This is a genomic window from Pseudarthrobacter sp. fls2-241-R2A-168 (genome assembly GCF_030209335.1).
Lineage (GTDB): Bacteria > Actinomycetota > Actinomycetes > Actinomycetales > Micrococcaceae > Arthrobacter.
In genome coordinates, this window is the sequence record NZ_JARVSG010000021.1 from 1 (window position 1) to 57,671 (window position 57,671).

A 57,671-nucleotide genomic window follows, 5' to 3' on the forward strand; every position below is an offset into this window, starting at 1 on the left:
AGGTGCCGGCAGGCTGCTGCGGCGTAGCCGGTGGGGGCGTTCAGGCCGGTGCCGATGGCGGTGGCGCCGACGTTGATTTCGTGGATGAGCAGTTCGGCTTCGGCGAGGCGGAGCCGGTCTTCGCCGATGGTGATGGCGTAGGTGCCGAATTCCTGGCCCAGGGTCATGGGCACGGCGTCCTGGAGCTGGGTGCGGCCCATTTTGACGATGGTGCGGAATTCGAGGGCTTTGGCGGCGCAGGCTTCTTCGAGTCCGGCCAGGGCGTCGAGCAGTTCGCGGGCGGCGAAGATGGTGCCCAGCTTCACCGCGGTGGGGTAGACGTCGTTGGTGGACTGGGAGAGGTTGACGTGGTCGTTGGGGTGCAGCCGGGCGTAGTCGCCCTTGGGGTGGCCCAGGATTTCCAGGGCGCGGTTGGCGATGACTTCGTTGGCGTTCATGTTCGAGGACGTTCCGGCGCCGCCCTGGATGACGTCCACCACGAACTGGTCGGCCAGCCGGCCGTTCAGGACGTCCTGGCAGGCTTGTTCGATGGCGTCGGCGCGTTCGGAGTCCAGGAGGCCGAGTTCGCGGTTGGTGCGGGCCGCGGCGAGTTTGACCGCTGCCAGGCCGCGGACCAGGTGCATGTTCGAGGACAGTTTCTGCCCCGTGATGGGAAAGTTCTCCACGGCCCGGAGCGTGTGCACACCCCAGTACGCCCCGGCCGGAACATCCCGGTCCCCCAGCAAATCATGCTCAGACCGGACAGGTGCGGGTGCGAGGTCCGGGATGGTGCTGGCGGGGGAGTGCGGAGTGGTCAAGGTGTCCTCTAAGTCTTGGGGTGCCGCCGGGGTTGGCCGGAGGCATGGATGTAGTACGGAGTGAAGGCGCGCGGAAGCCACACCGGATGGCGGCACGCGAAGTAGCTGGTGGTTTTGGTCGGGATGGGAGAGTTGGCGGGGGCGCAGTTAGCCGGTAAGGCCCGCCCCGGATTTCCCGCCGCCCGGGATGACGGTGCCCAGGGCACACTCCACCCCGTGCAGATGCATGGTCATGGCCTGCGATGCGTCCTCGGCCGAACCGCGTTCGATGGCCTCGAAGATGCGTGCATGCTCTTCACCCGATTCCTTGCGCCGGTCGGCTACAAGGTTGAGGGTGTTGGACTGGTTGGCCATGGCCTCACAAATGTCCGAGAGGAAGGATTCGAAGACGCCGTTTCCGCTGGAGCGGGCGATGGTCACATGGAATTCGGTATTCAGCTGGACCCACTGCTGCAGGTCTTTCGCTTCAGACATTTCGCGCAGTATTTCCCGTAGCGCTTCCAGGTCCTCACTGGTGCGCCGTTGGGCGGCAAGCCCGGCGGCGGGAACCTCCACATGGGGACGGGCCTCCACGAGCGCACTTGCGGAGTACTTCCCGAGCTTGAGGTCCTGCGCCACTTTGTCAGCGATGACGAAGGTGCCTTTTCCGGTGTGGGTGGCAGTCAGTCCGAGGGCGGTGCAGGAACGTAGTGCTTCGCGGACCATGGTGCGGCTGACACCGTACTGTTTGGCCAGCGAGGCTTCGGAGTCCAGGCGGGTGCCTACCGGAATCTTGCCTGCTTCGATGGCACCGCGGAGGGAAGCAAAAACCGCTTCGGCCGCACCAACGCGTACCACCGGTTCTTGTCTAGCTGTCCAGCTGTCCAACAGGTCCATGTAACGAGCATGGCATCAGTCGCGGGGTGTGTCAATGAAGCCGCGGCAATGTTGCGTGCGGTGGTGGCGTCCTCCGTGCGACGGCGGGTGGCTGTTGCTGCAGGAACGCTGCAGCAACACGCGGCCAGGCGCACCTCCCGGCCCGCCTTCCGGTCCCGGTTTCCGGCCTGTACTACGCTGGGCTTTTTGAGGCTTGCCGGCTCCTGTGTTGGCGGCTGTGTGAGACAGGCTCCGCGAGTGGGCCGGGAAGCGGGAACACGTGCCGGTATGGGTTCAGGCGCTGCTGTGGGGAACTGCTGCCGGTGCGGCCCTGGTCCTGGGAGCCGCGTTGTCCTGGCGGTGGAACCTGCCGCCCAAGCTGGTGTCCTCCATCATGTCCTTCGGCGCCGGCGTACTGATTTCTGCCCTGGCCTTCGAGCTGGTGGACGAGGCTGTGCAGGGCGGCGGACTGTGGCCCACCGTGGTGGGGTTCCTGGCAGGGGCCGTGGTGTACGTGGGCGCCAACATGCTGCTGGCCAAGGCTGGGGCGAAACACCGCAAGCGCTCCGGGGACCAGCAGCCCTCCGAATCCGAGGACCCCGGCAGCGGCACGGCCATTGCTGTGGGCGCATTGCTGGACGGTGTCCCGGAATCCGTGGTGCTCGGCGTGGGCATGCTGGCCGGGGGAGTGGTGAGCCCGGCCATGATGGCAGCGGTGTTCATCTCCAACGTTCCCGAGGGGCTTTCCGGGACGGCCGGCATGAAGAAGGCCGGCAGGAGTGCTGGATATGTCTTCGGTATGTGGGGCGGGATCGCGCTGCTGTGCGGCGTGTCCTCGCTGATTGGCTATGCAGCACTGGAGAACGCACCGGGCGAAGTTGTTGCGCTCATTACCGCAGTGGCCGCAGGAGGAATCCTGGCGATGCTCGCGGACACCATGATCCCGGAGGCCTTCGAGCAGCACCACAACCTCACCGGACTCACGGCCTCGGTGGGGTTCCTGACCGCCTTCACCGTGCACCACCTCGGAGGATAAAGCGCGACGGTGGAACGCGGCACTGTGCTGCGTCCCGCCGTCGGCAATTGCCATGTACCGAACGTCGGAGGCTAGTGGCGCACACAATTTCTTGTCTCGTGCCGGAGCCTTTCTGCCTCAGGACTGTTAGCGTGGAGGCCCGGCCATTGAAGGAGGAACAATGACGATCAACTCACCCGACGCCCTTCCTGAGGACGAGCCGCAGGGCGGCGCAGAGGGTGCCCAAGGGAAGAACGACGGCGGCATCCCCGGCGGTGCGGACGGCGTGGGAATCGGTGCCGATGGGGAGCCGAACACCTTCGAACCCGAAGAGGACCCGGACGCAACCGATAGGCCCGAGTCCGACTGACCCATCTGTCTGCTGGCGCTGCCCGTCTGATCGCGCTCCCGCAGACGTGGGCCACGGCGGCAGTCTGGCTCAAGGTTCCATCAAGAATCGCGCAGCCAGGCCAAAATCACCGGCTGGCATGGTTACCAGCCGGTAGATTTCTCTCTGTTTCCACGTTATTTCCCCCAACACGGAAGCAAAGAAAGCCCCCGCGCTGGAGTTCAACTCGCGCGGGGGCTTTCGTCATTTTCCGCCCGGCAGCGTGGGCGCGCGTCTACACGAACCCTTCGCCCTGCGTCTTTTCGTCGGCGACCCTGACGTCGTAGTGGTAGGCGAGCTTCCCGCCAAGGTAGCCCGAGGCGCCGACGACCAGATAGCCCACCACGCTGAGGATGAACGGAACGAGCGCGAAGTCCTCCTTGGCGGACCCCAGCCGAAGGAAGAAGCTCACCGCAAACAGTGCCACGGCGGTGAGGTTGAGGGACATGTGGATGAGGGCTGTCCGGTGCGCGGGTGTTCCGCCGGCAAGGGTCGCAAAATCCATGAGGCCAAAGACGGCGGCGGCCAGTGCGCCGACGATACCGATCCCCACCAGCCACTGGGCCCCGATAAGGAAGGGCTTGTCGTCGCTGCCGAACAGCGCCACGACGTCGAACACGAGGCTCGCTGTCCAGGCGCCGATGGGGATGGTCACCAGTGTGGGGTGGAGCGGGTGTCCATAGGGTCCGGCCAAGGGGCTTTTAGGGTGCTTGGACCGCTGGTGGGCTGTGAGGTTTTCCATCATTGCTCCTTTTCTCTCTGTGTGTCATCGGTTGGCGGCTGGGGATGGGGCACAGTATCGCGGAGGGCCAGCGCGGCCTGGACCAGGGCAGAGTGGGTGAGCGCCTGCGGAAAATTGCCCAGGAAGCTGCCCGACGCCGGATCCATCTCCTCGCTGAAAAGCCCCAGCGGCGAGGCCTTCTCCAGCACGGCCTCGAACAGGGCAACGGCGTCTTTGTGCTGACCGGTGTTCGCCAGCGCTTGGACCAGCCAGAACGAGCAGGGCAGGAATGCCCCCTCCGTTCCGGGAAGGCCGTCCTGTCCGGGCGGATAACGGTAGAGCAGCGGGAATCCGGCGGACAGTTCCGTGCGAATGGCCTCGACTGTTCCCGCCAGGCGGGGTGAACCGGGTTCTTCCAGGCCCGTGAGCGGCAGCACCAGCAGGGCAGCGTCCAGGTCCTCAGAACCATACGTGCGCATGTAAGAGTTCCTGGCGGGGTCGTAGCCCCGCTCCCGCACCTGTGCGGCAATGCGGCTGCGTGTGGTTTCCCAGCGGAGCCGCCGCCGCTTGCCCACATGGTGCGTCGCCGCGATGCGGAGGGCACGATCCAGCGCAAGCCAGGCCATGACTTTGGAGTGGACGTGCTGGGCGGCGTCGCCGCGGACTTCCCAGATCCCGGCGTCGGGCGCTTCCCAGGTGGCGGCAACCAGATCCGCGAAGCCGCGCATCGCGCGCCAGGTCTCCGAGTTCAGCCTGCGTCCCCGCTCCACAAAGGCCCAGGCGGCGTCCAGCACCCAGCCGTAACCGTCGAGCTGGTGCTGGGTGGCCGCTAGGTTTCCAGTCCTCACCGGACTGCTTTGGGCGTAGCCCGGCCAGCGGGACAGGTTCCGCTCTTTCGGGACACGACCTCCGGTCAGCGTCAGGAGCGCAGGCAGATGGGGCCGCTGCAACCGGCTCGCGTGCAGGAGCCAGCCGAGGAAGTCCTCGGCCTCGCGCGTTTTGCCGGCCCGCAGGAAGGCGCCGACGCCGATGCTTGCGTCACGGGGCCAGGCGTACCTGTAGTCCCAGTTGCGGATACCGCCGGGGTCCTCGGGCAGCGAGGTGGTGGGAGCCGCCACCGGAGCCCCGGAGGGGGAGTAGGTCAGCAGGCGGAGCGTGAGCAGGCTGCGCACCACCGCGGTATGGAACGGGATGGCTGTGTCGATCTCCTCCGCCCAGGTCCGCCAGCATGCTTCATCCCGGCCCACGAGGTCCCAGGCAGTGGCCGGGTCTACGTGGATCAGTGGTTCACCGTAAGCCAATGAAAGGACAAGGGTCAGCGGTTCTTCCGGGGTGATCTCAAAGGTCAGTAGCCGCCCCGGCACAACATCGAGGCGGGGGCTTGTGGCCAGTGAAACAGCCAGCGGACCCCACTCGCAGACGATGTCCCGGCCTTGGCGGACGCGCGGTTGTCGGTGCTGCTCGCCAAGCCGCGGGTCAAACAGCACAGAGGCCCGGACGGGAGATCCTTCCGCGGCCAGCCGCCGGACCAGAATGGTGGTGGGCAACAACTGGCCCGCCACTTCCGCGATCATGGCTTCAGTGAGGGTCAGCCGCCCGTTGCCCGTGGCCCATACCGTTTGCAGGGTTGCCGTGTTGTGGCGGTAGCTTCGCGAAATCACTGCCGCAGGCCCGGCCGGACCCGCCAGGAAGCGACCCGCCTCCGGTCCTCCCAGCAAGGCACCAAAGAGGGGCTCGCCGTCGAACGCGGGAGCACAAAGCCAGTCCACCGATCCGTCAACGGAGACAAGCGCGGCTGTCCGCGTGTCGCCCAGGAGCCCGTAGTCCGCGATGGGTGTGGGCCTTGACTTGACCGCGGCTTCGGCGGGCCGCTCGCATGGCAACGGGGCGGGGTCCAGGTGGTCCAGGCTCATCGTGCCCCCAGGAGGAGCCCCAGCACGGCGCCGTAGATGACGTGGGCCACCACGGCAACGGCCGGCGTCTGGATGCCGTAATTCAGGGCCAGCAGGCCCGGTGGTTCCAGCGCCGCTGTGGTGGTGAGTCCTGCCCTGGTGGAGGCCATCCTTGGATGGATCCCGGGCAGCAGGGGCAGGATGACCGTCAGCGCAACGCCGACGTGGAGGAGTCCCAGCAGGGCCCCGAGCCACCAGGTTGCCTGGTGCAGGAGAGCGAAGACGGCGGCGTAGCCCAGGGCAAATGCCTGCCCCGCGGCGAGGTGGATGAAGAAGCCTGCCACCCGTGCCTTATCCGGGTCTGGGGTGACCAGCGTCCCGAGGACCAGCGGCAGGTCGAGGCGGGTGAGCCCGGCCATCTGGGCGGCAATCATGACGGCGGTCAGCACGGAGGTTGCCACCAGCCCGAACAGCGCCCAGCCCTGCCAGTCCATGTCAGCTCACCCGGCCTGGGCGCGTCAGCGCCGGATGCCGGATCCACATAAACGGACCCCGCCACAGCATCGTGAACTCCTTCTAAAAGTAGGTTCTCTAATTTTAGAAGCGCGGGCGGGTATTAGACAAGGAGTGCTTTTTTAGGACCCGGTTCCGATCCAGTAGCGGCGCTTGCCGTTGCGGCTGTCCTCGTAGGTTCCGCCGTTCTTTTCGATGGTGGCCCGGGAGCCGGCGTTGTCCTCGCTGCAGGTCACGAGCACCCGGGGGATTCCCAGCCCGCCGGCCAGGGGGATGGCGTCAGCCAAAGCCTGTGCGGCGTGGCCTCGCCGCCTGGCCGATGGCCTGACGCTGTAGCCGATGTGCCCGCCCTCGTTCAGGAGGTACTCGGTCAGTTCATGCCTGATGGCCAGGGAGCCAAGGAACGTGCCGCCGTCCACGATCCACAGATAGGTGCAGGGCACCATGCCGGGCTTCCTGGGGCTTTCGGGCAATGCATCGCTGACAAGGGTGTCCACGAAGCGGCGGAATCCACCGGCATCCTTGAGTTCATCCGGGTCCCAGCCGTCCGTGCCCGACCCGTCCTGCCGGGTGCCAGCGAACTCGGCAGCTGCTTCGAGCCAGGACGAGTGGAGTTTTACGTCGGGAGCGACAAGTTGGGCCATCACAAGATCCTACGTTTCGGGCTGCTCCCTAGGAGGCAAGCATTCCGTGCCGGGAGCATTCGGCCGTCCAGCCCAGCGGTGTCACCTGGACTTTCATGCGCCGCCGGCACAAGCCGCAGTAGCGGGGCGGCTCCATCGCCAGACGCTCGCGGCAGCGTTGGTGAACGTCCGACGGCGGGTGATCGCCGCCGTCGTAAGCCTCGCCGCAGTGCCGGCAAAAGTCTCCGGGCCAAGGGACCACGGCGGCGAGGGACCCCGCCTGAGCTTGCGAAGGCTGGGAGCCGGCGGGGACCTGGGAGGTTAGGGAGCGGTGGGGATTCATAGGGTCTTCTGGAGTTCCTTGATGGGCATGTTGAGGTCCACGAGCAGGGTCAAGTCTGCGGTGGCGGGACGGCCCAGGGTGGTGAGGTAGTTGCCCACGATGACGGCGTTGATTCCGCCGAGCAGGCCGTCGCGCGTGCCGAGGTCACCCAGAGTGAGTTCACGGCCCCCGGCGTACCGGAGCACGGTGCGGGGCATGGCCAGGCGGAAGGCGGCGATGGCGCGGAGGGCATCCTTGCCGTCCATGATGCCCTGGTTTTCCAGCGGGGTTCCGGGGCGGGGGTTGAGGAAGTTGAGCGGGACTTCGTGGGGTTCCAGGGCGGCGAGCTGGGCGGCGAGTTCGGCCCGCTGCTCCAGACTTTCACCCATGCCGATCAGGGCGCCGCAGCACAGTTCCATGCCGGCGTCCTTGACCATGGCGCAGGTTTCCAGGCGTTCCTCGTAGGTGTGGGTAGTCACGACTTTGGGGAAGTAGCTGCGCGCTGTTTCGAGGTTGTGGTTGTAGCGGTGGACGCCCCAGTCCTTGAGCTGGTCCACCTGGCGTTGGGTGAGCATGCCCAGTGAGCAGGCGATGTTGATGTCCACTTCTTCATTGATGCGGTCGATGGCGAACTTGATCTGGTTCATCAGCTTGATGTCCGGGCCGCGGACCGCGGCGACGATGCAGAACTCGGTAGCTCCGGTGGCGGCGGTTTCCTTGGCGGCTTTGACCAGTTCCGGGATATCCAGCCAGACGCCGCGGACGGGCGAGTCGAACAGGCCGGACTGGCTGCAGAAGTGGCAGTCCTCTGGGCAGCCGCCGGTCTTGATGGAGATGATTCCTTCCACCTCCACGTCCTCGCCGCAGTGCCGGAGCCGGACCTGGTGCGCCAGCTCGAGCGCGGCCGGAAGTGCTTCATCCGGGAGGCGGAGGATCTCTTCGAGCTGGGCCTGGGTCAGGCCAATGCCGTCCTCCAGAACCTGCCGGCGGGCGGTCTCCAGGATCTGGTTGCCCTTGCCTTGGTAGCCCTTGCTTTGGTGCCCGTTGCCGGCGTTCGCGGAGGTCGGGCTGGTGGGCACGTTCGCCTGAATCGTCATGGATGGGTCCTTTGCGTTTGCCGTGGAAATGCCTCACAGCAGACGCTAGTTCTCCCCACGGGCCGCCATTTTGGAGGGATTCAACAAGAATCTTCTTGCTCAGGCGTGCGGCCAGCTTCTGTCGGTGCTGGTCAGGACGGGATCAGCCCGCGCTTCTGCAGGTCCTGCCACAACTCCTCGGGAACCTCTGCGGCCACCCGCTCGGCGCTTTGGCTGATCTGTTCCGGCTTGCTGGCTCCCACGGTGACGTTGACGACGGCGGGGTGGCGGAAGGGGAACTGGATGGCCGCGGTGGGAAGTTCCACGCCGTGGTCGTTGCAGACTCGAGCCAGTTGCCTGGCGCGTTCCAGGATCTCTTCGCTGGCCTGGGAGTAGTTGTAGTGCGCATCGGAAGGCAGGTCGGACTTGGCGAGGATGCCGGAGTTGTAGACGCCGACACTCACCACGCCGGTGCCCAGCTCCAGGCAACGGTCCAGCAGGCCCCCGCCAGGACGGCCGTCCGAGCCGGGCTGCTCCAGCATCGTGAACCTGCCGGCCAGCATCAGGAAGTCCAGGTCTGCCGCTTCCACGCATTCAAGGGCTGCGCCGGCAGTGTTGGTGCCGACGCCGATGGCGCGGACGAGACCCTCGGCCCGGACTTTCTCCAGGGCAGGCAGCGCCGACTTCACGGCGTCTTCCATGCTGTACACGTCGGGATCATGCAGGTAGGCGATGTCGATGTAGTCCAGGCCCAGCCGTTCCAGCGAGTCTTCGATGCTGCGCCTCACCCCGGCCTCTGAAGGATCCCACTCGCGCCTCAGAACAGCGGGCACATCGAAGCCCTCCGGATCCCGTGCATCTTCGGTTGCAGGCGACGGCACCAGGACCCTGCCCACCTTGGTGGAGAGGACGAATTCCCCCCGTGGTTTCTCCGCCAGGGCCTCGCCCATTCGCCGCTCGGACAGGCCCAGCCCGTAATGCGGTGCTGTATCGAAGTAGCGGATCCCGGAATCCCACGCCGCCTCCAAAGTTTCAGTCGCCTGCTCATCGGAGATGGCGCGGTACAGGTTGCCCACCCCGGTGCCCCCGAAGCCAAGGCGGCCAAGCCGGTCCCGCAATCGCCCGTTGTCCTGGTTCACAGCTCGGCTCCTTCTCCTTTGGGCCACGATGGCAGGAGCCTAAATTCGCAGGGTTGGCGGTGTCAACGACAGCAGGAACTTCAGGTCAGGCGGCAGAACCCGCTGGGACTGGTTTGGGCGCCCTGTCCTGCCGCATCCGTGCGGCCTGGATGACGGTGCCCATGGCTGCGAAAGCCATGATGACTGCGGCGTAGGACTGCAGGGTGGGAACCAGTCCGAGGAGGGGCACGAGCTGGCCGGCGATGATCAACGGGACGCTGAAGGCAAGGTACGCGGTGGCGTAGATACCGGAGAAGACGCCGGCGCGCTGGTGCGGCTGGATGTGCGGGGCGATCAGCCGAAGCTGGCCGCCGAACGAACCACCAAAGCCGATACCGCCCAGCACCGCACCAACCCAGACGGCGGGCAGCCAGGTTTCGTTGATTCCGAGAAGGACCAGGACTATGCCGGCGAGGATGAGGATCACGCCCAGGAGGGTGCTGCGCCGTGCAGGGTGCCGGGCAAACATGAAACTTGAAACCGCCGCCGCGAACGGGCCGAGGAATGAGGTGAACCCAGCTGCCAGACCGCCCTCCACGGCGAAGTGGAGCCGGAGCACCGCGGGGGAAAGCCCCAGGAAGAGCGCCGGGAACATCCAGCCGGCGATGTGCACCGGAATACCGGCATAGAACTCGCCCCGGATACCGGCGGGGAGTTCAAGGCGCGGGGTGAGTGACCGGAGAGCGCCCGGCCGTTTTGCAGTTGTTTCACGGGTGCGGCCAACAAAAGCAATGGCTAGCACCATGACTCCGCTGAGGGCCGCGAAAAGGAGTGTGTTGGCGTCCGGGTTGAACTGGACCGCAACTCCAGCCAGCAGCGCACCGATGCCCAGGCCTCCAGCCACCGAGGCTCCCGCCAGGGCGCCGGCGAATTTCTTCAGGTGGGCGGGTGCTTGCTCAACGATGGCCGCGTTGAAGGCGCTGGTGGCCAGCCCGGTGGCCAGGCCCTGAAGGGCGCGGGCCAGGATCAGCCAGGTGATGCTTGGGGCAAACAGGAACACCAGCATGGAAGCCAGTTCTCCGTACAGGGCGGCGAGCATCACCGGCCGGCGGCCGATGTGGTCCGAGAGTGAACCGCCCACCAGGAGGGAGGCCAGCAGCCCTAACGCATAAATCGAGAAGGCGATGGTCAGGGTTCCCGCAGAGAATCCCCATTCCTGCTGACGGAGTGAGAGGAGCGGTGTTGGGGCACCAGCGGCGAAAAAGAACGCAGCAAAAACTGCGGCCAGTCCCGCGAAGGATAAACGGGGTGAGAGCAGACGGGGCAAGATGAGTCTCCTTAGACAGAACGGTCTAACAAGAACCAGTTAGACAGATCGGTACAAGCAAGTCAAGCTGTTTTAGACAGATCTGTCTGATAAACTCCTTCTATGACTTCCACCCGAGTCCCGGCCCGTCAGCGCCTCCTCGAAGCAGCGGACAAATTGTTCTATGCCGAGGGCGTCCACACTGTGGGGATCGACCGGGTTATCGAAGAGGCCGGGGTCGCGAAGGGCTCACTCTTCTACAACTTCTCCGGCAAGGACGAGCTCGTGGCCGCCTATCTCGCCAGCCGTGACCAGCGCCGGCGTGACCGGATCGCACGGTACCAGCAAGGCCTGGAAGATCCGGTCGAGAAACTGCTCGCCATGTTTGACGCTCTGCAGGAGGCCGTCAGCGAGCCCGGCTACAAAGGCTGCGCGTTTGCCAATGCGAATGCTGAAGCGCTGCCGGGCAGTGTTGAGGCCAAAGCCCTGCGTGCTTTCCGTGACTGGCTCAGCAACATGCTCCTGGCGCTGTCCGAGGAAGCCGGTTTTGCTGATGCTCCCGGCGTTTCGGCCCGCCTCGGCCTGCTCTACGACGGTGCGGTGGCAAATTCGCAGCTCGACGCGCACACGGACGCGGTCCGGTTGGCCAAGGAACTCGCTTCGTTGGTCCTGGAAACCTCACCAAAACTGTCCTGAGCAAGCCCGGCGGGGAGAAGAAAGACTCGAACCGCGGCTGCCTGCTGTCACCCCCGCCACGGCGTTAACCGCGGCCACCATCCCGGGACGTTGCGCTTGTAGTCAAGGTACTGCTCGCCGTAGGTCTCAGCGAGGGTGGGCTCCTCGTAGCCCAGCACAAACGTGACCACCGCGGTGAGGGCAATCGCGGCATAGAGCACCAGCCACCAGCTGCCGAACAGCAGCGCCTGGCCCAGGATGATGGCGAGCACCGCGAGGTACATCGGATTTCGCACATGCCGGTAGGCGCCGGTGACCACGAGTGTCTCAGTTGGAGCGACCGGCGCGGGCGTCCCTCGGTGCAGGGCAAACAGCGCGAAGGCATGCAGAAGGAAAGCCACTCCAAGGAATATTGCGATCCAGGCAACCGGCACCACCCAGGCGGCGCCTCTCCAGTCATGCCGGCGCCAGCCGGAAATGAGCCACGGGATGAAACCCGCAACGATGCCCGGCGCAAGGAACAGGAACAGGATGGTGCCGATCCACGCGCGTGCGGAAGGTGCTGATTGCGCCATAAGCGTCAGGCTAATCCGCTTCCTCGCACCGCGCGAGGGTGCGTTGACTGTGATGGAGCAGAACTGAGTCCGGGCGGGCTGCAAAAGTGCAGCCCGCCCGGACGCGTCCGTACTACAAAGGACTTACTTCAGGTCGAAGCGGTCCAGCTCCATGACCTTGACCCACGCCGCCACGAAGTCGTTGACGAACTTCTCCCCGGCGTCGTCGCTGGCGTAGACCTCGGACAGTGCCCGGAGCTGGGAGTTGGAACCGAACACCAAGTCCACGGGGGTTGCCGTCCACTTCAGTTCGCCGGTGGCAACATCGGTGATCTCGTAGACGTTCTCCTCCGACTCGGATGCCTTCCACTTGGTGCCGGGGGACAGGAGGTTGACGAAGAAGTCGTTCGTCAACACCTGTGGCCTGTCGGTGAGGACGCCGTGATTGGAGCCGCCCACATTGGTGCCGAGGGCGCGCATGCCGCCGATGAGCGCCGTCATTTCCGGAGCCGAGAGGTCCAGCAGGTACGCCTTGTCCAGCAGGAGCGTCTCCGGCTGGAGCTTCTCGCCGGGGCGCACGTAGTTCCGGAACCCGTCCGCCCGCGGCTTCAGGTACTGGAAGGACTCGACGTCGGTCTGGTCCTGGGCTGCATCGGTGCGGCCTGGACGGAACGGCACAGTGACGGGGAACCCGGCGTCGCTCGCCGCCTTCTCCACCGCGGCACAGCCGCCGAGGACGATCAAGTCCGCGAGCGACACCTGTCCGTTGGTTTGGGACGAGTTGAACTCCTCCTGCACTCTCTCGATGGCCTGCAACGCCGTCGAAAGCTGCTCGGGCTCGTTCACCTCCCACCCGCTCTGGGGCTCCAGACGGATGCGGGCACCATTCGCCCCGCCTCGCTTGTCGGTCTTGCGGTAAGTTGAGGCGGCGGCCCAGGCTGTGGTGGCCAGTTGGGAGACGGACAGACCGGAGTCCAGGAGCTTTGCCTTGAGCGAGGCGATGTCCTGCTCGCCGATCAACTCGTGGTTCACGGTGGGGATGGGGTCCTGCCACAGCTGGGCTTCAGGAACCCAGGGTCCGAGCATGTGCGGGCCAACAGGTCCCATATCGCGGTGCAGCAGCTTGTACCAGGCCTTGGCAAAGGCGAGCTGGAACTCGTCCGGGTTCTTTAGGAAGCGCCGCCCGATCTCCTCGTAGGCCGGGTCGAAGCGCAGCGACAGGTCCGTGGTCAGCATGGTGGGCCGGTGCTTTTTCTCCGGGTCGTGAGCGTCCGGGATGATCTCCGGGGCATCCTTGGCGACCCACTGGTGGGCGCCGGCGGGGCTCTTGACGAGCTCCCACTCGTACTCGAACAGGATCTCCAGGAAGCGGCTGCTCCACTGGGTGGGCCGGTCCGTCCAGGTGACTTCGAGGCCGGAGGTGATGGTGTCGCCGCCCTTGCCGCTGCCGTAGGTGCTGAGCCAGCCAAGCCCCTGGGCTTCGAGGTCGGCACCTTCCGGTTCGGGGCCAACGTGGGCATCGGCATCACCGGCGCCGTGGGTCTTGCCAAAGGTGTGGCCGCCGGCGATCAGCGCGAAAGTCTCTTCGTCGTTCATCGCCATCCGTTTGAAGGTCTCGCGGATAAACGCTGCCGCCAGCTTGGGATCCGGGTTGCCCATGGGGCCCTCGGGGTTGACGTAGATCAGGCCCATCTCGGTGGAGCCCACGTCCTCGGACATCTGGCCTTCGCCGATGTAGCGCTCGTCGCCGAGCCAGGTGTCCTCAGGCCCCCAGAAAATCTCTTCGGGCTCCCAGACGTCCTCACGGCCGAAGGCGAAACCAAAGGTCTTAAAGCCCATGGACTCCAGGGCCACGTTGCCCGCGAGGACCAGCAGATCCGCCCAGGAAAGCTTCTGGCCGTACTTCTGCTTGACCGGCCACAGCAGCCGCCGTGCCTTGTCCAGGTTGGCGTTGTCCGGCCAGCTGTTCAATGGGGCAAAGCGCTGGCTGCCGTCGCCTGCGCCGCCGCGGCCGTCGTGGACGCGGTAGGTTCCGGCCGCATGCCAGCTCAGCCGGATCATCAGGCCGCCGTAGTGGCCGAAGTCTGCGGGCCACCAGTCCTGGGACGTGGTGAGGACCTCGGTGATGTCCTGCTTGAGGGCCTCGACGTCGAGCTTTTGGAACTCCTCGCGGTAATTGAACGACGGGCCCAGCGGGTTGCCCGCCGGGTGGTTGGAGTGCAGCACGGAGAGGTCCAGCTGGTTGGGCCACCAGTCCGCGACCGTCCGCGGGCGGTGCCCCTTGGGCTCGGGGGAGTCAATGGCCGGGTTTTCACTCTCGCTGCCGTGCGAGGTGACGCTGCCGTGGTCCACCGGGCACCCGCCCTCGGCCTTGCTGTCCAGGCCTTGCGCGCTTCCCGGGGTGGGGACCGGAGGATGGTCCTGTGGATCGGTCATGTGCTTCCTTCCCTATGGCCGAGGCCGTGGAGCGGACTCGGGCAGCCGGTTCAACCTTCCCATTTGACCATGAGAGGGTGCCCGGAGGAGAGCCCCTTAAGCCATTCGAGAACCGGCGGATTTTCTTCTTGCGGAACCGCGGAAATGCCCTTCAGGTGGCTGCCGCACGGGCGGCCACAGGGGGCTTTGACGTGTCGCCCATCACTCGATAGAATTTATGAAACGATTCAAGAAACCCCGGCAGATAAGAAACTGCCTGTCCCGTGCCACCCCGCCAGCAGTCACGAGAAAAGCCCCAGCCGGAAAGACTTCCGGTTCTTTGCCAAAGACGCCGAAGGAAACCAGCGCATGACCACCATTCCCGCCGCGGACACCCCCCGAAAGCTCGACGCCGGCCATCAAGGCAGGGATCCAAAGAAGGCCGCGATGAGCGGCTGGATCGGCGGCGCCCTCGAGTACTACGACTTTGCCCTGTACTCGCTCGCTGCGACGCTGGTCTTCCCGGCCATCTTCTTCCCCTCGGGAAACCCCACCGTGGCGATCATCGCCTCGCTGGCGACGTACGCCGTCGGATATGTTTCCCGTCCAGTGGGCGCGATCGTCCTGGGCGCCATCGGTGACAAGCACGGCCGCAAAAACGTCCTCGTTTTCGCGATGCTGCTCATGGGGTTCGCCACCTTCGCCGTGGGACTCTTGCCTACCTATGGCCAGGTGGGCCTCCTCGCGCCCGCCCTGCTGGTGATCCTCCGCCTCATCCAGGGCTTCGCCGTCGCCGGCGAATTGGGCGGAGCCAGCGCAATGATCGTTGAGCATTCCCCGGACGCCCGGCGCGGCTTCTTCGCGAGCTTCAGCCTGCAGGGAACCCAGGTGGGCTCCATCCTGGCCACCGCTGTGCTGCTTCCCCTGTCCGCGTTGCTTCCCAAGGACCAGTTCGAGACGTGGGGCTGGCGCATCCCGTTCCTGCTCAGCGCCTTCGTGATCCTGGCCGGATACATCATCCGCCGCCGGGTCCAGGAACCGCCGGCCTACCTCGCGCAGTCCGAAGCGGGCCAGGTAAAGCGCCGCTTCCCGCTGCTTGACCTGATGCGGACCCATCCGCGCGTCCTGATCCGCTGCATCATCATGACCTTCACCAACGTGGTGGGCATGGCCACCCTGATCTTCGGCGTCTCGTACGCCACACAGAAGGGCTACGGCATTGGATTCTCCAGCAGCGAGTTCCTCTGGGTAACGCTCGTGGCCAACATCGCCGCCGTCATCACCATCCCCGTCTTCGGCGCCCTGTCCGACAAAATCGGCCGTAAAACGCTGATGATTGCCGGCGGCCTGGGCGGCGGTCTCCTGACCTGGGGCTACCTGTGGGCCATCGACCAGCGGAGCCTGTTCCTCGTCTTTGCCTGCGTCCTGATCGTGCAGGGCATCTTCTTCCAGATGTGGAACGCCACGTTCGCCACCTTCTTCCAGGAGCAGTTCCCCATGCGGATCCGGGTGACCGGATTTGCCGTATCCCAGAACGTCGGCCTGATGATCGCCTCGTTCTTCCCGAGCATCTTCACGGCAGTGGCACCTCCGGGTTCCACCAACGTCCCGATGGTGATCGGCATGATCACCTTCGGTATCTCCCTGGCCGCCGCGCTGGCCACCTTCCTGTCCTCGGACACCAGGGGCAAGTCCCTTGAGGACCTTGAGGCGCAAAAAGCCTGACAGCAAACGTACGACGCCGTTGCCCGCCTGTGCGGGCGGCGGCGTCGTTGCGTTGGTGCCCACCGCCGTCGTCAGGACTAATCATGGCCCTAGTGTGTCGCGCCGAGCTCGATGAGCAGGACGCCGCCGATGATCAGGCCCAGCCCGAGCATCATCACAGGGGTGATCGTCTCTTTGAAGAAGATACGGCTGGCCAGGGCAGTCAGTGCGACGCCGGCTGCTGCCCAGATGCCGTAGGCCACTCCGAGGCTCATGCCCTGGTCCAGGGTCAGGGTGAGGAGCGTGAACGCCAGGACGTACCCGACGGCGACCGGCAGGTACCAGCGCCGCTTGCCGGTGGAAGCGACGCGCAGGAAGAGGGTGGCGGTCACCTCGGTGAGGATGGCCCCTGCCAGCAGCAGCCACATCATGAGCTCACCATTTCTTGTTCCGGTTCTTGTGCCGGCTCCTTGTGCGACCCGAGTTCAACGCACAGCACTCCGCCAATGACCATCGCGACGCCGATCATCATCACCGGGGTCAGCGCCTCGCCAAAGAAAAGGGCGGCCAGCAGCACCGTGAGTGTCACTCCCAGCGCGGCCCAGATGCCGTAGGCAACCCCCAGGCCAAGGCCTTTGCGGAGGACCGCTGCGAGGAAGCCAAAGGATGCGGCGTAGCCCGCAACCACAACGACGAAGAACACGGGGTTGTCCAGGGCTGCTTTCAGGGAAAGGGATGCCGTCACCTCACTCAGGATCGCGCCGGCGAGAAGAATCCACTTCATGTAAGCAGTCCTTGATATCCGGTGGGGCTTGGTCCCCGTGTTTGCAACGGCGCGGTTGCTGGGGATGTTCCCGGGCCTCGCGCCGCAAGCAGGCTGGGAGGCCCGGGCCGTCGTTTAGGCCTGGGGGACGAGTTCCGAGCCGGCGATGGCGGAGCTGCCAAGATCACTGCCTGCGAGGGCATGCCCGGTGTTCAGGGCGTTGGTCCAGGTAGCGGTATCGGCCACGGCTGCCCAGTTCGAGTTCAGCAGCGTAAGGAGCGTGGTGTGCACGGTCTTGGCGTCGGCGAAGCCTGCCTCATTCGCCAGGTTGATGGCGCCGGTGGCGTCGGAGAGGACCTCGGTGCTGAAGCCGAGGAACTCTGCCTCCACGGCGGAGGCGAGCACGCAGTTGTTGGTCATGTAGCCGGCCAAGGTGACCGTGTCGACGTCGTGCTGCCGCAGCCATTCAGCGAGGTCCGTGCCGGCGTAGACGGAGCCGTACTGCTTGACCAGTGACTTCCATTCGGTGGTTTTGCGGCGTTCAATCTCTGGGTGCAGCTCGAAGCCCGGCGTGCCGGGCGCAAAAACCGGCGCACCAACGCCAGCGGTGTGCTGGATGACGGCAACGGGAATGCCCGCGGCGGTGGCAGCGTCGATGGCCCGTGCGATGGTGGGCAGGGACTCCTGGTGCGGCGGGTACTGGATCTCGAGGGGGCCGCTGAAGTACTGCTGCTGCACGTCGATGAGGATGAGGGCGCGGCGGGGGCTGGTCATGTTCTTGTTTCTCCCTGGGTTTCTCTTTACTGCCTTTTGGCGACGTTTCCAGTCTTCCCGCTGCCCATGCCCGGCACCAGTGGCACGAAGGCAAATGTACGATGGATTTGGGCCAAGGGTAGGGAGAGGGGCATTTTTTGAGGATCGCCGTATACGCCTTTGATGGGGCGACAATGTTCCACCTGGCTGTTCCACAGATGGTTTTTGACGAGGTGGCCCGCCAGGGCCTTGCCAACTGGAAGACTGTCCTCTTTTCCGAGCAGGCAGGCGGAATCACCACCGCTGAGGGCTACCGGCTGGGCGAGGTAAGAGGGCCGGAGGCCGCGGAAGAAGCGGACGTGGTGGTGGTGCCTTCATGGTTCGACGACGGGCGCGTCCCCAGTGATTCGCTGCGGCAGGTGCTCCAAAGGGCACACGGGCGCGGGGCCCCGATTTTGGGGTTGTGCCTGGGTGCGATCCCCGTAGCCGACGCCGGCCTGCTCGCGGGCCGCCGGGCCGTTACGCACTGGCAGGCATTCGACTCGCTGGCCGTTCGGCACCCCGATGTCCCGCTCGACCAATCTGTCCTTTACATCGACCACGGCGACGTCCTGACTTCCGCCGGCACTGCCTCCGCGTTGGACGCCTGCCTGCACCTCGTGCGCGCCAAGCTGGGAGCGGAAGCCGCGAACCACGTGGCACGCAGCCTGGTCATCGCCCCGCACCGGGAGGGCGGACAGGCGCAATACATCGAGCACCCCGTGCCGGAGCGCTCCACAGATGACCCGATCTCGCGCCTGCTCGAATGGGCGCTGGGCCGCCTGGGCGAACCGCTGACCATTGACCGGTTGGCGGCCCAGGCGCACCTGAGCCGCCGCACCTTTGTCCGCGCCTTCCGGGCAGCTACCGGGACCACGCCGGCGGCCTGGATCCGGGCCCGCCGCCTCGGCGCCGCCCGGCGGCTGCTCGAGACAACAGACCTGTCGATCGACCAGGTCTCCGCCGACTGCGGCTTTGGCAACGCGGTCACCCTGCGTCAAAACTTCGCCGCCGCCTTTTCCACAACGCCCACGGAGTACCGGCGGCGCTTTGACGCGCGGCTTGGGTAATCACACGGCAAATGCCAGTGCTGCCTTCAAGCGGTGGCTTGAAGACAGCACTGGCGTTTATGTCGACGACCTCGGGCTCAGAAGGGCCTATGAGTCACCCATCCTTACTGCTTGAAGGCGGCGTCGAAGGAGGTGTTCGACGGCGGGAAGTCGAACTTTTTGAGGGCGGCGAGGGCTTCGGGGGCGCCGTGGAGGCGGTCCATGCCGGCGTCTTCCCATTCGACGGAGATGGGGCCGTTGTAGCCGATCGCGGACAGGGCGCGGAAGGATGCTTCCCAGGGGACATCGCCCCGGCCTGCCGAGACGAAATCCCAGCCGCGGCGGGGGTCGCCCCAGGCCAGGTGGGAGCCGAGGACTGTGTTGCGGCCGGTCTGGCGGACCTTGGTGTCCTTGCAGTCCACGTGGTAGATCCGGTCCTTGAAGTCCCAGATGAAGGAGACGGGGTCGATGCCCTGCCACATCATGTGGGACGGGTCCCAGTTCAGCCCGAAGGCGGGGCGGTGGCCTATGGCTTCGAGGGTGCGGACGGTGGTCCAGTAGTCGTAGGCGATCTCACTCGGGTGGACTTCGTGGGCGAAGCGGACCCCGCATTCGTCGAAGACGTCCAGGATGGGGTTCCAGCGGTCGGCGAAGTCCTGGTAGCCGGCGTCGATGACATTGTCGGGGACGGGCGGGAACATGGCGACGTACTGCCAGATGGAGGAGCCGGTGAACCCGACGACGGTGTCCACGCCGAGTGCTTTGGCGAGCCGGGCGGTGTGTTTCATTTCCTCGGCGGCGCGCTGGCGGACGCCTTCGGGGTCGCCGTCGCCCCAGACCTTGGCGCCGACGATGGCTTCGTGGCGGAAGTCGATGGGGTCATCGCAGACGGCCTGGCCCTTGAGGTGGTTGGAGATGGCCCAGACCTTGAGGTTGTACTTGTCCAGGATCTCGAGTTTGGACTCGACGTAGCCGGGTTCGTCCCAGCGCCAGGCGTCCAGGTGGTCGCCGGAGACGGCGATTTCCAGGCCGTCGTAGCCCCAGCCGGACGCCAGCCGCGCGACTTCCTCGAAGGGCAGGTCGGCCCACTGGCCGGTGAACAAGGTAAACGACCGGGGCTCTTGATAGGTCATGATTGTTCCGTTCTGGTGGGATCGCCTACGCAGCGGCGTAAGCGATGACGTTTTCTTTGGTTGCTTGGGCTTTGTCCAGTTCGGCCACCACTCGGCCGGCCCGCATGACCATCACTCTGTCCGAGAGCTCGAGCAGCTCGGGGAGCTCGCTGGAGATCACGAGCACAGCCACGCCTCGCCGGGCCAGCTGTTCGATCAAACGGTGGATTTCGGCTTTAGCACCGATGTCGATGCCCTTTGTCGGCTCGTCCAGGATGAGGACCTTGGGATTGCTTGCCAGGCAGCGGGCGATGATGACCTTTTGCTGGTTGCCGCCGGAAAGTGACTGTATCGGGGTTTCGGCGGACGGGGTCCTGACATCGAGTTCCTTGATATAGCCGTTAACCATCTTCTTTTCATGGCCCCGCTGCAAGATGCCCCATTTGCTGACCTGCTTCAGGAGCGTCAGGGTGGTGTTTTCGCGGATGGACAGCATTGGAATGATGGCCTGCAGCTTCCGCTCTTCCGGGACGAGGGCAATACCGGCGGCGATGCCGGCTGAGGCGCCATGAAGATTAAGTTTCCGGCCGTTTACCTGAACGGTTCCGGCGTCGGCTTTGTCGGCCCCGTAGATACAACGGGCGACCTCGGTCCGGCCCGCACCGACGAGCCCTGCGAGTCCAACGATCTCTCCTGCGTGCAGCTGGAGGTCAACGTCCTCAAAGGCACCGGCAAGGCTTAGGCCCCGCGCCTCGAGAACAAGGTCACCGCGTTCGCGGGGAATGTGCTCATAGAGGTCAACGTCCTTGCCTACCATCAGCTGCACCACGGAACGGGCGTCAAGTTCATCCGCCGGGACGGAGGAGGCCACCGTTTTGCCTTCGCGGATGACGGTGATCCGGTCGGCCAGTGTGAAGACTTCCTCCAGTTTGTGCGAGACGTACATGATCGCCAGGCCCTTGCTCCGCAGCTCGTCGACGAGTTTGTACAGTTTTTCAACGTCCTGCTCGGTCAGGGCCGTGGTGGGCTCATCCATAATAATGACCCTCGCGTCCTGGGCTATGGCGCGCGCGATTTCGACCATCTGGCCATCCACGGTTGAGAGCGCCATGGCAGGGGTGTCGAGGTTGAGGTGGGGTGCAACCTGATCCAGGGCCTTGCGTGCGCGCTTGCGGATCTCGCGGCGGGAGAGGATGCCGTTGTGTCCACCCCAGTTTCCCAGAAGAACGTTCTCGGCCACGGACAGGTCCGGGACCAGGTTGTGCTCCTGGTAGATGGTGGCAATGCCGGCGGCCTTGGATGCCACCGTGCTGGAGGGCATGAGTTCGCCGTCCACGTATACCCCGCCTTCGTCCGGAGTGTAGAACCCGCTGAGTGTCTTGATCAGCGTTGATTTTCCTGCTCCGTTTTCGCCGCAGACGCAGTGCACCTCTCCGGCATGAAGCTCAAAGTTCATGCCGGAGAGGGCGACTACGCCCGGAAACAGTTTTACGAGATTGCGTGCTTCAACGATTGCTGGAGCGCGTCCGGGCTTCTCGGTCATGCCAGTTCCCTCCTCAGGAAGGTGAGTCCGTCACGGGCCAGAGCGTCCATGGATGGCGCCACCGGCCGCCAGAGCGAAACGGCCTTGGCGATTTCCTCGACCGTGGGAAGGAATGATTCGACCACAATGGAACCTTGGTAGTTGATCGTTTTCAGTGCGTCGAAGGTCTCGGACCATGGCACGTGACCGCTGCCGGGCGTTCCGCGGTCGTTTTCTGACACCTGGAAGTGGAAGACCTTGTCACCGGCGGCAGTGATGGCCGCGCCGATGTTCTTCTCTTCGATGTTCATGTGGAACGTGTCGAGCATCAGGCCCACGTTGTCCCGGCCGATCAGCCCGCACAGTTCCAGACCCTGTTCGACGGTGTTGACCAGGTCGGTTTCAAACCGGTTGAGCGGTTCTATGGCTAGAGTGACGCCGCGTTCGGAGGCGTAATCGGCCACTTCACGCAGGCTGTCTGCCGCCCACTGGCGCTGCTGCTGGCGTTCCGCGGGGGGAAGCAACCGGGCTTTGCCAGTGGCGGAGTACATCGGGCCGGCCACGTGGGGTGACCCGACGGCCTGGGCGATGTCGACACACAGTTTCAGGTAGTCGATGCCCTGCCGCCGCTTCTGCGGGTCCTCGTGCGAGACGTCCCGGTCCGGTCCAAACGCACCGCAGATTGACACAGGCAGTCCGGTCCGCTCTGAGGCTTTCTTCAGTGCTTCCGCGCTGACCACTGTGGGGTCTTCAATGCAAACCTCGATCAGGTCGTAGCCCATCTCCTTGGCGACATCGAACTGATCGACGTCGTTGTCGGTGAACGGGGAGACGAGGATGAAAGTGCTGACGCCGAACTCGTATTTACTCATTGGGCCACAGCTCCTGTTCCAGCTTCTTCATTTCGTTAATAGCCTTTTCGGTATAGGAATCCAGGAATTCCAGGTGGCCGTTGCGTGCCATCATGGCGAAGGGGTTCGACGCGGCGGGCAGGAGCTCGAAGGTCAGGTAGCCGTCGAAGTTGATGTCCTTCAACGTCTGCAGGGTGGGACGGAAGTCGGTGTGTCCTACGCCAGGGGCTGCACGGGTTGAATCGGCCAGGTGGACGTGGTTGACCTTGCTGCCGGCACGGGCGAAGGCGCCATGAATGCTGTCTTCTTCGATGTTCATGTGGAAGAGGTCACCATGCACGCCCCCGTTTTTCAGGCCGGTAGCGTCCAGAAGTTCAACGGCGCGGTCGAGCCGGTTCAGGAAATGCGTCTCGTAGCGGTTCCACGCTTCGAGAGTGATGTTGACGCCAACACTGGCTGCATATTCGCCGAGGGTGCGGACGTTCTCCACAGCCCATTCCCATTCCTGCTCGTCGCTGGCCAGCGCCTCGGTCTTACCCACCGGGGACGGGCCGACGATGATGGTCGGAGCTCCGACGGCGGCGGCGAAGTCGGCTACCGACTTGCCATAGTCCAGGGCCTTCTGCCGGTTGGCGGCGCTGGGGTTGATCAGGTCGCGTTCCTCGCCGAACCAAATGCTGCAGATGGAGCTGACGTCAATGCCTGCGTCCTTGGTGAGCCGGTTGATTTCTTCGACGTTGTGCGTTGCCGGTTCTCCTACGAGTTCGATGGCGTCGTAGCCGTAGCGGGCGACGCGGTCGATGCCTTTGGCGATGTCTTCCTGGTAGTAGACGATGGCGTTGTAGGAATACTTGAAGCGGGACATGTTTCTCCTTGAGTTGGAATTGGTTTGTTGCTGCCGGGCCAAGGGACTAACCTCGGCCCGGCCGTCACTGCTCTGGGGCGCTAGTCCTTGAAGATGTTGCCCCAGAGCTTTGGATCATCGACGTTCTCTTTGGTGATGAGCTTGGTGTCGGTCAGCTGCATCCTGGGCACCTGCTTGCCGTCCAGCAGATCAACCTCGGCCTGAAGGGCCAGTGCTCCCATTTCGAACGGGTTCTGGTCCATCGTGGCGTCCTGGACGCCCTTGCGGATGCGGTCCAGGGCCAGTGGTGTGCCGTCGACTCCGACGAGCGGGATGTGGTTTGCGGCTCCGACCGGAGCGTCTTTGTTGATTTGCGAGAGGCCGGAGACGATGCCACGCACCATTTCATCGTTGTGGCTGAACAGGCCGTTGATGCTTGAGTCGGCGGTGAAGTTGTCGACGGTGAGGGACAGGGCGTTATCTGCGGTCCACTGGGCGTCACGGCCGATGACCTTGATATCTGGGGACTGCTTGATGCCCTCGGTGAAGCCCTTGCCGCGCAAAATGGCGTGGTAGGCGCCCTTGGCTCCTTGGTATTCAAGGACGGTTCCCTTGTTGCCCATCAGTTTGGCCAATGCTTCAGCGCCGAGTTTGCCGGCCTTTTCGTTGTCGAATGCGACGGCGGCGTCGGCGATGTCGCCCGGGATCACCGAGTCGACCGTTGTGACGGTCTTTCCGGCGTCGTGGATCATCTGGACTCCGGGAACCAGTTCTGCAGAGTTGTTCGGGCTGAGGACGATGCCGTCTACGCCTTGGGCGAGCTGGTCCTGGATCTGGCTGATCTGGGTGTTGGAGTCACCCTTGGCGTCGAGGACGGTGACCTCCACTCCGAGTTCCTCCGCTTTATCCTTGACGCCCTGCCCGAGGGCAACCATGAATTCAAAACTCTGGCTGTAGAGCAGGACGGCAATTTTCTTTGTCTTGTTTCCGTCATCTCCTTCCTGGGCGGCACTCGGTGCGCCGCAGCCGGTCAGGGCGATGGCAGCGGCGGAAATTGCCGCAAGGACCGCAAGTTTGGGTGAGGTCTTCATTGACTTACTCTTTCTGTTGGATGCTTAGCTGTGCAGGCTGAGCCGGGGTGTGAAGGTGGCGTGTCAGGCCGGCGTACCGGTGCGCGCTGCGATGGAGCCGCCGGCTGTGGTGCCGGCCGTCTTCGGGTCTGTCGCCGGCGGCGGCCCGATCTTGCGTTTCCGTGACAGGTTCTTTTGGACGTACTTGTAGCGGTACACGTCCAGGGCAGCGGCCGCGAAGATGACGACGCCTTGGACAATCCGGTCGTAGGACGAGGGGATGCCGAGCAGGTTCACGGCGTTGGAGACCATGGCGATCAACAGCACACCGAGCAAGGTGCCCTTGATGTTTCCCTGGCCGCCGAAGAGGCTGGTTCCGCCGATGACCACGGCGGCGATCACGGTTAGTTCAATACCGTCGCCGGCGCGGGGGCTTCCGGAGGCCAGCCGGCCGGTGAGCAGGAGCCCGGCCATCCCCGCGGAGAGACCGGCGATGATGTAGGCATTCATCGTCACGCGGTCGACGCGGATCCCTGCAAGCAGGGCTGCTTCCTTGTTGCCGCCGACGGCGTAGATCGACCGTCCGTAGGTGGTGCGGGTCAGGGCCAGGTGGGCCAGCAAAGCCAGTACCAGAACGGCCGGGATGAGCAGGGGGATCCCTGCGATTTTCGCGCTGACCAGGCCGGTGAGCATCTTCGGTACGGGGGTGATGTTGCCGCCATCGGAGTAGGCGAAGGCGATGCCCGACCCGGCGGAAAGTGTTGCCAGCGTTGCGATGAGCGGGGATATGCCCAGCTTGGTGACCATCAGCCCGTTGAGGCATCCGACTCCGGCGCCAACCACGAGGCCGGTCAGTAGTCCGATTGCCGGTGGCATGTTCATGTTCACGATCACGCCCATGGACAGCACGGACGACAGGGCAGCGGTTGAGCCCACCGAGACGTCGATGCCGCCGGTAAGGATCACGAAGGTCATGCCGATGGCGAACACACCGAGGATCGTGCACTGGTAGAGCAGGTTCACCAGGTTGACAGTGGTCAGGAATACCGGGCTGAGGAACGTCAGCAGTACACCGAAGAGCACGACGACGACGAGCAGGCCCTGCGCACCGATGAAGTCACCAACAACGGATAGCCGTGAACGCGGGTTGTCTTGGGATTTTCCGGGGCCAGCCTTCCCGGAAACCGGACCGGCGAGGCCGGTGGCTGTTTGTGGCTGCATGGTTGTATCTCCAGTCAATTCGACACTTCCTCGGGTCGGAAAGTGCTAGTGGTTGCCGAAGAGTTCGGCGTTGGTCTTCAAGGAAATGGCCGCACCATCCTGGCGGGCGGAGTCGGCCGTGGCCATGACGAGCTGCAGGCTCTGGATGTTGTCGGTGACGTCCGTCTCAGCCTTTTGCCCCGTTTCGATGGCGTCGCGGAACGCGGCGAGGGTCCCCAGGCGTTCCTCGACCGGCAACGGGTCCAGGTCGACGTGCATGACGCCGGAGCGTTCCACCGCCCCGGCGAGGAAAACGGTGTCGAACAGTGAGGCGAAGTTGATGGTGACTTCGTTGTTCTTCCAGGTGATGGCGCCCTTGCTGCCTTGGATTTCCCAGTCGCCGTCCCAGCTGGTTTGCGGGCCGTAGGAGCTCCATGAACCGGTGTATACGACGCGGGCACCGTTGCGGCAGTCGAATTGCACCACCGCGGAGGCGTTGCCCTTGAACCTGGAAGTGCCAGTGTTCCAGGAGCGCGCCCGGACAGTGGTGGGTTCAATACCGACGATGCCACGGAGCTGGTCAAGGTGGTGGATCATGGCGTCCACGATGAGGGGTTCGTCCATTTCGAGCCGGAACCCTTCGAACGGCGGGTTCTTCTTGTAGTCGACGAAGACGTGCTCGAGGTCTCCGATGACCCCTTCGCGGATGAGGCGCTGAACAGTGCGCGCGGCGCGCTTGAAACGGTAGTTCTGCGACACCATAGCCTGTTTGCCGGATTTTTCTGCCGCTTCGATGATGCGGATGCCGTCTTCAAGGTTGTGGGCGAGGGGCTTCTCTATCAGTGTGTGCACGCCGGCCTCAAGGGCCGGGATGGCCACGGCTGCATGGTATTCGGGCGGAACGATGACCAGGACAGCGTCGAACGTTTCCTTGTGCTTCAGCGCTTCCTGGATAGTGCCGTAAGCGGGGATTCCGTACTGTTCACCTGCGGCCCGTACAGCCTCGGGGTTGACGTCGACAACGCCGGCCAGCTCCCAGGTTTTGCTTTGGTGAATAACGTTCAGCCATGAAGCGCCCCACGCGCCGAGGCCTACCTGGATGATTTTCATTACTGCACTCCTTCTAGTTCTTTCACGTATGGGACGTCGACCCACTCGCCGCCCTTGCTGGATTCGATGATGCTTTCGGTGAGGACGGCTGACCTGAGGCCGTCCCGGAAGGTGGGCAAGCCGTCGCGGATGTCCCCATGGATGGTGGCGTAGGTGTCGGCAACAAATGCATTGAAAGCATCCTGATAACCCTGCGGATGCCCTGCCGGCAGGACACTGAGCCGTGCCGCTTCGGGGCTGAGGGCGTCCGGGTCGCGGACAAGCAACTGGGAACCGGCCCGTTTGCCAAGCCACAACGTCTCCGGGGCTTCCTGGTCGAACTGAACGGTGCTCTCCGCACCCGAAATCTCGAACATCAGGCGGTTCTTCCGTCCAGGCGCAACCTGGCTGACCAGGAGGTTTCCCACCGTGCCGCCCTCAGTGGTGAAGACGGCCGCAACCAAGTCCTCGGTCTGGACGTCCCTATTGTTTGCCCGGCCGGAGAAAACTGTGCGGCTCAAGGCCCCGACCCGTGATATCCGTTCACCGCTCACGAATTCGAGGAGGTCGCACAAGTGGGACCCGATGTCGGCGAAGGCCCGTGAAGGGCCGCCAAGACCGGCGTCCACCCGCCAGTTATCGTCCTCCCGGCTCAGAAGCCAATCCTGAAGATAGGAACCCTGAATGGTGAAGATTTGCCCCGTTTGGCCGGATGCAATGCGTTCCCGGGCTTCCCGGACCATCGGGTGGAACCGGTAGATGAAGGGAACGGTTGCAACCATTCCGGCCGTATCAGCCAGCTCCACGAGTTCGGCGGCATCCTGCACGTTGGTCGCCAGGGGCTTCTCACAGACAACGTGCTTGCCTGCTTTGAGCGCGGCCTCGGCCAGCGCATGATGCGTTGAGTTCGGGGTGCAGACGTGGATGACGTCGATCGTGTCGTCCCGGAGGAGGTCCTGGACGGATGCGTATGCCTGTTCGACGCCCAAGCGGTCTTTGGCGCGGGCGGCACTGGCAGGACTCGAGGATGCGACGGCGGCGATTTCCGCCCCTGAAGCACGAGCGGCCCTGCTGTGCACCTCAGCCATGAACCCGGCGCCGACGAACCCGGCCCGCAATGGGGAGGTGGTTGTCGTGGTTCGGTTGTTTTCCATGGCCAAAACAGTGACATGCAGCACTTGTCTTTAGTCAGGGCATCAGCAAAAGTCTGCACCTTTTGACGCTTAGGGAGTTGGAATGCGCGGCAAAGTTGCACTTTTTGATGCTGCGGGTGTCGATGAGTGGACGGACACAAGCGGACCGCTTGACACTGGGTGGGATGCGGCCCCTCTCGGGGTCCTGTGAGCCTGTTGTCACGGCCTCAGCCTCACCGTCCACATCATCATTGAGCCCCGAAACGGAGAAACATGGACAACGGCGGTCCCGGCGAACTTTTACATATCCTTCGGGACGGACGTCCACGAACCAGGGCAGAGCTGGCCGGGATAACCGGCTTGGGTCGGGCTGCCATCATTTCCCGCCTGGAGCCGCTCCTAAAACTCGGACTGGTTGTTCCCGTATCCGATGCCCCTTCCACCGGAGGCCGTCCTTCGGCGCGGCTAGCCTTCAACCCGGCGGCAAAGTTTGCCGCTGCCGCTGATGTCGGCGCCACACACGCCACTGTTGCACTCACCGACCTGTCGGGAAAGGTTTTGGTGGAAGCCACCGAACAACTTGAAATTTCGTGCGGGCCGGAAGCTGTTCTGGACTGGCTGCTGATGACGCTGAAGGGTCATTTGCACGTGATGGAGTGTTCAACAGCGGATATCATCGCTGTCGGTATCGGGCTGCCCGGTCCCGTTGAACACTCCACCGGAAAGCCGACCAGCCCGCCGATAATGCCGGGCTGGGATGGATTCGATGTCCCCGCCTACGTGCGGCAGACCTTTGACGTTCCCGTCCTGGTCGATAACGATGTCAACCTCATGGCCCTCGGAGAACGGGCCGCGCGCTGGCCTGATGAGGACAACATGATCTTCCTTAAGGTCGCCACCGGTATCGGCTCCGGGGTAGTAAGTGGGGGAATGTTGCAGCGGGGTGCGGCAGGGGTGGCTGGAGACGTCGGTCATATCGCCGTTTCCAGGGGAGCAGGAATTCTCTGCCGCTGCGGCAAGAGTGGCTGCCTGGAGGCCATCGCAGGCACCCCCGCCATCGCCGCGCAGCTCCGCGGGAACGGGCTCGAGGCAATCACCGGAAATGACGTGGTCTCGCTCGTTCGTTCCGGCGATATGGCTGCTATTCAAGCGGTCAGACAGGCCGGACGCGACATCGGGGAAATGCTCAACATGTGCGTGAGCTTCATCAACCCGGCGCTCATTGTGGTGGGCGGATCGCTGTCACATTCCGGAGAACATCTGATCGCTGGAATACGTGAAACGGTCTATGCACGCTCAACACCATTGGCGACCCAGCACCTGAATATCACCCAGTCCGAAACCGGGCCTGAAGCTGGAGTGATTGGTGCAAGCATCTTGGCCGTCGAGTATGCCCTCGCCCCTCACCGGGTCAATGACCTCGCGAACACGCTGCATTCCGCCGGACATGAAAATACCCATGATCTGCAGAAAGTGGTGTAAAACGGCGGACTGGGTCTTTCTGTGAGCACCGCCACACCAGAGCTGGACGCAGGTAAAATGGTCCTGACAGCTGAAGTCTTTTCCGGCCGGTCTTGGGAGCCACCGCAACGTCGTGGCAACTCTCATGGCGGCCGTAAAGCCCAGGTGTTCCAGGAGGATGGCATGCCTCAGTCTGATAATGAGAACAGCGGCCGTCTGCGACTCTATAAAGTGCCGGAGGGGCTCAATCCTGAGCAGAGATTCGAGCATTGGCGAGTGTGGTACGGCAGCGCCGTCGAAACTCCTATGCGATTGGAGAAGTCGACACCTAAGACTCCGGTGTCCTTCAATCCCACAGCCATTAATCTTGCCGGGCCGGGCTTCAGCCTTATAGAAATACACAACGCCCCTGCACGCGGCTTATGGGCGCCTAATCCCGACAACAGGGATCTCCGCTTGGCCTACTTCCGCAAAGCGCCCGGCCTAACACTCGCTCACAACGGCGCGCCTGAGCCAGTACCAGCAGGTTCCGTTAGATTCATCGATGCCTCACGTGGTGGAAGTTTCGATGCCCCCGAAGGATTTCACGCTTTGCAGCTCAACATTGACCGCAGCAGCCTGAATGTGAGTGAGGCCGCGCTGCACTCCCTGCTTAGTCTGCCTGACCTCGCAAAACATCCAATTGTGGGCACTTTCGTCATCCCCACGTTGATGAGCTGGAAGCGGCCGGGCATCGACCGCGAAGCGCCGGGAACCGCAGAAATCCTTCAATCCGTGATGGCAACCCTTGTGGCTTCCCTGCTCGAAACGGCAGTCGACGATGAGGCGCAGAGACCCGCACTAAGCCGGGCTATAAAAAAATACCTTGATGCCAGCTATGACAACCCGGATCTGGACGTGGCCATGGTCGCCGAAAGGTTCAGCCTCTCCCGTCGCTCTTTGTTCTACTTTTTCGAGAATGAAGAACTCCGTTTGGGGGAGCGCATACGTGCCTTGAGAACGCGGAAAGCGCTCGAGCTCCTCCTTGCGGCCGATATCAAAAGGATCTCCTACTCAGAAATTGCGGCGTCGTGCGGATTCACCAATGTGCAAAGCATGCGCCGTGCAGTCAAGGAATTTACCGGAATGAATGTAAGGGAGATTCACCGATCCGAGACCGTCGTGGGTGTCGCGCTGCAACAACTGCGGGAGTCGCTGAACCCTGGCGCTTGACCGAACGGGCGGAGCGGGAGCGGAAAAGTAAGCCCTACCCGCTGATCATCGAGGCTGCGGGCTACGCCGGCGGCCCCAATGATGCCGCTTCGTTGCCGCCTACTTGGAATGCCGATGACGGATATTTGGTCAAGTAGCAGAAACCGCGGGACGATCCGCTACGTGCCGCACCAGTCAAGTTTTCCTGGAGGTGGTCCCGCCGTAGCTGCCCTCATCGAACACGTCAAATTCGACACGACGGTCTCTTGGTTGGTGGCAGAATAGCGCCGAAATTCCGTCTTGTTGACAGTGGATCATGATGCTCTTAGATTGAGCAACGTAACCATGTCCGGGACGGCTGCTGCTACCTCGCCGTCCACGAGGACCAGCAGGATCTCATTCTGGACTTCAAGATGGATGATGCGTCCGGTGGTTTCGTCTTCCAGCGTTACGCTGGACGGTTGCGCCGGCAGACCGAGGTCTGTGGGCCGGGAGAGGCTTTCGATGTGGCTCACGCGGGCCCGGGCGATGCGGGTGGTGCCGAGGAGTTCGGCGAGCAACAGCAGCTTTCTCTCAACGGGGGTCTTCGCGTCGAGGATTTGCCCGATCCGGATCATTCGGCTGATGGAGCCATGGACGCCATGCTCCATCAGCTGTTGTGCGGAACACGGATACATGGCGGTGGCTGCCCAGCCGCCGAGTTCGGTCACTATTGCACGCACCAGCGTTTCGGCCCGCTGCGCGCTTTCGACCTCAATCACCGCCCGTTCCCCGGTTACCCCCATGAGCGCGATAGGGCCGATCGCCACGTTTCCAATGTTCAGCGTCGTTTGGCTGATCAAGGGGAAGACGCGGCCCATGGGGTCGGCATCGATGACGGGCAACGAGGACTGCAGCCCAACCATGAGGGGGACCATTCCGTTGATGTTCGCGGCAGCGAGCGAATAGACCGCCCGCACCGGCCGGCCGAGACTGGCCTCGATGGCACGGATGCAGCCGAGGAACTCATCACCTACGGGAGGCATGTCGGCGATGAAAAGCCCCTGTGTCACCATTCCGACCGCCACCACCAGATCGTCGGGACCAAGCTCGTCGACGGTGATGAGTTCCAATGACCTGTCCTCCATGGCCCGTTGGATCATTTCTGCGTAAATGTAGATAGCCGTCGGGTCGATGGTGCAGGTCAGGAAGTGGGCCCCGGTGCGAAGGTTTCGGACGTCCTCGGGGGTAAGTATGGTGCTCATGGGGTGGCTCCCCGCGCGGCTGTGGGCAGCACGTGTTCCTCATCGGCGGACGCTTCTCCTGCCGCCTGGACCCGGATTCGAACGATTCCGGGATTGCCGTAGGGCATGGCATAGACGTTCGATTCAATGATGTGGGTTTGCCCGGGGGTGGCGCCTAACTGGACGGCCGCTGACTGGGCGTCGTCTTCGGCGAGGTTCTGTACTCGTTTCAGGTCGGCTCGGCCGCTGACGGTTTCGAGCCTGTCGATCCAGGCTGTCAGCGGCGCAGCGGCAGCTCCTACCAGCGCGGCGTCCTGGGCCGCCGACGGAGTAGGCACCAGCCCGAAGGGCAGGGCGGTCTCCTTCTCCTCGCGGAGGTCGGCAATCACGGAGGGGATGCCTGCGCGAACCGGATGGTGGATTGTATATGGCTCGAGAATGGCGGTGTTGCTGGCGAGGCTTGCGTCAAATCCTTGGCGGATGAGGCTTCTGGCGACAGGCAGCCCTCCATGAATGTGACCTACCACGGCCCCTGTCTCCATGCAGAGAATGACTTCCCCTTCGGGGATTCCCGCTAGGGTGGCGGCGCCAAGAATTCCCATCGCGGGCTCGGGGCGCAACCCGTGCACAGGCGTCAATGCCAGCCGTGACAGAGGTGCGCGGCCGCCGTCGTTCTTTGCAAATGACAAGTGGGCGGCCGGAAACTGGCGCCGGCCCGCAGCCTCAAGCATGACAGCCAGTTCTTCCCCCGTCTGCATCAGGGCGCTGTTAAGGATGGCCGTGTAGTCGCGGTCGCGGAAAACGCTGGAATAGAAGTCGCTGGAGATACTGATACGCATATCTCTGTCGTGGCCCAGGATGGCATCGGCTATGCGCGTTTCATGGTCGTTTGACGCCGTCGAACCGACAGAAGTGATCGCCACGTTCCGTGCGTCAGCGGAAAGGATGCCGGGGAGATCGGCCAGGAACCCCTCCAAATCCAAGCGGGCAAGAGGCCGTCCCCGCAGATCGTGGCCCCCGCGCACATGAACAGTTTGCGTCACCGCCGGCTCAACAAGGGGTGGCAGCACGGTCATGTGAAAGGCGTCCGCGGGAGGACGTGGCGAAATGCGGATGGCGACGACGTCGGCCAGTTTCCGCTCCCCCAAGACCCGCCCGACGTCGGCAGTGATCGCCGTGATGTCGGACCCGAACTCCCGACGGAGCCCGGACAGGGACGAGTCCAACGCTTCCGTCAAGCTCCCCGCGTGCACCTCCCGACCGGCGGAAACTACAGTCCGCCCGTCCAGCACAACAGTCCGGCAGCTGGTTCCTTGTAGCCGCAGTCCCACTCTCATTGTTCGGTTCCTGCCTGGCTTCTACCAACGGTGAGTAGCTGCCGAGTGGTGAATATTTTCCACGTGTATAGGCTCCACCACTAGTCGTCCTCTAAGGCTCCCCGCGTCACTGACACGAGCATCATCGCAAGCTCCCTCAGCTTATCGAGACGTTGAGGAAGATACCCAGACCGCACCGCTTTTAGCTGCCAGCTCAGCCCAAATACGCCCTCGGTGAACCCGCCCAACTTCTCCTCCCAGGCACGGATCGTTCCCAGCCTACGGACGTAAACTGACCTTCGCACCACCACTTGTGGACACTGTGTCAGGCAGGAGCTGCGCATGCTCTGGAAGTTACTCGTTGAATACCTGCGGCCGCACCGGCAGCTGCTGATCGCCGTCGTCGTCTTCCAGCTGGCGCAGTCCATCGCGTCGCTGTACCTGCCCACGCTCAACGCGGACATCATCGATGAGGGCGTGGCCAAGGGGGACACCGGCGTCATCCTCAACCTGGGCGGGCTCATGCTGGGGATCACCCTGCTGCAGATTGCCTGCGCTGTCATCGCTGTCTATTTCGGGGCGAAGGCGGCCATGGGCACGGGCCGGGACCTGCGCGGCGCCATCTTCTCCCGCGTGGGCGAGTTCTCCGAGCAGGAAGTCACCAAGTTCGGCGCGCCCAGCCTGATCACCCGCTCCACCAACGACGTCCAGCAGGTCCAGCAGCTGGTGCTGATGGGCGCCACCATGATGGTGGCCGCGCCCATGCTCGCCATCGGCGGGGTGGTCATGGCGGTCCGCCAGGATGTGCAGCTGTCCTGGCTGATCGCCGTCGCCGTGCCCGTGCTGCTGGCCGGCGTGGGGCTCATCATCTTCCGGATGGTGCCGCTCTTCCGGAAGATGCAGAAGCGGATCGACACCGTCAACAGGGTCCTCCGCGAGCAGCTCACCGGCATCCGCGTGGTCCGCGCGTTCGTCCGTGAGGACATCGAGAGCGCCCGCTTCGCCCAGGCCAACGAGGACGTCACGGACACCGCGCTCCGGGCCGGCCGGCTGATGGCGCTCGCCTTCCCCGTGGTGATGCTGGTGATGAACGTGTCCAGTGTGGCCGTGATCTGGTTCGGCTCGTTCCGGATCGAGGACGGGTCCATGCAGGTGGGCACCCTCATCGCGTTCCTGAGCTACCTGATGCAGATCCTGATGTCCGTCATGATGGCCACCTTCATGGCCGTGATGATCCCGCGCGCGTCAGTCTCGGCGGACCGGATCGGCGCGGTGCTGGGCACGGAGTCGAGCGTCCGGCCGCCGGCGAAGCCCGTCAGCAGCAACGTGCGGCGAGGCGAGCTGGAAATGGTCGACGCCGGATTCGCCTACCCGGGTGCCGACCAGCCCGTCCTCTCCGGGATCAGCTTCACCGCTAGGGCGGGGCAAACGACCGCCATCATCGGCAGCACCGGCGCTGGCAAGACCACCCTGGTGAACCTCATGCCCCGGCTGTTCGACGCCACCACCGGTGCCGTGAAAATCGACGGCGTGGACGTTCGCGAGCTGCATCCGGACCTGCTCTGGGGGCACATCGGCCTGGTCCCGCAGCGGCCGTACCTGTTTACCGGCACCGTGCGCAGCAACCTGCAGTACGGCAAGCCGGACGCCACCGACGACGAGTGCTGGACCGCGCTGGAGATCGCGCAGGCGCGCGGCTTTGTGGAGGAGATGGAGGGCGGCCTGGATGCGCCCATCTCGCAGGGCGGCACCAATGTCTCCGGCGGGCAGCGGCAGCGGCTGGCCATCGCCCGGGCCCTGGTGAAGCGCCCCGAGCTGTACATCTTTGACGACTCGTTCTCTTCCCTGGACACCGGCACCGACGCCCGGCTGCGCCAGGCCCTCAAGCGCAGCACCGCCGGCGCCACGCTGGTGATCATCGCCCAGCGCGTGTCCAGCATCGTGGACGCGGACCAGATTTTGGTGCTCGACGACGGCAGGATCGTGGCGCGCGGAACGCACAGTGAGCTGCTGGAGACGTCGGAGACGTACCGCGAAATTGTGAACTCCCAGCTGGCGGCGGAGGAAACGGTATGAGCCCGGAACCCACTCGCGAGGCTGGCACCAAGGCCGCGCCCGCCTCCAAAACTGCCAGTGCCGACGTCGTACGTATTCCGCGGCCGGCGGGCGGACCGGGACGCGGCGGGCCTTTCGCGGGGATGAACGTCCCGGCGGAGAAGGCGATGAACTTCTGGCCGTCGGCCAAACGGCTGCTGGGGAAGCTGCGGCCGGAGCGGGCGTGGCTGCTGCTGGTGCTGGCGGCGTCGGTGATCAGCGTGGCGCTGCAGGTGATCGGGCCGCGGCTGCTGGGGGAGGGCACCAACCTGATTTTCGCCGGGGTGGTGTCCAGGGAGCTGCCCGCCGGGGTGGGCAAGGAGCAGCTGATCGCGCAGCTCCGGGCCGCGGGGGAGAACCAGAAGGCGGACATGCTGGGGCCCATGGCGCTGACGCCGGGGCAGGGGATCGATTTCGTCGCGCTGGGCAGTGTGCTGATGTGGGCGCTGGTGCTGTACGTGCTGGCGTCGGGGTTTATGTGGGTGCAGGCGTATGTGCTGAACGGGGTGGTGCAGCGGACGGTATTCGGGCTGCGCGAGGAGATCGAGGCGAAGATCCACCGGCTGCCGTTGCGGTATTTCGATTCGATCCAGCGCGGTGAGCTGCTCAGCCGGGTCACCAACGACGTGGACAACATCTCGCAGAGCCTGCAGCAGACCATCAGCCAGGCGGTGACGTCGGTGCTGTCCGTGGTGGGTGTGCTGGTGATGATGGTGATCCTCTCGCCCACGCTGGCGCTGATCGCGCTGGTGACCATTCCGCTGACGCTGGGGATCACGGCGCTGATTGCCAAGCGCTCGCAGAAGCTGTTTGTGGCGCAGTGGAAGAACACGGGGGAGCTGAACGGGCAGATCGAGGAGACGTACACCGGGCATGCGCTGGTGAAGGTGTTCGGCCGGCAGCGCGAGGCGGAGGAGCGGTTCCGGCAGATGAACGCGGAGCTGTATGACGCGAGTTTCGGGGCGCAGTTCATTTCCGGGCTGATCATGCCGGCCATGACGTTCATCGGAAACCTGGTGTACGTGGGAATCGCCGTTGTGGGCGGGCTGCAGGTGGCGTCCGGGGCGATGCAGCTCGGCGACGTGCAGGCGTTCATCCAGTACTCCCGGCAGTTCACCATGCCGCTGGCGCAGCTGGGGTCCATGGCTAACCTGCTGCAGTCCGGGGTGGCGTCCGCCGAGCGGGTGTTCTCGTTGCTGGATGAGGACGAGGAGTCTGTGGAGCCTGCCGCTTCTGCAGGTCCTGTGTTTGGGAGGGGGCGGCTGGTGTTCAAGGACGTGTCCTTCTCTTACTCGGCTGATAAGCCGCTGATTTCCGGGCTTTCGTTGGTGGCGGAGCCGGGGCAGACGGTGGCGATAGTGGGGCCCACCGGGGCGGGCAAGACCACGCTGGTGAACCTGATGATGCGGTTTTACGAGCTGGATGCGGGGCGGATAACGCTCGACGGCGTGGACGTCACCTCGGTGCCGCGGCGCGAGCTGCGCTCGCGGCTGGGGATGGTGCTGCAGGATACGTGGCTGTTCGGCGGGACCATCCGGGACAACATCGCGTACGGCCGGCCCTCGGCTACTGAGTCCGAGATCCTGGAAGCCGCGCGGGCGACGTACGTGGACCGGTTCGTGCGCTCTCTGCCCGAGGGGTACGACACGGTTCTGGAGGACGAGGGTGGGAACGTGTCCGCGGGGGAGAAGCAGCTGCTGACGATTGCGCGAGCGTTCCTGGCCAGGCCGTCCGTGTTGATTTTGGACGAGGCTACTTCGTCAGTGGACACCCGGACCGAGGTGCTGGTGCAGAAGGCGATGAGCGCGCTGCGGTCCGACCGGACTTCTTTTGTCATTGCACACCGCCTGTCCACGATCCGCGACGCCGACGTCATCCTGGTGATGGAGGCGGGCCAGATCGTGGAGCAAGGGACGCACGCTTCACTGCTGGCTGCGGGCGGGGCTTATGCGCGGTTGTATGAGGCCCAGTTTGCGGCGCCGGCGGCGGAGATCTGATTCTACGTTGAGTAGTCTCGCAAGCTGCAGGCTGCAAGGAGTCCCACGAATGCTTGTCTGGGCAACTCTGGAACGATGCGACCCATATGGGTGGTGGTCCTGGCCGTCGGGGTTGGCGAGACCCTATGTGAAAACCACTTCGTGCCTGCTGGAATCCCGCAACGCATGGTTTGAGAACGGATTGATCCGACTTTTGACCGCGGGCCATTGATTATCTACGCGCTGTTCCTCAAACGGAGAACGCATGGACGGTCCCTGGGATGCCGTAGGGCAAGATAGGCGATAACCAAAGGACTTTCGTGCCTGGCGAACTGCCAGAGCCGTCTGAAGCGGAGACCCGTGATTTGCCGAGGGGCGGCCGCTGCGGAAGTGCCGGAACGAGTGCTCAGAGTGTTTCGGAGCGCATTCCGTGATCTCGCTGCTGCTCCCCGTATGATCATGACACACCTTTAGAGCGACTTCGGGAGATAACTTGATTGATCTAGTGGATGTCATCCGCGACCTCAGGACTCAGATTGGCCAGGCCCAACTGGCGTCCGCGGGGGAAGATCTCCAGTTCGAGGTTGGCCCAATAGAACTCGAGATGTCAGTTGCAGTCACAGCGGAAGTTTCTGGCCAGGCTAAGGTGCGCTTCTACGTGCTGGAAATGGGTGCAGGCGGGAAGGAATCAGAGGTGTCGACTCAGAGGATAAAGATGACGCTGACGCCCCGCGGGACCAAGACGGGGAATAATGGCGCTTCCGAATCTGAGACAGAGAAAGCGCTAGCGCAAGCGCTTGTATACGTCACTGGCAAGGAACTCGCCGGGGAGCGTTAGTCCGGCAGCGAGAGCATCTGAAGCATGTCAGGCGACAGCAGAAATATCGCCCAACTACGAGTACATAAATCAACGCAGACTGTTTGTCGGGGAACCGGTTACCGGGTTGGGAACGATCTAATTCTTACGGCTGCGCACGTTGTAGCCGATGCCGATCACATAACTCTGACATTTAATGTGGATCTGCCCACGCAGTGGGACGTCGTAGCAGAGGTTGCGGCCTGTTATGGCGACCTCGCTCTCCTGCGGATGCAGCCACCAAGTCACCAGTCCCACGCCAGCAAGGTATATGCCAAGTTCGGCCGAGTTGGCAGCCGAGTCTCCACTGTGAAGTTCACCTCTCTAGGGTTTCCGGTGTGGCGACTTCGCGTCGATAAAGGGACCACCTCAGCGAATAGGCTCGGCCGCTTCAGGGATGCGGCTCAGGTCACTGGCTCGTTTCCTACCGCTTCAAGCTGGCGTGAGGGCATGCTGGAACTATTGGTCGATCAACCTCCTGCTGAAATGGACCTAGATGGTGACCCTGCCCTTGCAGGAGTCGAATCTGAGTGGGAAGGAATGTCCGGTGCGGCTGTCTGGGCGGAAGACAGGATCATCGGTGTCATCAGCGCACACGTCCGTTCGGAAGGGCTTGGACATCTCCGAGCTACACGGCTAGAACAGCTTTTTCGCAACGATGACAGCTCGTCGCGAGCGTTCCGAGAACTTCTGCATCTCCCGCTAGGCACTGACAGTGATGCTCTGGCCGACGTAATTCCGATACCGCACGCGGAAAAACTGGCTCTCGAATTCGAAGGAGACGTTCGCGAAGTGGCCCCCCAAGCCCTTCTCGATAGAGATCGAGAGCTCGAAGATCTTGCGGAGATCTGTCTCAGCGACGAGCAGTACGTCTGGATTCAGGCACCGGCATGGTCAGGCAAAACTGCCCTGTCCTCCTGGCTGGCACTCAACCCACCTCCCAGGGTTGCGATCGTGGCCTTCTTTATAGTCAAGCGACAGATTGGCCGGGCAGATGTTAATGCGTTTCTTGACTCGGCACTGGCCCAGCTATGCCTTTATGACTCCAGGAGCGAAAAAGCGCCGGTGAGTCTCGAGGAAAAGCGACGCAGATTTGGGTCCCTCCTTGACCTTGCCGCGGCACAATGTGTTGCTGACGGACGACGACTGACCCTGCTGGTTGACGGATTGGACGAAGATGTCAGTAATGACATCGATCTGCCGAGCATTGCATCAATTCTTCCCACCCGCCCGATCAAAGGACTAAATGTCCTTGTTACGGGTCGTCCAATTTCTCTTCCAATCGATGTCCACGGTTCGCATCCTTTGAGATCGTGTCGTATCTACGCGCTGAACCCGTCACGTCATGCAAAGGCTTTGGAAGTAGCGGCTAAACAAGAACTGGCCGCTATTTTGCGAGGTGATGATGGATTATCCGTCGAGATACTCGCGTTTCTGACTGTATCGGGAGGCGGCTTAACCTCCCGTGAACTGCATGCACTCACTGCAGCTCGCAAATTGGGCGATATTAAGAACAGGCTTGAAGGAGCCTTGGCGCGAAGTTTGGCTGTTCACTCCGGTTATGGCGGCGACTCAATTTACCTCTTTGGACACGCGACGCTCGCCGAGACGGCGCGCGGTCATTTTTTCGATGAGCAATACGAATACACCGAGCGACTACATTCGTGGGCAAGCATGCAAGCCGCTTTAGGTTGGAGTAAATCAACGCCGCAGTTTCTGATGGGGCGATACTTCCGGCTTCTTTCGGCATCGGGTGTGGGCTGGGTCGATCGCATGGTTGAGTTGGCAACCAGCGAGGAACGACATGACCTCATGCTTGATCGAACCAACGGTGACTGGGATGCATTGGCTGAGATAGAGCTAACTAGAGCTGCCCTAGAAGCAGGAGGCGACCAAGAGCTCGAAGCCGCTGCCAAACTGAGCATTGAACATGGCCGACTCGTTGATCGAAGCGGCAGTATACCCCTGGAATCAGGGCCGTTATGGGCTCGTATGGGTGACACAGTCCGGGCCAGAATGACAGCGAGCCTTATCACCAGTCCTCTTCAACGGTCCTCCTATTTAGCGGAGATTGCCGCTGCCCTAGCCGACACGGGAGATGTGATTCAAGCCCGGGAAGTAGCAGAGGAAGTGTCCGACTTTCGGACGCGCCTTCGGACGCTTTCGGTCGTCGCGGCCAAGTTCGTAGAGCGCAAAGATTATAAGCACGCCGAGGAGTTGACTGAATTTCTCGAAGAGAACGCGCGCGCGTTCCCCGACCGTAGCGTTCGGGCGGATTTTCTTACGCTGGCGGCAAAATGCTTCAGCCTTGCCGGTAAAGGTGCCCACGCGGATGATCTGGGCAAGGAAGCAGAGGAGCTCGCAAAGCAGTTCAACCAACCCAAGAGTCCTGTAAAGGGCGCCGTTGAGATCGCAGCTAGGCTGGCTGCGATCGGACAAGTTGATCGTGCCTGGAGGATATCGGTTCAAATAAGCGAACCGACTTGGCATGCAGAAGCGCTGTGCTCAGTAGCTCCGTACCTGTCGGAGGCGGATGACAGGAGGCCCCTAGTCTTAAAAGCCGTATACAGGGCAAGAGAAAAGCATATGACTCTGGAGCTTCTTGCGCGCACTGCCCTAAATCTCCGTTCTGTAGCCCCGGAACTCGCGGTGGAGTACTTGTCGGCTGCGTCGAGCGTGAGAGGCTACTCAAGTGTTCCCAGCGCGATAGGGAGTCTCGCTATTGCCACGGCTGTGTTGGATGCAGTATCAGCGGGAGTGAGCATTCTGGATTTCATGCAACCCGCATTGAGGATCGCCTGGCTGTGCAAAATGAGTCGCTCTCTGACTGAAGCGGGCCGCGTAACCGACGCCTTGCATTGCGCCGAATTGGCAGAGGTTGCGGCTACCGCCATGACGACGAGTCCAGACCAAACCTCCTGCCTTATAGACATTGCCGATTCATATTTCGCTGCTGGTAGTCGCGCCCGCGCAACGGAGCTCGTTGAACGAGCCGAGATCGTCGCCCGCCAAAAGGTTAGTCGGTCGTCTGCCAAACATTGGGCGACGGTCGCCGTTTCCCTAGCCAGGGCGGGTCGGGTGGACTGTGCTGAGATCATCGTCGACAAGATAAATTCCGCGGTGGATCAGTCAGACAATCTTCGGTTGGAATTGGTTGACGCAAGTGCTGGCGTGGGTCAACTTGACAAGGCTTTGAGCCTTACAAGAACTATCTCGGACCCGTTGCAGAAATTGAAAGGATATCTCCACGTATTGACGGCCCGTGCCCGTCAAAGGCAATCCGATCTTCAAGACGAATTGCTTGCGGAGGTGGTGCAATTCTATGAGACTTTTTCAGAGCTCGATGATGATCAGCCAGAAGTTATTTCCCTGGTCAAACATATGTTTATGGTTGGGTGGCGTGACAAGGCCGAGACTATTGCGGCTTCGTTCGCCATGGCAGACGCGAGGAGCGCTGCTGCCGACGCCATAGCCAGTGCCGCTGCCAGCATGGGTGACTTTGATAGTGCTTTGCGGTTTACTGCCACGGGATTTCTTGAAGCTCACAGTTCAAAATCCCTCGAAATAGACGGAAGTGGCATGGTTCGGGTGGCAGATGCTCTGAACAGAGCCGATGTAGCCAGTGCGATGGATGGCTTTTACCAGCTCAGCGATAAACGGCTGCGTGCCATTGCTGCGAAGTGGATCCGCAAAAGTTCACTGGAGCTCTCCGACTCGCAGGGTGAAACAGTTAGCAGCTTCAAAGGATCACCAGCGTATGTCAGCGGAGTCGGACGAGCGCTCATTGAAGCAGAGATGCCGGATCGACTTATAGAACTGCTGAGGGCCGATTCATTGCACTCGAACGGGGAAACCTATTTGCAGGCCCTGATTGAGGGGGTCGAAGCGGCAGTGAGCAAGGACCGCGCAGACATTGGTATCCATCTCTTGAAATCTTCGCGTACGCCGTGGAAGCAGGGAGCTCTTATTCTCGGATACTGTCTGGCCGCCCACGGGAAGATATGCGAGGCATGGAGTGTCCTTCACGACGGAGAAGACACAGACTTTGACGGTTTGGCTCGAAGGATCGCCGAAGCCGGATTCCTTTCTAGATCCATCCAAGGCGAGGCGCTTGTTAGCATAGCGAAAGAGTACGTGCGAGACGACGGAGGGGCCGTCTCAGATCGGCTGCTACCACTCATCCAACGCATGGGATCCCAAGCGTTAATGGATGCAATCGTCGTTTTCCTGACGGAGGCTATGCACGGAAATCTGCAGCCGGACAGAGTCCAATCCCTGGTGTCGAAATTGCGGCAACCCTCAGACCGTCTCAAAGTACTGAGTCAAGCCACCACTGCCCTCAAAGACCGAGGGGATTCGGAGCATGCTGTCATTCTCGTGCGGGCAATCCTGGGGATACTGACAGGAGCTCCCGCTGATGGACGCGCGGCCATGTTCCCGGACGTTGCTCACGAAGCGTTGTCGATGGTAGCAACCAAGGATGCTTTCGTGGTTCTCTGCCAGGAGATCTTGTCCGGACCTCGTTGGCCTGGGGCACTGTCTGCTCTCGCAGTACTAGCACCCGCCGCATCTGACCGTGTGGCTGAGCAGCTGGCTCGTACCTGCCCTACAACGGCAGTAACTTAGCCCGTTACATCAGCGCTGCGCGTTCGACGCTCAAGGTCCCTGTGGGATGTCGGTATTCAGTTCTTAGCTGGGCAGAGTGTGTGAATATGGTGAAACTGCGCCGGGAAATCTACGCATCGCCAAACCGAGATACGCGACGTTCCTCTTGGATCGACATCTGGCGCTTGTCGATACCAAGAGAAAGCACGGACGGAGGAGCGGCCGTTGCTGGTTAGAAGAGTTCCGCCGTGTACTAGGGCTCATTGAATATTTCGGACGTGTGGTTGCTGGTGAAAGGGAGAAACGTCTCCGACCGTCGTAGCACACTGACATACGAAGCAATGTTTCGGCGTGTCGCCCGTAACCTGTTTAGATGCCTCGTTTTGCACTTGATATTGAGTCCGTGCCCCGCCCTGCCCGTGCGCAGGAGCTCCTGGACGCGGTGAACCACCGCGTCGTCATCGCCGACGGCGCCATGGGCACTATGTTGCAGGGCCGGGAACTGTCGCTCGACGTCGACTTCCAGAACCTCGAGGGCTGCAACGAGATCCTCAATGACACGCGCCCCGATGTCATCGCGGACATCCACGACGCGTACTTCGCCACGGGCATCGACGCCGTCGAAACCAACACCTTCGGTGCCAACTGGTCCAACCTCTCCGACTACGGCATCGACGACCGCATCACCGAGCTCGCCCTCAAAGGCGCCAAGATCGCACGTGAGCGTGCGGAAGCGGCAGAAGAAACAGACGGCCGGATGCGCTGGGTCCTCGGCTCCATGGGCCCGGGCACCAAGCTCCCCAGCCTCGGGCACACCAGCTACGACTACCTCAAGCAGACCTTCGCCCTGCAGGCCGAGGGCCTCATCGACGGCGGCGCGGACGCCTTCCTCATCGAAACCAGCCAGGACCTCCTGCAGACCAAGGCCGCGGTCAACGGCTGCAAGCAGGCCATTGTCTCCAAGGGAATCCGCCTCCCGATCTTCGTCGAGGTGACGGTCGAAACCACCGGAACCATGCTCATGGGCTCCGAAATCGGCGCCGCGCTCACCGCGCTCGAGCCGCTCGGCGTCGACGCTATCGGTCTTAATTGCGCCACCGGACCGGACGAGATGAGCGAGCACCTCCGCCACCTCTCCAAGCAGTCCTCCGTGGCCATCGCCTGCATGCCCAACGCCGGCCTGCCCATCCTCGGCGCCAACGGCGCGCACTACCCGCTCACCCCCACCGAACTCGCCACCGCGCACGAACAGTTCGTGCGGGAATTCGGCCTGGGCTTGGTGGGCGGCTGCTGCGGTACGACGCCGGAACACATGGCCGCCGTCGTCGAACGTCTTGCCCCCTTCCGCGCCAAAGCCGTGGCAGCCAGCAACGGAAAACCCGCCCGCGTCCCCACCGAGCGCGAAGCCGGCGTCGCCTCCCTCTACCAGCACGTGAACTTCGACCAGGACGCCTCCTACCTCGCCATCGGTGAGCGCACCAACGCCAACGGCTCCAAGGCGTTCCGCCAGGCCATGCTCGAAGAGCGCTGGGACGACTGCGTGGACATCGCCCGCGAGCAGATCCGCGTGGGCGCGCACCTGCTGGACGTCTGCATCGACTACGTGGGGCGCGACGGCGTCGCCGACATCAAGGAGGTCGTCTCGCGTTTCGCGTCCGCCTCCACCCTCCCGCTCGTCATTGACTCCACCGAACCGCCCGTGCTGCAGGCCGGCCTCGAACTCATCGGCGGCCGCCCGGTGGTCAACTCCGTCAACTACGAGGACGGCGACGGCCCGGACAGCCGCTTCGCGCGCATCATGCCGCTGGTGAAGGAACACGGCACAGCCGTCATCGCCCTGACCATCGACGAACAGGGCCAGGCGCGCACCACCGACGGCAAGGTGGCCATCGCCTCCCGCCTCGTGGACGCCCTGGTAGGCGAATGGGGAATGCGCGTCGAGGACATCATCGTCGACTGCCTCACCTTCCCCGTCGCCACCGGCCAGGAAGAAACCCGCCGGGACGGCATCGAAACCATCGAAGCCATCCGCCAGATCACCACCAAGTACCCGGGCATCAACACCACCCTCGGCGTCTCCAACGTGTCCTTTGGCCTCAACCCGGCAGCGCGCGTGGTCCTGAACTCCGTGTTCCTGCACGAGGCCGTCCAGGCGGGCCTCACCAGCGGCATCATCGACGCCGCCAAGATTGTCCCGCTCGCCTCACTGCCCGAAGAGCAGCGCAAGGTGGCGCTGGACCTCGTCTATGACCGCCGCGAATACGACGCCGACGGCAACACCACCTACGACCCCCTCGCCATCATGCTGGACATGTTCGCCGGCGTCGACACCGCCGCGCTCAAGGACCAGCGCGCCGCTGAACTCGCCGCGCTGCCCACCGGCGCCCGCCTGGAACGGCGCATCATCGACGGCGAAGGCAAGGGCCTCGAGGAGGACCTGGACCTGGCGCGCAGCGAGGGCATGACCCCGCTCGGCATCATCAACGACCACCTGCTCGAGGGCATGAAGGTGGTGGGCGAGCGCTTCGGCGCCGGCGAGATGCAGCTGCCGTTCGTGCTGCAGTCCGCCGAGGTGATGAAGAACGCCGTCGCCCTGCTCGAACCGCACATGGAAAAGTCGGACTCGTCCGGCAAGGGCACCATGGTGATCGCCACCGTGCGAGGCGACGTGCACGACATCGGCAAGAACCTGGTGGACATCATCCTCACCAACAACGGCTACAAAGTCATCAACATCGGCATCAAACAGGGCATCGCCGAGATCATGGCCGCGGCCGAGGAGCACAACGCCGACGTGATCGGCATGTCCGGGCTGCTGGTGAAATCCACCGTGGTGATGAAGGAGAACCTCACGGAGCTGCAGTCCCGCGGCCTGGCGAAGAAGTGGCCGGTGATCCTCGGCGGCGCAGCCCTGACCCGCGCCTACGTGGAGCAGGACCTGGCGGAGCAGTTTGACGGCGTCGTCCGGTACGCCAAGGACGCCTTCGAGGGCCTGGCCCTCATGGAACCGCTGGTCCGCGTGGCCCGCGGCGAGTCGCCGGACGACGTCGGCCTGCCGCCCCTGAAGAAGCGCATCCACAAGGGCGGTCCGAAATTCACGGTGACCGAGCCGGAAGCCATGCCCGGCCGTTCCGACGTCGCCTCCGACAATCCCGTTCCCGCGCCGCCGTTCTGGGGCACGCGCATTGTTCGCGGCGTCTCGCTCCACGACTACTCTGCGTTCCTCGACGAGCGTGCCACGTTCATGGGGCAGTGGGGGCTCAAGCCCGGCCGCGGCGAGGACGGCGCCTCCTACGAGGAACTGGTGGAGCGCGAGGGCCGCCCGCGCCTGCGCTACTGGCTGGACCGCATCCTCGGCGAGGGCATGCTGGACGCGTCCGTCGCGTACGGCTATTTCCCGGTGGTCTCCGAAGGGGAGCAGGTGGTGGTGCTGCACCACGGCGAGGATGCCGACGGCGTCCTCGGCACCCCGGGCCTGCTCGCCCCGGACGGTGGTTCAGGCGGCCCGATCGGCACCGACCGGCTGCGCTTCGACTTCCCGCGGCAGCGCCGCGACCGGCACCTGTGCCTGGCCGACTTCGTGAAGTCCCGCGAATCCGGCCAGATCGACGTGCTCCCCGTGCAGCTGGTCACCGCCGGCTCCAAGATCGAAGAGTTCACCTCCAAGATGTTCGCCGCCAACCAGTACCGCGACTACTACGAGCTCAACGGCCTGGTCATGCAGCTCACCGAAGCGCTCGCCGAGTTCTGGCACGCCCGCATCCGCAAGGAGCTGGGCTTCGCCGCCGAGGAGCCGAAAGACACGGCAGGGTATTTCAAGCTGGACTACCGCGGTGCCCGGTTCTCGCTCGGCTACCCCGCGTGCCCGGACATGGAGGACCGCCGCAAGGTGACGGAGCTGCTGAAGCCCGAGCGGATGGGTGTGATCCTCAGCGATGAGCTGATGCTGCACCCCGAGCAGTCCACGGACGCGTTCGTGTTCCACCACCCGGAGGCGAAGTACTTCAAGGTGTGAGGTGGGGGCGGTCTTTGGGCGCGGGAGCTCCTCCCGGGCGCGGCCGGCTCGTGGGAGCCCAATGCCGGTGCGGCCGTCTCTACCTGCGCACCCGACAGCGTTTGCTCCCGAGCGGCTCGTGGGCCAAACGCCAGCGCGCGGCCTTACTGCTGCAAAGTGTCGGTTTGGAATCTAGGGTTGTCCCTCTTGCGTCTGCGGGAAACGCTTTTTGGACTCTAACCTGACAGTTTGTGAATGACAGTCTGACGTCAGGTTGGGGTGTGCCTCTAGTGCACTCACTCCCGACCCTTGAGTAGGTTTTCGGATTTGGTACGAACAGGCTATGTCCCACCCGCTGGTGACGGGGTATGTCCGGGAGTAGAGGCAACGACGATTCGCGAAGCTGCATGGCACCAGCAGGGCGCAGTACCGTTCACCGCCCCTGGTTCGCCTTTCATGGCGCCTTGGACTTCCTTGGTGATACCTGTTCCTGCGTCAGGGAACAGCATCACTCGTCCGCCGCCTCCGTCTAGCCAGACCCATAGGACGGAATCGTCGTCGGTTGCTGTGTCGACAGTTCCGGCGGTAGAACGTCCCTCGTACTCGAAACGTATTCGTTGACCAGACGTGTAGGAGCCATGAAGGAACAGGTGCGCGCTGCTTTCGTACTGTGCTGTTGATGCCAGCGGGCGCTGCGAGTCGCTTTCCTCGTCGCCGTGGTGGGGTGTATGGCCCGGGGATCTGGATCGTGTGGCGGCAGCGAAGCCACTCTCGTTGTTCTCCACTGCCTCAGCGTTTGAGGAGCCGTCTTGTGGCATGTCTGCTGCTATCCGGTCATGCCCCTAGGGTCTGGCCAATTGTCCCTCTGGTGCCTTGCGACGTAGGCGCAGGCTATCGCGTGCACTTGTTGATGATCGAGAATTTCCCCGTGTCCAGGGAACGCCTTTTCTAGGGGGAGGTTTTGAATTTTTTGCATTGTTTTGACGTAGTCGGCTCTGTTGGAGCCGTGGATGTCGTCGAGTATCTGCCCTTTGTAGAGGACATCCCCTGTGAACAGCCATCCTTTGGTGCGGTCGAAAATGCAGATGCTTCCGGGCGAATGTCCTGGACCCTCTATGATTTCCAACTGTTCTGACTGGCCCGCCCGGATGACGTCGCCATCACGCAGCCGGCGGGTGGCCCGGGCTGGCAGCCGCTGGTATTGATCCAGCCGATAGTCCGGGTCCGGGAGCTTTTCGAGCATTCGTTGTTCACTGGCCTTCACGTCCAGATACATTCCCAGGGAGGCATAAAGTTCATGCGACTCCAAGGAGGCGGGTGAAGGATTTTCCAGGTCCTTGGCCTCGTTTTCGTGGATGGCTATATCGTCAAATTCGTAGGCACCGCCGCTGTGGTCCAAATGGGCGTGGGTAACGATGAGGAGTGGATCCCTCTCGAACATTTCGGGGATCGCGGAACGCAGCGGTACGACGCCGAGGCCGGCATCGATCACAACGTCTCTGTTTCCACGTATCCACCAGATGTTTGCTCGAAGGAGTGGGTGGACGTGGGGTTCGGTGATCCGCACCAGGTTTGGGGCGACAACCGTCATCGAGTACCAGACCAGTCCAGAGACGTTGAGGGTGCGGGGGTTCAATGTGTTCAATGTATGTGGCTCAGGAATTGCCGGGTCCGTTCATGCTGCGGATCGTCAAAGAATCGTGCCGGGGGTGCCTGCTCAATGATGATGCCGCGATCGAAGAGGGCGACTTCAGTGGCGGCCCTTCGCGCGAACCGCATTTCGTGGGTAACCACAACCATGGTCATGCCTTCAGATGCCAGCGTTTCCATGACAGTGAGCACGTCGTTGACCAGTTCGGGATCGAGTGCGGAGGTGGGCTCGTCGAAGAGCATCACGGCCGGGTTGAGGACCATTGCCCGCGCGATTGCGACCCGTTGCTGCTGACCGCCGGATAGTTCGCTGGGGAATTTGTGTCCGTGGGCTCCGAGGCCGACCCTTTTCAGTATCTCTGCTGCGTTGTGGGTTGCTTCTGCTTTGCTGATTTTGCGTGTCAGGCGTTGGGCGAGTACAACATTTTGCAGTGCTGTCAGGTGTGCGAAGAGATTGAACTTCTGGAAAACCATGCCGATGTCAGCCCGCTGGTGGGAAAGAGTGCGCTCGTTGGCGGGTTTGCCTTGGGAGTTGACGCCTATCTGGTGCCCGTTGAGCAGTATGGAGCCTTTGTCCAGGGGTTCCAGGAGGGCCATGAGCCTGAGCATGGTGGATTTTCCCGAGCCTGATGGGCCGAGGACCACTTTCACTTCGCCGGCGGTTACGGAGAAATCGACGCCTTTGAGCACATCTACCGGGCCGTACTTTTTATGCAGGTTGCGAACTTCAATAACGGGCACTCGCGCGACCGGGGTTTGTGGTGGCTCAAGCATCAGATGCCTTTCGCGGGGTTGAGTGAGGTCTCGGGAACGGGCAGGGTCGCTGGAGCTTTGGATATCCAGCGGTAGCGTCTCTCAACGAAATGCTGGAGGGCCATCACTGCACTGACAATGACGAGGTAGTAAACCAGCGCAGCGGTGTAGAACTCGGCGTATCTGAAGGTCACTGCTACTTGAACCTGGGCCGTGGTCAGCAGTTCCTGTAGTGAAATTACAGATGCCAAAGCGGTGTACTTGATCATGCCGATGAATTCGTTGCCGCTCGGCGGAAGCGCGACTTTGGTGGCTTGGGGAAGTACGACTCTAAAGAACACTTGGCCAGGGGTTAGACCCAGGGCGCGGGCGGCAAGATGCTGGCCCGGGTCAACACTGAGGAGTGCTGAACGGATGATTTCCGCCATGAACGCACCTTCAACTATTGACAGCCCGATCAGTGCTGCAATAAACGGGGTGTACCAGTCTTCTCTCAGGGATGGAAAGACTTGGGGTGCCGCGTTCCAAACGATCAGAAGCAGCAACAGGGTCGGTACGGACCTGAAAAACCATACGTAAAGCCACCCAAGTTGCTGCAGGTATTTCTTCTCGGAGATCCGCGCAACTGCGACAGCGAGCCCAATGGCGGTGGCTACTATCTGCGAAAGGACAGCAAGCTGCAAGGAGAGCAGGGCGCCCTTGAGGAATTCCGGGGATAGCAGAGCTTCCCAAAATACGGTTGAATTGAAGTCCATTATTTGCCCTCGGTGATGACGCGTTCGGGATCGAGGCCGTAACGTTCGGCGATTTCTCCAAGGGTGCCATCGGCCGCGAGGGCTTGAATTCCTTCGGCTACAGATGCTGTCATCGGCGAGCCCTTAAGGGTGTAGACGGCGAGCTGGTTGTCTGCCTTGAACAGGTCGATGTTAGCCTTGAGCTCCCCATTTGACTTAGCGACTATTTCCGCTGCTGAAAGGTCTGTTTCGAGCACGGCGTCCGCCTTGCCGTTTCGCACTGCAGCTGCTGTCTGGTTGTTCTGGGGGTAGCTCTGGATAGTGATGGTCTGCTTGCCCTTAGCCTCCAGGTCGGCAGACATCTTCTTCAACTCCGCCTCGTTAACACCGCCAGCCAGGACCGCGACTGTTTTGCCGGCCAGGTCATCGATGGAGCGAATGCCGTCATCTGACGAAGTCGTGACGAGTCCACGTCCGGTGGCGAGGTAAGGGATGGCATCGGCCACTTCCTTCCGTTCATCGCTGACATACATACCGGACCAGACGGCGTCGCAGCGCTTCGCCTGCAGGGCAGGCAGCAGTCCGTCGAAGCTCACCACAGAGAACTTCGGTTTCACGCCCCAGGACTTTGCCAAAGCAGCAGCCGAATCGGCATCGAGCCCGATAGGGTCACCGCTGCTTCCACCGTCGCCGTAAAACTCCAGCGGAGGATATGTGGGGTCCATGCAAACGTTGAACTCGCTGCTTTTGAGCAGTCCCGCGGGCGCGTTGCTGGACTGCGTCCCCGCGTTCGTGGTCGTGCTGGCCGTGGAGGCGCATCCAGTGAGGGCAAGAGCGGCAGCGACAGTGAGTACGGACGCTTGGCTTGTCTTATTCATGGCTAGTCCTTGGAACGTTGAAGGATGATGTAGGTCACAGTGTAGAACCACCAAAACGGCAAAAAGATAGCCAAGCAGACTGATACTGCATAAGTGCTCGTTGTGAGTTGCACTACTCTGTACATAAGTGCTTACTCGGGGTGAGGGGCTATAAATCTTCCTCCAAGGATGCGCGAAGATTTTTCTGTGCATCGTTCGTCATGGAGAGGCTGAAGTTGGACGACGTAGACCGCCAGATTCTGGCTGAGCTGCATAGGGACGGGCGCATCACGCAAGATGAGCTTGGCAGACGGCTTGGGCTTTCACGGGCAGCGGCTGCCCGGCGGCTTAGCCTGCTGCTATCTGAGTCAGGATTAAGCGTGATCGGTCTGGTGCACCCCGCCATCCTGGGGCTGCCGGTGATGGCGCACGTCTCTATCAACGTCTCCGGAAACGTGGAAACGGTTGGCCGAGATATTTGCCGGGACGAACGCGTTCCATTTGTCTCAATGACCGCCGGATCAATGTCACTTGTGGCTGAGATTCGGGTCAAAAATCACCATGAACTGCAGGAATGCGTAGATGGCATACGGGAAATCGAAGGGGTCGCCTCCCTACGGACAAGCACCTATACAGAACTGGAAGTGGACGTACTGCCAACAGTCCAAGTCGAACAGGTCAAGGTGGACGACCTGGACCTCACCATGCTCGAAGTGATCAGAAGGAACGGCCGCGCCACATATGCCAGCATGGCTGCTGCCGCAGGAGTGTCGATAGGAACCGCGCGTATGCGCGTCTTACGGTTACTGGAGTCCGGCACCGTCCGCATAGGCACGATGTGGCGCCCTGAAGCCCATCCGAACATGGTCCGCGTGGGCGTAGGGATCAGCATTAGAGGATCCGTCCAGACAGTCCGCAGCGACATCGCCGGACTCCCTGGACTGGCCTTCCTCGCATCCTCGATTGGCAGGCACGATCTGTTGGCAACAGTCCATGGAGACGATTTCCAGGACGTCCTCGCAACGCTAAATGCTGCCTCGGAAATTTCAGGAGTGCACAACTTAGAAACCTGGGTCCACCTAAAAGTCCTCAAGGAACAGCACTAGGTCGCCCTGCCAGTGAAGCGATGACTCATGAGGTGGCTCTCCACTTCTAAACAGTATTGTCCTAGGTTCTCAGCCGCCCAGCACAAGTACGCACTCCGGCCCGGCCAAGCGCATCCTCCTAGGCAGCAGTAGCGGTGGATAACGCATGAAAATTGCCCCAAGCTGTAGGCGACCGCATCGTAGACCGCATGCAGCACGATGCATGGTCAGATCGACCCGGTGCGCAGCCGCACGGCTGCGTATCCCAGCCCTGCCATCGCCGAGAATGCAATCTGCAAGACCGTTCCCTGAAGCGAGGCGTCAAGCGCCAGAGGCCATACCGGGCTTTACCTTCTTGGCATCCAGCATCGGCCCGCACGACGTCATCGCCACCGTCCACGGAACGGACGCAAACTCAGCACTCCGCACCGTTGACCAGATCCGGGCGATACCTGAAGTCATCCACGTCGAGTCATGGATACACCTCAAAGTCGTAAAAGAAGAGCACTAGGAACACGACGTGAAGGCCCCGGATGCACACGGCGCGGCTTCGGCGCGAAGTCTGACTGTCACTGAGGGCTCATGACTTCAGCCGGAAAGATTCCGCATTTCTCTGCTTATGGCTCCGAGACCAGTCTCAAGGGCCCGAAGCTCATCGAGACTGAGGCGTGCCAAGATGTTTTCGCCGAGTTCAGGCCTTGTGGCCATCAGTTCGCGTACGACAGCTCTTCCAAGGGTGGTGGCTTCCATGACGCGCACTCTTTGGTCGCTGGGATCCGACACGCGTGTGGCTAAGCCAGCTGCCACAAGGCGGTCCAAAAGTTTGGACATGGATGCCATCGACACCTCAAATTGACTAACCAGTCGCCCGATGGCAACTCCGCGATCTGACGTGACAATCACCGACAGGACTTTCAGCTGCTGAATGGTGAGATCTGTCGTCAGGAAAGTTTGCAGCACCAGCGGAAGTGAACGGATCGCTACAGCAACAGCGAGATTGTTCACGCTTTCCTGGAGAGCTTGGTGGTCCTGGGCAGGGTGCGGCATGGAGCCACCGTACCTCGTGCCATCGCTTTGACCCATTACTTAGCTTAACGCTAAGTTTTTAGTTAGCTTCACACTAAGTTCTTTTTTAGGAGTAGTCCCGCCTGTTGCTTGCGGACCGGCGGCGAACGTTCGGTCACCGGGACGACAACTCATTACTGGAGGAAAGACACATGTTTTTCACGGCCCAATTCCACACTGCCACTGAGCCAGCAACCATCGACGAACTGCGCGCCAAGTACGGCGAGGAGCGTGACAGGCGCATCCGCCCAGAGGGGCCTGGTCAATATCGCAGTACTGGCGGAAACTTTGGTTTTTACGCCGTTGACCCCTATTCCGAGAAGACCATGCGTCAGCCTGTTAGCGACCGAGTGGAGGTTCTGGTAATCGGCGCCGGCTTCGGGGGCCTGCTTACGGCGGCACGTCTAAGGGAGGCTGGCGTCGAATCAATTCGGTTGATGGATGAGGCCGGGGACGTTGGGGGCACCTGGTATTGGAACCGCTACCCGGGCATACATTGCGACATTGAGTCCTACGTGTATATGCCCTTGCTGGAGGAGGTGGGTTACGTCCCCTCTTGGCGTTACGCGCCCGGGGAAGAGATCCGGCAGCACGCCATAGCCGTCGCCAAGCGGTTTGATCTGTATCGCGACACGCTCTTTCATACCCGCGCTACAGGTCTTAAGTGGAATGAGGAGGCGGATGAATGGGCCGTTGAGACCGACCGGGGCGACCGGTTCCGGGCGCGGTATGTCGTCACTTCTTCCGGAACCCTGACGCAGCCCAAGCTGCCCAACATTCCCGGAATTGAGACCTTCAGAGGCCATACATTCCACACCAGCCGCTGGGACTACGGATATACCGGAGGAACAGCTGAAGGTGGCTTGGTCGGGCTGGCGGACAAGCGGGTCGCAGTCGTCGGAACCGGGGCCACCGGCGTCCAGGTCATCCCTCATCTGGGCAGGGATGCGCAGCAACTGCTGGTATTCCAACGCACCCCCTCCACCATCGACGTCCGCGACAACAGGCCAACAGATCTGCGCTGGGCTGCGTCCCTGGGTCCAGGGTGGCAGCGCGAACGGATGGAGAACTTCCTTGAAGTTCTTTCCGGAGAACCGGTAACGGAAAGCCTGGTAAATGACGGCTGGACCCGCACGGTCAGGTTGCAACGCAAATTCCTGTCGGGCTCCGTGGACAAGAGCCTGAGCGATGACGAACGTGAAGCCCGAGATGAGCTCGCTGACTGGGAGGTGATGGCGCGAATCCGTGCCAGAGTGGACGAGATCGTGGACAACCCTGAAACGGCGGAGTTGTTGAAGCCGTGGTACCGGTATATGTGCAAACGTCCGTGCTTTAGCGATACATACCTGCAAACGTTCAACAGGCCCAACGTGACACTCGTCGACACGGCCAGCACCGGTGGAATCACCCGGATGACGGAGACTTCCATCGTGGTGGGCGATGCCGAGTACGAGGTGGATTGCGTCATTTTTGCCACGGGATTCGATGTGGGAGTGTCGGGTATTCTTTCAGGCACTCTTCCCGTGGCAGGGCGTGATGGCAAGTCTCTCCTTGCCGCATGGGGCGAGGGCCCGCGCACGCTTCATGGCTTCTACACTTATGGCTTTCCCAATCTGTTCAACCTTGGGGTCATGCAGAACGCAAACTCCGTCAATTACGCGCACATCCTTCAGGAACAGGCGGAGCACATAGCCGCAGTCATTCAAGCAGCCAGAGACACGTTGACAGGTGTCGTGGAGCCCAGCCCCGAGTCGGAAGAGGCATGGTGCGCCCACATCGCCAAAACGGCAACTAGCGACGGTGGGTTCCTGGCAGAATGCACCCCCGGCTACTACAACGGCGAAGGAACCCGCGTTGCGTCCCCGACAACCTACAGCCCCGGACCCGTTGCCTTCCACCACCTTCTGCGGCACTGGCGGCAGGAATCCATGCAAGATGTCCTTAGGTCGTCGCCGGCTGGCGGCAAGGCGCGCCGCGTGCACGCGGGACCAAAGGCGGCAGGCTAGTGCCGGGAAAATGGCAGCGGCTCTTTGCCACCGCAGCAGCGCTCACCGCTCTCACCACCCCACTTTCTGCCTGCACCGCTTCAGTGCAGCCCCCGCCGGAGCAGAACGTGGAGCAGGCCGGGCCGCAGCCAGCGAGGCAGCAAACGGCCAAACGTCTATTTCAGGTATCGCCTGTCCACGAGGCAACTGGAATGACACTGCTCGAAGGGCCGACCTTTGGCCCTGATGGGGGGCTTTACCTGGTAGACGTGATGGCTCCAGCAGGTGGACCAAAGGTTATGAAACTGGACGTTTCATCCGGATCGGTGGAGACCGTGTACACGGACGATGCCAGCGCTTTCACTTCGGCACAGTTCAGCCCGCACGACGGACGCCTATACCTCACGGACTTTGTTGGCGGTACCGTTCAAAGCATCACCGATGAGGGGAAGGACCTCCGCACGTTCTTCCAGGGAACATTGGACGGTGTTGCCATGAACCCCGACGATATCGCCTTTGACCACGACGGAAACCTCTACGTCACGGATGCCGCCGGGTCACAGGATCCTTACTGGAAACGTACCGGCCGCCTGGTCAGGATCGACAGGGACACCGCTGAAGGGAACGTTCTTGCCGGAGACTTGCCGGCGCCGAACGGTATTGCCTTCACCGCCGCTTATGACGGGCTATGGGTGAGCCACAATACCGGCAATCAAATTGACTACCTGAGCCTCAGCGCTGACGGCCGAAAGGTGCAGACAGCTCATCCTGCCGTACATGTAAGCGCAGGCGTCGGCCAAGTGGATTCCTTGGCCGTCGACGCAGCTGGGAACACGTACGTCGGGCTGCACAACCGGGCGGCTGTCCTCGTCTATCGGCCCGATGGCGAACTGACTGCCACCATCGCCGCACCTGGGAAGGACGGCGTTTCATCAGCAACCAACATCGCCATCAGGCCAGGTACCACGGAAGGTTATATGACCGTCAGTGGCAAGGATGGAGGATTCATATACGGCTTCACGGCCCTCACCGATGGAGTGCGGCAATCCAACGGTGGATAGAAGGCCCGATGGAGCGTAAGGGCAACCAGGATCTCATCTTGTTCCGGCACCGGCTGCGGCAGGCAAGAGCAGCTGAGCCATATCGTCGCACTCCGCGTCCGTTAAAGGCTTGGGATGCGTTTGGGTCCACATGACGGCGCCAAAGAAAGCGAGCTGGGCTATGAGGTCACGCTGCTCCGGTTCGATCTCGGCCCGCTCGACTGCGCGAGCGAGCACGGCGTGGAAGGGGGCGAGGGCTCTGTGCAGCGCGGCGGACGTCAAATCCTGCAGCTCGGCGGACGTGGATCTTGCCGCCTCCGTGAAGGCCTGCCCCTCGGGCAGCTCTGCATTGTCGCGCACAGTTCGTAACAGCACGGACAAATCACGACAGCTCGAGCCGGTGTCAGGAACAACGTCATAGCGGGCCAGGAGCGGCTCCAGGACGGCAGCCAGCAAGGCCGCCCGCGTAGGCCAACGCCGGTATACCGTCGTGCGGTTTACGCCTGCAACCTTGGCTACGGCCTCAATCGTGAGGCCGGCATAACCACCCCGTGACAGTTCCGCGGTGGTGGCACTTAGAACGGCATCAACTACCTGCGAACTGCGCGCACCTTTCTGGACTCCCCTTGTTCTGCGCATTGAATCGGCCATGGAACAGCATTCTATTGACCTTTAGTAAAGGCAACAGTATGTTGCCTTTAGGCAATGGAGCCCCGTCGTCCGGGAGCCCGGCGCCCTCCATAACCAACGAGGAGCATGATGAGCACACAAAACGTTGATTTCGCCGAGACGATGGGATTCGACCGACTGCCGACGCACATTGTCGAAAAGCGGGTCACCGACCTGATGGACCTCACAGGAAAAAAGGCAGTAGTCACCGGAGCAGGGGGAGGCGGTCTGGGCCAGGCCATCGCCAACCGGCTTGCCGGCCTGGGGGCCGACGTCGCTGTCATTGATTTGAACAAGGACGGCGCCGTCGCTAACGCAGAGACCATCGAACGCCGATGGGGCACGCGCGCCATCCCGTTCCAGGCAGACCTGTCCGACTGGGATCAGGTGCATTCTGTTGTCGCGGAAAGCACGCAGGCTCTCGGGGGCCTGGACATCATGATCAATAACCCCGTTCAGGTAGTCTCCGACAGGTTCGAAAACCACACCAAGGCGGACATTGACTACACGGTCCATGGGAGCTTGACGATGCTGATTTACGGCGCACATGCCGCGGTCGAGCACTTCCTGCCCCAGGGCCACGGCCGCATTATCAACATCGCGTCTGTTGGTGGACGGATACAGCACCGCGGACTTACCGTCTACAACGCAGCAAAGTCGGGTGTTATTGGCTTCACCCGCAATCTTGCCCATGAGTTCGCCTCACGGGGGATCAATGTCCTGGGGGTAGCTCCCGGGCTCATGATCAACCCCCTCCTGAGAGACATCCTGGCCAATGCCTCCGACGAGCAGGCTCTGGCCGCGAAAGGTTCGATGCTGGAAGCCGTTGACCGCTATATCCAGCTTGGGCGTGTATCCATCCCGGAAGAGGTTGCGAACATGGTCGCCTACCTCAGCACGGAAGCCGCGGACTATATGTGCGGCCAGACAATCGACGTTGCAGGCGGGCAGTGGATGGGGTAAGTTCCCTTGGCCCGCCCCGTAGGGGGCTTGAGGTCAGCAGGAGGTCACAGTCCTCCTGCTGACCTCACGGTTCAGGAGCATGGCATCCTCCAATGCGGGGACGCCCACCCCTCGAAGCACAGCAGGGCCGGCACCTGCTTCCTACAGAAAGCACAACTCAATCCCCGGAACCTTCTCAACGATGCGCCTGTTCTGAGCACCGTCCTGCATGAGCCACAGGATGTTTCCGTCGGCAGTTATCGCCTCGACCTGCCCACAGTCAGCCTGCACACCGTTTCGATATATTGCAACGTGCCGCCCTGCGGCCGCCGTCCAATCCTCGACTGCGGCCGGCACCTTCCGATCGACAGAGCCCGTGGCGTGCATGCTCATGTGAAGGCCTTTACGATACCGGGGAGGGAATGGCAGGAAAGCGCGGCGGGTGCAGCATGCGTTCCCTGAGCCGCACCTTTCAACACAGGGCCGGCAGCGCCGGGGCGCAGTTAAAGTCTTCGCGCCCACGAGGGCCGCCTTCCGGGACTGCCCAAAGGCGCAAGTCCTGTTCCAGCACGATCCCGCGCTGGACGTCCCTGGAGAATTGGACGGTGAACGTCCTGTGGTCGTGGCGGGTCACCAGGATCCCCTCCGGGGTGTTCGGGTTTTGCCTGGACAGGAGTTCGGCGACGGCGGAGTCCAACACCTCCTCCAGCTGGCTGCGGCTGTCTATAGTCAGCCGCAGGCGGCCGATTCCATTGCGATGTACTTCCATGTCAACT

Annotated in this window: 49 protein-coding genes and 1 pseudogene; 18 read left to right on the forward strand and 32 right to left on the reverse strand. The window is 62.5% G+C overall.

The annotated features are described in order from the left end of the window. Positions 1-797: lyase family protein (locus QRN11_RS13585; protein ID WP_285251397.1), on the reverse strand; the 797-nt coding region annotated here is incomplete at its 3' end. 147 nt (positions 798-944) lie between these two features. After that, entirely contained in the window at positions 945-1,673 is a 729-nt protein-coding gene (locus QRN11_RS13590; RefSeq protein ID WP_142060810.1) for a FadR/GntR family transcriptional regulator, read from the reverse strand. Between the two features lie 259 nt (positions 1,674-1,932). Here QRN11_RS13590 and QRN11_RS13595 point away from each other — a divergent pair, with 259 nt between their 5' ends. Continuing rightward, positions 1,933-2,688: a ZIP family metal transporter gene (locus tag QRN11_RS13595; protein WP_285313186.1), complete on the forward strand. Its 756-nt coding sequence runs from the start codon at positions 1,933-1,935 to the stop codon at positions 2,686-2,688. A 160-nt stretch (positions 2,689-2,848) separates the two neighbouring features. Then, positions 2,849-3,037, forward strand: coding sequence for a hypothetical protein (locus QRN11_RS13600; RefSeq protein WP_285313187.1), 189 nt, complete (start codon positions 2,849-2,851; stop codon positions 3,035-3,037). 253 nt (positions 3,038-3,290) lie between these two features. On the opposite strand, the gene QRN11_RS13605 is transcribed toward QRN11_RS13600, so the two are convergent. The 8 genes from QRN11_RS13605 to QRN11_RS13635 all read right to left on the reverse strand — a co-directional run bounded on the left by QRN11_RS13605 (position 3,291) and on the right by QRN11_RS13635 (position 10,647). Then, a complete protein-coding gene (locus QRN11_RS13605) occupies positions 3,291-3,797 on the reverse strand; it encodes a DUF2231 domain-containing protein (RefSeq protein WP_285313188.1) in 507 nt (168 codons plus the stop codon). Further along, complete coding sequence (locus QRN11_RS13610; RefSeq protein ID WP_285313189.1) at positions 3,797-5,689, reverse strand: glycoside hydrolase family 15 protein; 1,893 nt, start codon at positions 5,687-5,689, stop codon at positions 3,797-3,799. The genes QRN11_RS13605 and QRN11_RS13610 overlap by 1 nt, the downstream gene beginning before the upstream one ends. After that, positions 5,686-6,162, reverse strand: coding sequence for a hypothetical protein (locus tag QRN11_RS13615; protein WP_142060800.1), 477 nt, complete (start codon positions 6,160-6,162; stop codon positions 5,686-5,688). Before QRN11_RS13615 ends, QRN11_RS13610 begins: the two co-directional genes overlap by 4 nt. A gap of 141 nt (positions 6,163-6,303) precedes the next feature. Continuing rightward, on the reverse strand, positions 6,304-6,825 hold the full coding sequence (locus QRN11_RS13620) for a GNAT family N-acetyltransferase (RefSeq protein WP_285313190.1): 522 nt from the start codon (positions 6,823-6,825) through the stop codon (positions 6,304-6,306). A 28-nt stretch (positions 6,826-6,853) separates the two neighbouring features. Further along, positions 6,854-7,147, reverse strand: a complete 294-nt coding sequence (bsaP, locus tag QRN11_RS22635; RefSeq protein WP_502935035.1) for a biotin synthase auxiliary protein BsaP — start codon at positions 7,145-7,147, stop codon at positions 6,854-6,856. Beyond that, a complete protein-coding gene (gene bioB / locus QRN11_RS13625; RefSeq protein ID WP_285313191.1) occupies positions 7,144-8,223 on the reverse strand; it encodes a biotin synthase BioB in 1,080 nt (359 codons plus the stop codon). The genes bsaP and bioB overlap by 4 nt, the downstream gene beginning before the upstream one ends. A 131-nt stretch (positions 8,224-8,354) precedes the next feature. Then, complete coding sequence (locus QRN11_RS13630) at positions 8,355-9,341, reverse strand: aldo/keto reductase (RefSeq protein ID WP_285313192.1); 987 nt, start codon at positions 9,339-9,341, stop codon at positions 8,355-8,357. 85 nt (positions 9,342-9,426) lie between these two features. After that, the gene (locus QRN11_RS13635) at positions 9,427-10,647 is read right to left on the reverse strand and encodes an MFS transporter (RefSeq protein WP_285313193.1); all 1,221 of its coding nucleotides are present in this window, start codon (positions 10,645-10,647) and stop codon (positions 9,427-9,429) included. 102 nt (positions 10,648-10,749) lie between these two features. On the opposite strand from QRN11_RS13635, the gene QRN11_RS13640 reads away from it, so the two are divergent. Further along, positions 10,750-11,322: a TetR/AcrR family transcriptional regulator gene (locus QRN11_RS13640; RefSeq protein ID WP_285313194.1), complete on the forward strand. Its 573-nt coding sequence runs from the start codon at positions 10,750-10,752 to the stop codon at positions 11,320-11,322. 47 nt (positions 11,323-11,369) lie between these two features. On the opposite strand, the gene QRN11_RS13645 is transcribed toward QRN11_RS13640, so the two are convergent. Both QRN11_RS13645 and katG read right to left on the reverse strand, forming a co-directional pair. Then, on the reverse strand, positions 11,370-11,876 hold the full coding sequence (locus QRN11_RS13645) for a methyltransferase family protein (protein ID WP_285313195.1): 507 nt from the start codon (positions 11,874-11,876) through the stop codon (positions 11,370-11,372). Between the two features lie 123 nt (positions 11,877-11,999). Continuing rightward, positions 12,000-14,291 carry a catalase/peroxidase HPI gene (gene katG, locus QRN11_RS13650; RefSeq protein WP_285313196.1) on the reverse strand — a complete coding sequence of 764 codons (2,292 nt, stop codon included), beginning with the start codon at positions 14,289-14,291 and terminating at the stop codon, positions 12,000-12,002. A 348-nt stretch (positions 14,292-14,639) separates the two neighbouring features. On the opposite strand from katG, the gene QRN11_RS13655 reads away from it, so the two are divergent. After that, positions 14,640-15,995: an MFS transporter gene (locus QRN11_RS13655; RefSeq protein WP_285313197.1), complete on the forward strand. Its 1,356-nt coding sequence runs from the start codon at positions 14,640-14,642 to the stop codon at positions 15,993-15,995. An 89-nt stretch (positions 15,996-16,084) separates the two neighbouring features. Here QRN11_RS13655 and QRN11_RS13660 read toward each other — a convergent pair whose 3' ends face one another. The 3 genes from QRN11_RS13660 to QRN11_RS13670 form a co-directional block, all read right to left on the reverse strand. After that, positions 16,085-16,405, reverse strand: coding sequence for a DMT family transporter (locus QRN11_RS13660; RefSeq protein ID WP_285313198.1), 321 nt, complete (start codon positions 16,403-16,405; stop codon positions 16,085-16,087). Continuing rightward, positions 16,402-16,758, reverse strand: coding sequence for a DMT family transporter (locus QRN11_RS13665; protein WP_285313199.1), 357 nt, complete (start codon positions 16,756-16,758; stop codon positions 16,402-16,404). Before QRN11_RS13665 ends, QRN11_RS13660 begins: the two co-directional genes overlap by 4 nt. A 114-nt stretch (positions 16,759-16,872) precedes the next feature. Further along, positions 16,873-17,511 (reverse strand): isochorismatase family protein, encoded by a 639-nt coding sequence (locus QRN11_RS13670; protein WP_285313200.1) that lies wholly within the window; start codon positions 17,509-17,511, stop codon positions 16,873-16,875. Positions 17,512-17,648: 137 nt separating this feature from the next. Here QRN11_RS13670 and QRN11_RS13675 point away from each other — a divergent pair, with 137 nt between their 5' ends. Further along, entirely contained in the window at positions 17,649-18,599 is a 951-nt protein-coding gene (locus QRN11_RS13675) for a GlxA family transcriptional regulator (protein WP_285313201.1), read from the forward strand. A gap of 104 nt (positions 18,600-18,703) precedes the next feature. On the opposite strand, the gene QRN11_RS13680 is transcribed toward QRN11_RS13675, so the two are convergent. From QRN11_RS13680 to QRN11_RS13715, 8 genes are all read right to left on the reverse strand, one after another. Continuing rightward, positions 18,704-19,711: a sugar phosphate isomerase/epimerase family protein gene (locus QRN11_RS13680; protein ID WP_285313202.1), complete on the reverse strand. Its 1,008-nt coding sequence runs from the start codon at positions 19,709-19,711 to the stop codon at positions 18,704-18,706. A gap of 25 nt (positions 19,712-19,736) precedes the next feature. Next, the gene (locus QRN11_RS13685; protein WP_285313203.1) at positions 19,737-21,233 is read right to left on the reverse strand and encodes a sugar ABC transporter ATP-binding protein; all 1,497 of its coding nucleotides are present in this window, start codon (positions 21,231-21,233) and stop codon (positions 19,737-19,739) included. After that, entirely contained in the window at positions 21,230-22,084 is an 855-nt protein-coding gene (locus QRN11_RS13690) for a sugar phosphate isomerase/epimerase family protein (RefSeq protein ID WP_285313204.1), read from the reverse strand. The genes QRN11_RS13685 and QRN11_RS13690 overlap by 4 nt, the downstream gene beginning before the upstream one ends. Next, a complete protein-coding gene (locus QRN11_RS13695) occupies positions 22,077-22,928 on the reverse strand; it encodes a sugar phosphate isomerase/epimerase family protein (protein ID WP_091423883.1) in 852 nt (283 codons plus the stop codon). The genes QRN11_RS13690 and QRN11_RS13695 overlap by 8 nt, the downstream gene beginning before the upstream one ends. Before the next feature lie 80 nt (positions 22,929-23,008). Continuing rightward, entirely contained in the window at positions 23,009-23,998 is a 990-nt protein-coding gene (locus QRN11_RS13700; protein WP_091423879.1) for a sugar ABC transporter substrate-binding protein, read from the reverse strand. A gap of 63 nt (positions 23,999-24,061) precedes the next feature. Further along, the gene (locus tag QRN11_RS13705; RefSeq protein ID WP_285313205.1) at positions 24,062-25,198 is read right to left on the reverse strand and encodes an ABC transporter permease; all 1,137 of its coding nucleotides are present in this window, start codon (positions 25,196-25,198) and stop codon (positions 24,062-24,064) included. 45 nt (positions 25,199-25,243) lie between these two features. Beyond that, positions 25,244-26,287, reverse strand: coding sequence for a Gfo/Idh/MocA family protein (locus tag QRN11_RS13710; protein ID WP_142060770.1), 1,044 nt, complete (start codon positions 26,285-26,287; stop codon positions 25,244-25,246). Then, positions 26,287-27,420 (reverse strand): Gfo/Idh/MocA family protein, encoded by a 1,134-nt coding sequence (locus QRN11_RS13715; RefSeq protein WP_142060768.1) that lies wholly within the window; start codon positions 27,418-27,420, stop codon positions 26,287-26,289. Before QRN11_RS13715 ends, QRN11_RS13710 begins: the two co-directional genes overlap by 1 nt. Positions 27,421-27,672: 252 nt before the next feature. Between QRN11_RS13715 and QRN11_RS13720 the strand changes: the two genes are divergently transcribed. Both QRN11_RS13720 and QRN11_RS13725 read left to right on the forward strand, forming a co-directional pair. Beyond that, positions 27,673-28,881, forward strand: a complete 1,209-nt coding sequence (locus QRN11_RS13720) for an ROK family transcriptional regulator (RefSeq protein ID WP_285313206.1) — start codon at positions 27,673-27,675, stop codon at positions 28,879-28,881. A 21-nt stretch (positions 28,882-28,902) separates the two neighbouring features. Then, on the forward strand, positions 28,903-30,072 hold the full coding sequence (locus QRN11_RS13725) for a helix-turn-helix transcriptional regulator (RefSeq protein WP_285313207.1): 1,170 nt from the start codon (positions 28,903-28,905) through the stop codon (positions 30,070-30,072). A 293-nt stretch (positions 30,073-30,365) separates the two neighbouring features. Here QRN11_RS13725 and QRN11_RS13730 read toward each other — a convergent pair whose 3' ends face one another. Continuing rightward, the gene (locus QRN11_RS13730; protein WP_285313208.1) at positions 30,366-31,295 is read right to left on the reverse strand and encodes a DUF917 domain-containing protein; all 930 of its coding nucleotides are present in this window, start codon (positions 31,293-31,295) and stop codon (positions 30,366-30,368) included. Next, complete coding sequence (locus QRN11_RS13735; RefSeq protein WP_285313209.1) at positions 31,292-32,512, reverse strand: hydantoinase/oxoprolinase N-terminal domain-containing protein; 1,221 nt, start codon at positions 32,510-32,512, stop codon at positions 31,292-31,294. The genes QRN11_RS13730 and QRN11_RS13735 overlap by 4 nt, the downstream gene beginning before the upstream one ends. A 420-nt stretch (positions 32,513-32,932) precedes the next feature. Here QRN11_RS13735 and QRN11_RS13740 point away from each other — a divergent pair, with 420 nt between their 5' ends. The 5 genes from QRN11_RS13740 to metH all read left to right on the forward strand — a co-directional run bounded on the left by QRN11_RS13740 (position 32,933) and on the right by metH (position 46,136). Next, on the forward strand, positions 32,933-34,666 hold the full coding sequence (locus QRN11_RS13740; RefSeq protein ID WP_285313210.1) for an ABC transporter ATP-binding protein: 1,734 nt from the start codon (positions 32,933-32,935) through the stop codon (positions 34,664-34,666). Next, the gene (locus QRN11_RS13745; RefSeq protein WP_285313211.1) at positions 34,663-36,681 is read left to right on the forward strand and encodes an ABC transporter ATP-binding protein; all 2,019 of its coding nucleotides are present in this window, start codon (positions 34,663-34,665) and stop codon (positions 36,679-36,681) included. Before QRN11_RS13740 ends, QRN11_RS13745 begins: the two co-directional genes overlap by 4 nt. 472 nt (positions 36,682-37,153) lie before the next feature. Continuing rightward, positions 37,154-37,498, forward strand: a complete 345-nt coding sequence (locus QRN11_RS13750; protein WP_285313212.1) for a trypco2 family protein — start codon at positions 37,154-37,156, stop codon at positions 37,496-37,498. A 177-nt stretch (positions 37,499-37,675) separates the two neighbouring features. Further along, on the forward strand, positions 37,676-42,142 hold the full coding sequence (locus QRN11_RS13755; RefSeq protein ID WP_285313213.1) for a P-loop domain-containing protein: 4,467 nt from the start codon (positions 37,676-37,678) through the stop codon (positions 42,140-42,142). Positions 42,143-42,494: 352 nt separating this feature from the next. Continuing rightward, a complete protein-coding gene (metH, locus tag QRN11_RS13760; protein WP_285313214.1) occupies positions 42,495-46,136 on the forward strand; it encodes a methionine synthase in 3,642 nt (1,213 codons plus the stop codon). Between the two features lie 805 nt (positions 46,137-46,941). Here the strand turns inward: metH and QRN11_RS13765 are convergent. Genes QRN11_RS13765 through QRN11_RS13780 form a run of 4 tightly spaced genes read right to left on the reverse strand, consistent with a single transcriptional unit; the run spans position 46,942 to position 50,130 of the window. After that, the gene (locus tag QRN11_RS13765; protein WP_285313215.1) at positions 46,942-47,751 is read right to left on the reverse strand and encodes an MBL fold metallo-hydrolase; all 810 of its coding nucleotides are present in this window, start codon (positions 47,749-47,751) and stop codon (positions 46,942-46,944) included. Between the two features lie 5 nt (positions 47,752-47,756). Beyond that, positions 47,757-48,539: an amino acid ABC transporter ATP-binding protein gene (locus tag QRN11_RS13770; RefSeq protein ID WP_285313216.1), complete on the reverse strand. Its 783-nt coding sequence runs from the start codon at positions 48,537-48,539 to the stop codon at positions 47,757-47,759. Next, positions 48,539-49,273 (reverse strand): amino acid ABC transporter permease, encoded by a 735-nt coding sequence (locus tag QRN11_RS13775; protein ID WP_285313217.1) that lies wholly within the window; start codon positions 49,271-49,273, stop codon positions 48,539-48,541. Before QRN11_RS13775 ends, QRN11_RS13770 begins: the two co-directional genes overlap by 1 nt. After that, positions 49,273-50,130 (reverse strand): transporter substrate-binding domain-containing protein, encoded by an 858-nt coding sequence (locus tag QRN11_RS13780; protein WP_285313218.1) that lies wholly within the window; start codon positions 50,128-50,130, stop codon positions 49,273-49,275. The genes QRN11_RS13775 and QRN11_RS13780 overlap by 1 nt, the downstream gene beginning before the upstream one ends. Before the next feature lie 200 nt (positions 50,131-50,330). Between QRN11_RS13780 and QRN11_RS22540 the strand changes: the two are divergent. From QRN11_RS22540 to QRN11_RS13790, 3 genes and pseudogenes are all read left to right on the forward strand, one after another. Next, positions 50,331-50,459, forward strand: a pseudogene (locus QRN11_RS22540) (AsnC family transcriptional regulator); the annotation flags it as partial. 30 nt (positions 50,460-50,489) lie between these two features. Further along, on the forward strand, positions 50,490-51,215 hold the full coding sequence (locus QRN11_RS13785) for an Lrp/AsnC ligand binding domain-containing protein (RefSeq protein ID WP_285313219.1): 726 nt from the start codon (positions 50,490-50,492) through the stop codon (positions 51,213-51,215). Positions 51,216-51,549: 334 nt separating this feature from the next. Next, positions 51,550-51,705, forward strand: a complete 156-nt coding sequence (locus tag QRN11_RS13790) for a hypothetical protein (protein WP_285313220.1) — start codon at positions 51,550-51,552, stop codon at positions 51,703-51,705. A gap of 77 nt (positions 51,706-51,782) precedes the next feature. Here QRN11_RS13790 and QRN11_RS13795 read toward each other — a convergent pair whose 3' ends face one another. Then, a complete protein-coding gene (locus tag QRN11_RS13795) occupies positions 51,783-52,199 on the reverse strand; it encodes a MarR family winged helix-turn-helix transcriptional regulator (protein ID WP_285313221.1) in 417 nt (138 codons plus the stop codon). A gap of 212 nt (positions 52,200-52,411) precedes the next feature. On the opposite strand from QRN11_RS13795, the gene QRN11_RS13800 reads away from it, so the two are divergent. Both QRN11_RS13800 and QRN11_RS13805 read left to right on the forward strand, forming a co-directional pair. Next, positions 52,412-54,265 (forward strand): flavin-containing monooxygenase, encoded by a 1,854-nt coding sequence (locus tag QRN11_RS13800; RefSeq protein ID WP_285313222.1) that lies wholly within the window; start codon positions 52,412-52,414, stop codon positions 54,263-54,265. 107 nt (positions 54,266-54,372) lie between these two features. Further along, a complete protein-coding gene (locus QRN11_RS13805) occupies positions 54,373-55,305 on the forward strand; it encodes an SMP-30/gluconolactonase/LRE family protein (protein WP_285313223.1) in 933 nt (310 codons plus the stop codon). A gap of 33 nt (positions 55,306-55,338) precedes the next feature. Here the strand turns inward: QRN11_RS13805 and QRN11_RS13810 are convergent, their stop codons facing one another. Further along, the gene (locus QRN11_RS13810) at positions 55,339-55,935 is read right to left on the reverse strand and encodes a TetR/AcrR family transcriptional regulator (RefSeq protein WP_285313224.1); all 597 of its coding nucleotides are present in this window, start codon (positions 55,933-55,935) and stop codon (positions 55,339-55,341) included. 108 nt (positions 55,936-56,043) lie between these two features. Between QRN11_RS13810 and QRN11_RS13815 the strand changes: the two genes are divergently transcribed. Then, positions 56,044-56,916 carry an SDR family NAD(P)-dependent oxidoreductase gene (locus tag QRN11_RS13815; protein ID WP_285313225.1) on the forward strand — a complete coding sequence of 291 codons (873 nt, stop codon included), beginning with the start codon at positions 56,044-56,046 and terminating at the stop codon, positions 56,914-56,916. A gap of 451 nt (positions 56,917-57,367) precedes the next feature. Here QRN11_RS13815 and QRN11_RS13820 read toward each other — a convergent pair whose 3' ends face one another. Continuing rightward, positions 57,368-57,664: a hypothetical protein gene (locus QRN11_RS13820; protein ID WP_285313226.1), complete on the reverse strand. Its 297-nt coding sequence runs from the start codon at positions 57,662-57,664 to the stop codon at positions 57,368-57,370. Positions 57,665-57,671 lie beyond the last annotated feature (7 nt).

Coding starts and splice junctions, on each gene's coding strand:
- QRN11_RS13660 (WP_285313198.1), bottom strand. CDS start 16,405: ATGATGTGGCTGCTGCTGGCAGGGGCCATCCTCACCGAGGTGACCGCC.
- QRN11_RS13670 (WP_285313200.1), bottom strand. CDS start 17,511: ATGACCAGCCCCCGCCGCGCCCTCATCCTCATCGACGTGCAGCAGCAG.
- QRN11_RS13605 (WP_285313188.1), bottom strand. CDS start 3,797: ATGGAAAACCTCACAGCCCACCAGCGGTCCAAGCACCCTAAAAGCCCC.
- QRN11_RS13810 (WP_285313224.1), bottom strand. CDS start 55,935: ATGGCCGATTCAATGCGCAGAACAAGGGGAGTCCAGAAAGGTGCGCGC.
- QRN11_RS13685 (WP_285313203.1), bottom strand. CDS start 21,233: ATGACCGAGAAGCCCGGACGCGCTCCAGCAATCGTTGAAGCACGCAAT.
- QRN11_RS13690 (WP_285313204.1), bottom strand. CDS start 22,084: ATGAGTAAATACGAGTTCGGCGTCAGCACTTTCATCCTCGTCTCCCCG.
- bioB (WP_285313191.1), bottom strand. CDS start 8,223: ATGACGATTCAGGCGAACGTGCCCACCAGCCCGACCTCCGCGAACGCC.
- QRN11_RS13730 (WP_285313208.1), bottom strand. CDS start 31,295: ATGAGCACCATACTTACCCCCGAGGACGTCCGAAACCTTCGCACCGGG.
- QRN11_RS13720 (WP_285313206.1), top strand. CDS start 27,673: ATGGACAACGGCGGTCCCGGCGAACTTTTACATATCCTTCGGGACGGA.
- QRN11_RS13610 (WP_285313189.1), bottom strand. CDS start 5,689: ATGAGCCTGGACCACCTGGACCCCGCCCCGTTGCCATGCGAGCGGCCC.
- QRN11_RS13740 (WP_285313210.1), top strand. CDS start 32,933: ATGCTCTGGAAGTTACTCGTTGAATACCTGCGGCCGCACCGGCAGCTG.
- QRN11_RS13775 (WP_285313217.1), bottom strand. CDS start 49,273: ATGGACTTCAATTCAACCGTATTTTGGGAAGCTCTGCTATCCCCGGAA.
- QRN11_RS13640 (WP_285313194.1), top strand. CDS start 10,750: ATGACTTCCACCCGAGTCCCGGCCCGTCAGCGCCTCCTCGAAGCAGCG.
- QRN11_RS13745 (WP_285313211.1), top strand. CDS start 34,663: ATGAGCCCGGAACCCACTCGCGAGGCTGGCACCAAGGCCGCGCCCGCC.
- QRN11_RS13590 (WP_142060810.1), bottom strand. CDS start 1,673: ATGGACCTGTTGGACAGCTGGACAGCTAGACAAGAACCGGTGGTACGC.
- QRN11_RS13780 (WP_285313218.1), bottom strand. CDS start 50,130: ATGAATAAGACAAGCCAAGCGTCCGTACTCACTGTCGCTGCCGCTCTT.
- QRN11_RS13655 (WP_285313197.1), top strand. CDS start 14,640: ATGACCACCATTCCCGCCGCGGACACCCCCCGAAAGCTCGACGCCGGC.
- QRN11_RS13645 (WP_285313195.1), bottom strand. CDS start 11,876: ATGGCGCAATCAGCACCTTCCGCACGCGCGTGGATCGGCACCATCCTG.
- bsaP (WP_502935035.1), bottom strand. CDS start 7,147: ATGAATCCCCACCGCTCCCTAACCTCCCAGGTCCCCGCCGGCTCCCAG.
- metH (WP_285313214.1), top strand. CDS start 42,495: ATGCCTCGTTTTGCACTTGATATTGAGTCCGTGCCCCGCCCTGCCCGT.
- QRN11_RS13820 (WP_285313226.1), bottom strand. CDS start 57,664: ATGGAAGTACATCGCAATGGAATCGGCCGCCTGCGGCTGACTATAGAC.
- QRN11_RS13815 (WP_285313225.1), top strand. CDS start 56,044: ATGAGCACACAAAACGTTGATTTCGCCGAGACGATGGGATTCGACCGA.
- katG (WP_285313196.1), bottom strand. CDS start 14,291: ATGACCGATCCACAGGACCATCCTCCGGTCCCCACCCCGGGAAGCGCG.
- QRN11_RS13600 (WP_285313187.1), top strand. CDS start 2,849: ATGACGATCAACTCACCCGACGCCCTTCCTGAGGACGAGCCGCAGGGC.
- QRN11_RS13770 (WP_285313216.1), bottom strand. CDS start 48,539: ATGCTTGAGCCACCACAAACCCCGGTCGCGCGAGTGCCCGTTATTGAA.
- QRN11_RS13620 (WP_285313190.1), bottom strand. CDS start 6,825: ATGGCCCAACTTGTCGCTCCCGACGTAAAACTCCACTCGTCCTGGCTC.
- QRN11_RS13705 (WP_285313205.1), bottom strand. CDS start 25,198: ATGCAGCCACAAACAGCCACCGGCCTCGCCGGTCCGGTTTCCGGGAAG.
- QRN11_RS13615 (WP_142060800.1), bottom strand. CDS start 6,162: ATGGACTGGCAGGGCTGGGCGCTGTTCGGGCTGGTGGCAACCTCCGTG.
- QRN11_RS13710 (WP_142060770.1), bottom strand. CDS start 26,287: ATGAAAATCATCCAGGTAGGCCTCGGCGCGTGGGGCGCTTCATGGCTG.
- QRN11_RS13800 (WP_285313222.1), top strand. CDS start 52,412: ATGTTTTTCACGGCCCAATTCCACACTGCCACTGAGCCAGCAACCATC.
- QRN11_RS13695 (WP_091423883.1), bottom strand. CDS start 22,928: ATGTCCCGCTTCAAGTATTCCTACAACGCCATCGTCTACTACCAGGAA.
- QRN11_RS13665 (WP_285313199.1), bottom strand. CDS start 16,758: ATGAAGTGGATTCTTCTCGCCGGCGCGATCCTGAGTGAGGTGACGGCA.
- QRN11_RS13680 (WP_285313202.1), bottom strand. CDS start 19,711: ATGACCTATCAAGAGCCCCGGTCGTTTACCTTGTTCACCGGCCAGTGG.
- QRN11_RS13715 (WP_142060768.1), bottom strand. CDS start 27,420: ATGGAAAACAACCGAACCACGACAACCACCTCCCCATTGCGGGCCGGG.
- QRN11_RS13700 (WP_091423879.1), bottom strand. CDS start 23,998: ATGAAGACCTCACCCAAACTTGCGGTCCTTGCGGCAATTTCCGCCGCT.